69 protein-coding genes and 1 pseudogene (1 of these 70 only partly in view) are annotated in these 54321 nt (G+C 63.1%); 45 read left to right on the top strand and 25 right to left on the bottom strand.

The window, feature by feature from the left end; translation table 11 throughout:
• The 6 genes from AC5RWD_RS04910 to AC5RWD_RS04885 all read left to right on the top strand — a co-directional run.
• A protein-coding gene (locus tag AC5RWD_RS04910) for a DNA-directed RNA polymerase subunit beta' (protein WP_003803831.1) crosses the window boundary here: on the top strand, positions 1-11 show its 3' end. The gene continues 3889 nt to the left of window position 1, outside the view; 11 of the gene's 3900 nt are visible here — the last part of the coding sequence; the start codon falls outside the window, past its left edge; its stop codon occupies positions 9-11.
• A 387-nt stretch (positions 12-398) separates the two neighbouring features.
• The gene (gene rpsL, locus AC5RWD_RS04905) at positions 399-773 is read left to right on the top strand and encodes a 30S ribosomal protein S12 (RefSeq protein ID WP_003803830.1); all 375 of its coding nucleotides are present in this window, start codon (positions 399-401) and stop codon (positions 771-773) included.
• A 1-nt stretch (position 774) separates the two neighbouring features.
• A complete protein-coding gene (gene rpsG / locus AC5RWD_RS04900) occupies positions 775-1245 on the top strand; it encodes a 30S ribosomal protein S7 (protein WP_003803829.1) in 471 nt (156 codons plus the stop codon).
• Positions 1246-1314: 69 nt separating this feature from the next.
• Positions 1315-3429, top strand: coding sequence for an elongation factor G (gene fusA, locus AC5RWD_RS04895; RefSeq protein ID WP_494018942.1), 2115 nt, complete (start codon positions 1315-1317; stop codon positions 3427-3429).
• 253 nt (positions 3430-3682) lie between these two features.
• Positions 3683-4873 (top strand): elongation factor Tu, encoded by a 1191-nt coding sequence (gene tuf / locus AC5RWD_RS04890; RefSeq protein WP_003803827.1) that lies wholly within the window; start codon positions 3683-3685, stop codon positions 4871-4873.
• A gap of 161 nt (positions 4874-5034) precedes the next feature.
• Complete coding sequence (locus AC5RWD_RS04885) at positions 5035-5160, top strand: hypothetical protein (protein ID WP_494018941.1); 126 nt, start codon at positions 5035-5037, stop codon at positions 5158-5160.
• Between the two features lie 44 nt (positions 5161-5204).
• Here the strand turns inward: AC5RWD_RS04885 and AC5RWD_RS04880 are convergent, their stop codons facing one another.
• A complete protein-coding gene (locus tag AC5RWD_RS04880) occupies positions 5205-6665 on the bottom strand; it encodes a GH1 family beta-glucosidase (protein ID WP_494018940.1) in 1461 nt (486 codons plus the stop codon).
• A 408-nt stretch (positions 6666-7073) separates the two neighbouring features.
• Here AC5RWD_RS04880 and rpsJ point away from each other — a divergent pair, with 408 nt between their 5' ends.
• The 33 genes from rpsJ (at position 7074) to AC5RWD_RS04715 (ending at position 27136) form a co-directional block, all read left to right on the top strand.
• Positions 7074-7382: a 30S ribosomal protein S10 gene (rpsJ, locus tag AC5RWD_RS04875; protein ID WP_003803825.1), complete on the top strand. Its 309-nt coding sequence runs from the start codon at positions 7074-7076 to the stop codon at positions 7380-7382.
• Between the two features lie 17 nt (positions 7383-7399).
• A complete protein-coding gene (gene rplC / locus AC5RWD_RS04870; RefSeq protein ID WP_003803812.1) occupies positions 7400-8050 on the top strand; it encodes a 50S ribosomal protein L3 in 651 nt (216 codons plus the stop codon).
• Positions 8051-8054: 4 nt separating this feature from the next.
• Positions 8055-8675 carry a 50S ribosomal protein L4 gene (gene rplD, locus AC5RWD_RS04865; RefSeq protein ID WP_494018939.1) on the top strand — a complete coding sequence of 207 codons (621 nt, stop codon included), beginning with the start codon at positions 8055-8057 and terminating at the stop codon, positions 8673-8675.
• Positions 8672-8977 (top strand): 50S ribosomal protein L23, encoded by a 306-nt coding sequence (rplW, locus tag AC5RWD_RS04860; protein WP_011692807.1) that lies wholly within the window; start codon positions 8672-8674, stop codon positions 8975-8977. The genes rplD and rplW overlap by 4 nt, the downstream gene beginning before the upstream one ends.
• Positions 8978-9006: 29 nt before the next feature.
• Complete coding sequence (gene rplB / locus AC5RWD_RS04855; protein ID WP_003803804.1) at positions 9007-9846, top strand: 50S ribosomal protein L2; 840 nt, start codon at positions 9007-9009, stop codon at positions 9844-9846.
• A gap of 12 nt (positions 9847-9858) precedes the next feature.
• Positions 9859-10140, top strand: coding sequence for a 30S ribosomal protein S19 (gene rpsS / locus AC5RWD_RS04850; RefSeq protein WP_003803803.1), 282 nt, complete (start codon positions 9859-9861; stop codon positions 10138-10140).
• A 38-nt stretch (positions 10141-10178) separates the two neighbouring features.
• Positions 10179-10544, top strand: coding sequence for a 50S ribosomal protein L22 (gene rplV / locus AC5RWD_RS04845; RefSeq protein WP_003803798.1), 366 nt, complete (start codon positions 10179-10181; stop codon positions 10542-10544).
• A complete protein-coding gene (gene rpsC, locus AC5RWD_RS04840) occupies positions 10545-11381 on the top strand; it encodes a 30S ribosomal protein S3 (protein WP_003803796.1) in 837 nt (278 codons plus the stop codon).
• Entirely contained in the window at positions 11382-11798 is a 417-nt protein-coding gene (rplP, locus tag AC5RWD_RS04835) for a 50S ribosomal protein L16 (RefSeq protein WP_003803795.1), read from the top strand.
• A gap of 2 nt (positions 11799-11800) precedes the next feature.
• Entirely contained in the window at positions 11801-12130 is a 330-nt protein-coding gene (gene rpmC / locus AC5RWD_RS04830) for a 50S ribosomal protein L29 (RefSeq protein ID WP_003803792.1), read from the top strand.
• Positions 12127-12432 (top strand): 30S ribosomal protein S17, encoded by a 306-nt coding sequence (rpsQ, locus tag AC5RWD_RS04825; RefSeq protein ID WP_076801234.1) that lies wholly within the window; start codon positions 12127-12129, stop codon positions 12430-12432. Before rpmC ends, rpsQ begins: the two co-directional genes overlap by 4 nt.
• A 442-nt stretch (positions 12433-12874) precedes the next feature.
• Positions 12875-13243, top strand: coding sequence for a 50S ribosomal protein L14 (gene rplN, locus AC5RWD_RS04820; protein WP_003803789.1), 369 nt, complete (start codon positions 12875-12877; stop codon positions 13241-13243).
• Between the two features lie 3 nt (positions 13244-13246).
• Positions 13247-13606, top strand: a complete 360-nt coding sequence (rplX, locus tag AC5RWD_RS04815; protein ID WP_003803770.1) for a 50S ribosomal protein L24 — start codon at positions 13247-13249, stop codon at positions 13604-13606.
• A complete protein-coding gene (gene rplE, locus AC5RWD_RS04810) occupies positions 13606-14187 on the top strand; it encodes a 50S ribosomal protein L5 (protein WP_003803769.1) in 582 nt (193 codons plus the stop codon). Before rplX ends, rplE begins: the two co-directional genes overlap by 1 nt.
• Before the next feature lie 79 nt (positions 14188-14266).
• Positions 14267-14665, top strand: coding sequence for a 30S ribosomal protein S8 (gene rpsH, locus AC5RWD_RS04805; protein ID WP_018769139.1), 399 nt, complete (start codon positions 14267-14269; stop codon positions 14663-14665).
• An 18-nt stretch (positions 14666-14683) separates the two neighbouring features.
• Entirely contained in the window at positions 14684-15220 is a 537-nt protein-coding gene (gene rplF, locus AC5RWD_RS04800) for a 50S ribosomal protein L6 (RefSeq protein ID WP_440166287.1), read from the top strand.
• Between the two features lie 2 nt (positions 15221-15222).
• Complete coding sequence (gene rplR, locus AC5RWD_RS04795; protein WP_003803763.1) at positions 15223-15606, top strand: 50S ribosomal protein L18; 384 nt, start codon at positions 15223-15225, stop codon at positions 15604-15606.
• Positions 15603-16319 (top strand): 30S ribosomal protein S5, encoded by a 717-nt coding sequence (gene rpsE / locus AC5RWD_RS04790; protein ID WP_306924872.1) that lies wholly within the window; start codon positions 15603-15605, stop codon positions 16317-16319. The genes rplR and rpsE overlap by 4 nt, the downstream gene beginning before the upstream one ends.
• Positions 16320-16322: 3 nt before the next feature.
• Positions 16323-16529, top strand: a complete 207-nt coding sequence (rpmD, locus tag AC5RWD_RS04785; protein WP_003803757.1) for a 50S ribosomal protein L30 — start codon at positions 16323-16325, stop codon at positions 16527-16529.
• Positions 16529-17014: a 50S ribosomal protein L15 gene (rplO, locus tag AC5RWD_RS04780; protein ID WP_307104313.1), complete on the top strand. Its 486-nt coding sequence runs from the start codon at positions 16529-16531 to the stop codon at positions 17012-17014. Before rpmD ends, rplO begins: the two co-directional genes overlap by 1 nt.
• 197 nt (positions 17015-17211) lie before the next feature.
• Positions 17212-18522: a preprotein translocase subunit SecY gene (gene secY / locus AC5RWD_RS04775; RefSeq protein WP_494018938.1), complete on the top strand. Its 1311-nt coding sequence runs from the start codon at positions 17212-17214 to the stop codon at positions 18520-18522.
• Between the two features lie 5 nt (positions 18523-18527).
• Entirely contained in the window at positions 18528-19097 is a 570-nt protein-coding gene (locus tag AC5RWD_RS04770) for an adenylate kinase (RefSeq protein WP_494019067.1), read from the top strand.
• 123 nt (positions 19098-19220) lie between these two features.
• Positions 19221-20048: a type I methionyl aminopeptidase gene (gene map, locus AC5RWD_RS04765; protein ID WP_494018937.1), complete on the top strand. Its 828-nt coding sequence runs from the start codon at positions 19221-19223 to the stop codon at positions 20046-20048.
• Between the two features lie 127 nt (positions 20049-20175).
• Positions 20176-21180, top strand: a complete 1005-nt coding sequence (locus AC5RWD_RS04760; RefSeq protein WP_494018936.1) for a P1 family peptidase — start codon at positions 20176-20178, stop codon at positions 21178-21180.
• Positions 21181-21349: 169 nt separating this feature from the next.
• On the top strand, positions 21350-21571 hold the full coding sequence (gene infA / locus AC5RWD_RS04755; protein ID WP_011775571.1) for a translation initiation factor IF-1: 222 nt from the start codon (positions 21350-21352) through the stop codon (positions 21569-21571).
• 70 nt (positions 21572-21641) lie between these two features.
• Positions 21642-21755 carry a 50S ribosomal protein L36 gene (gene rpmJ, locus AC5RWD_RS04750; protein WP_009358722.1) on the top strand — a complete coding sequence of 38 codons (114 nt, stop codon included), beginning with the start codon at positions 21642-21644 and terminating at the stop codon, positions 21753-21755.
• A 172-nt stretch (positions 21756-21927) separates the two neighbouring features.
• Positions 21928-22302, top strand: coding sequence for a 30S ribosomal protein S13 (rpsM, locus tag AC5RWD_RS04745; RefSeq protein ID WP_003803743.1), 375 nt, complete (start codon positions 21928-21930; stop codon positions 22300-22302).
• A gap of 71 nt (positions 22303-22373) precedes the next feature.
• Positions 22374-22775, top strand: coding sequence for a 30S ribosomal protein S11 (rpsK, locus tag AC5RWD_RS04740; RefSeq protein ID WP_102973678.1), 402 nt, complete (start codon positions 22374-22376; stop codon positions 22773-22775).
• Between the two features lie 131 nt (positions 22776-22906).
• Positions 22907-23917 (top strand): DNA-directed RNA polymerase subunit alpha, encoded by a 1011-nt coding sequence (locus AC5RWD_RS04735; protein ID WP_003803733.1) that lies wholly within the window; start codon positions 22907-22909, stop codon positions 23915-23917.
• Positions 23918-23995: 78 nt separating this feature from the next.
• Positions 23996-24595 (top strand): 50S ribosomal protein L17, encoded by a 600-nt coding sequence (rplQ, locus tag AC5RWD_RS04730; protein WP_494018935.1) that lies wholly within the window; start codon positions 23996-23998, stop codon positions 24593-24595.
• Between the two features lie 31 nt (positions 24596-24626).
• Entirely contained in the window at positions 24627-25517 is an 891-nt protein-coding gene (gene truA, locus AC5RWD_RS04725) for a tRNA pseudouridine(38-40) synthase TruA (protein WP_494018934.1), read from the top strand.
• Positions 25518-25634: 117 nt separating this feature from the next.
• Complete coding sequence (locus AC5RWD_RS04720) at positions 25635-26555, top strand: response regulator transcription factor (RefSeq protein ID WP_494018933.1); 921 nt, start codon at positions 25635-25637, stop codon at positions 26553-26555.
• A gap of 95 nt (positions 26556-26650) precedes the next feature.
• Positions 26651-27136 carry a sensor histidine kinase gene (locus AC5RWD_RS04715; protein ID WP_494018932.1) on the top strand — a complete coding sequence of 162 codons (486 nt, stop codon included), beginning with the start codon at positions 26651-26653 and terminating at the stop codon, positions 27134-27136.
• A gap of 89 nt (positions 27137-27225) precedes the next feature.
• Here the strand turns inward: AC5RWD_RS04715 and AC5RWD_RS04710 are convergent, their stop codons facing one another.
• The 3 genes from AC5RWD_RS04710 to AC5RWD_RS04700 form a co-directional block, all read right to left on the bottom strand.
• Positions 27226-28929: an HNH endonuclease signature motif containing protein gene (locus AC5RWD_RS04710; RefSeq protein ID WP_494018931.1), complete on the bottom strand. Its 1704-nt coding sequence runs from the start codon at positions 28927-28929 to the stop codon at positions 27226-27228.
• A gap of 125 nt (positions 28930-29054) precedes the next feature.
• The gene (locus tag AC5RWD_RS04705; protein WP_494018930.1) at positions 29055-30614 is read right to left on the bottom strand and encodes a sensor histidine kinase; all 1560 of its coding nucleotides are present in this window, start codon (positions 30612-30614) and stop codon (positions 29055-29057) included.
• A gap of 308 nt (positions 30615-30922) precedes the next feature.
• Positions 30923-31069 carry a hypothetical protein gene (locus AC5RWD_RS04700; protein ID WP_494019071.1) on the bottom strand — a complete coding sequence of 49 codons (147 nt, stop codon included), beginning with the start codon at positions 31067-31069 and terminating at the stop codon, positions 30923-30925.
• On the opposite strand from AC5RWD_RS04700, the gene AC5RWD_RS04695 reads away from it, so the two are divergent.
• Complete coding sequence (locus AC5RWD_RS04695; RefSeq protein WP_494019066.1) at positions 31001-31753, top strand: response regulator transcription factor; 753 nt, start codon at positions 31001-31003, stop codon at positions 31751-31753. The genes AC5RWD_RS04700 and AC5RWD_RS04695 overlap by 69 nt on opposite strands.
• A gap of 51 nt (positions 31754-31804) precedes the next feature.
• On the opposite strand, the gene AC5RWD_RS04690 is transcribed toward AC5RWD_RS04695, so the two are convergent.
• The 18 genes from AC5RWD_RS04690 to AC5RWD_RS04605 all read right to left on the bottom strand — a co-directional run bounded on the left by AC5RWD_RS04690 (position 31805) and on the right by AC5RWD_RS04605 (position 47791).
• Positions 31805-32266 (bottom strand): Hpt domain-containing protein, encoded by a 462-nt coding sequence (locus AC5RWD_RS04690; RefSeq protein WP_494018929.1) that lies wholly within the window; start codon positions 32264-32266, stop codon positions 31805-31807.
• Positions 32267-32372: 106 nt separating this feature from the next.
• Positions 32373-33257, bottom strand: a complete 885-nt coding sequence (locus tag AC5RWD_RS04685; protein ID WP_494018928.1) for a type II secretion system F family protein — start codon at positions 33255-33257, stop codon at positions 32373-32375.
• Positions 33258-33264: 7 nt separating this feature from the next.
• Positions 33265-34197, bottom strand: a complete 933-nt coding sequence (locus tag AC5RWD_RS04680) for a type II secretion system F family protein (protein ID WP_494018927.1) — start codon at positions 34195-34197, stop codon at positions 33265-33267.
• Between the two features lie 3 nt (positions 34198-34200).
• Complete coding sequence (locus AC5RWD_RS04675; RefSeq protein ID WP_494018926.1) at positions 34201-35664, bottom strand: TadA family conjugal transfer-associated ATPase; 1464 nt, start codon at positions 35662-35664, stop codon at positions 34201-34203.
• Between the two features lie 318 nt (positions 35665-35982).
• Positions 35983-37176, bottom strand: a complete 1194-nt coding sequence (locus AC5RWD_RS04670) for a CpaE/TadZ family protein (protein WP_494018925.1) — start codon at positions 37174-37176, stop codon at positions 35983-35985.
• The gene (gene cpaB / locus AC5RWD_RS04665; protein WP_494018924.1) at positions 37173-37949 is read right to left on the bottom strand and encodes a Flp pilus assembly protein CpaB; all 777 of its coding nucleotides are present in this window, start codon (positions 37947-37949) and stop codon (positions 37173-37175) included. Before cpaB (AC5RWD_RS04665) ends, AC5RWD_RS04670 begins: the two co-directional genes overlap by 4 nt.
• A 50-nt stretch (positions 37950-37999) precedes the next feature.
• Positions 38000-39025 carry a pilus assembly protein TadG-related protein gene (locus AC5RWD_RS04660; protein ID WP_494018923.1) on the bottom strand — a complete coding sequence of 342 codons (1026 nt, stop codon included), beginning with the start codon at positions 39023-39025 and terminating at the stop codon, positions 38000-38002.
• Complete coding sequence (locus AC5RWD_RS04655; RefSeq protein ID WP_494018922.1) at positions 39013-39417, bottom strand: TadE/TadG family type IV pilus assembly protein; 405 nt, start codon at positions 39415-39417, stop codon at positions 39013-39015. Before AC5RWD_RS04655 ends, AC5RWD_RS04660 begins: the two co-directional genes overlap by 13 nt.
• 85 nt (positions 39418-39502) lie before the next feature.
• Entirely contained in the window at positions 39503-39715 is a 213-nt protein-coding gene (locus tag AC5RWD_RS04650; protein WP_494018921.1) for a Flp family type IVb pilin, read from the bottom strand.
• Between the two features lie 306 nt (positions 39716-40021).
• Positions 40022-40900 carry a type II secretion system F family protein gene (locus AC5RWD_RS04645; RefSeq protein ID WP_494018920.1) on the bottom strand — a complete coding sequence of 293 codons (879 nt, stop codon included), beginning with the start codon at positions 40898-40900 and terminating at the stop codon, positions 40022-40024.
• A gap of 16 nt (positions 40901-40916) precedes the next feature.
• Positions 40917-41867 carry a type II secretion system F family protein gene (locus AC5RWD_RS04640; RefSeq protein WP_494018919.1) on the bottom strand — a complete coding sequence of 317 codons (951 nt, stop codon included), beginning with the start codon at positions 41865-41867 and terminating at the stop codon, positions 40917-40919.
• A complete protein-coding gene (locus AC5RWD_RS04635; RefSeq protein WP_494018918.1) occupies positions 41864-43354 on the bottom strand; it encodes a TadA family conjugal transfer-associated ATPase in 1491 nt (496 codons plus the stop codon). Before AC5RWD_RS04635 ends, AC5RWD_RS04640 begins: the two co-directional genes overlap by 4 nt.
• Entirely contained in the window at positions 43351-44556 is a 1206-nt protein-coding gene (locus tag AC5RWD_RS04630; protein WP_494018917.1) for a CpaE/TadZ family protein, read from the bottom strand. The genes AC5RWD_RS04635 and AC5RWD_RS04630 overlap by 4 nt, the downstream gene beginning before the upstream one ends.
• Positions 44553-45281: a Flp pilus assembly protein CpaB gene (cpaB, locus tag AC5RWD_RS04625; protein WP_494018916.1), complete on the bottom strand. Its 729-nt coding sequence runs from the start codon at positions 45279-45281 to the stop codon at positions 44553-44555. Before cpaB (AC5RWD_RS04625) ends, AC5RWD_RS04630 begins: the two co-directional genes overlap by 4 nt.
• A gap of 59 nt (positions 45282-45340) precedes the next feature.
• Positions 45341-46357, bottom strand: a complete 1017-nt coding sequence (locus tag AC5RWD_RS04620; RefSeq protein ID WP_494018915.1) for a TadE/TadG family type IV pilus assembly protein — start codon at positions 46355-46357, stop codon at positions 45341-45343.
• The gene (locus tag AC5RWD_RS04615) at positions 46345-46749 is read right to left on the bottom strand and encodes a TadE/TadG family type IV pilus assembly protein (RefSeq protein ID WP_494018914.1); all 405 of its coding nucleotides are present in this window, start codon (positions 46747-46749) and stop codon (positions 46345-46347) included. The genes AC5RWD_RS04620 and AC5RWD_RS04615 overlap by 13 nt, the downstream gene beginning before the upstream one ends.
• A 92-nt stretch (positions 46750-46841) precedes the next feature.
• Complete coding sequence (locus tag AC5RWD_RS04610) at positions 46842-47048, bottom strand: Flp family type IVb pilin (RefSeq protein WP_494018913.1); 207 nt, start codon at positions 47046-47048, stop codon at positions 46842-46844.
• Positions 47049-47329: 281 nt separating this feature from the next.
• The gene (locus AC5RWD_RS04605; protein ID WP_494018912.1) at positions 47330-47791 is read right to left on the bottom strand and encodes a prepilin peptidase; all 462 of its coding nucleotides are present in this window, start codon (positions 47789-47791) and stop codon (positions 47330-47332) included.
• A gap of 508 nt (positions 47792-48299) precedes the next feature.
• On the opposite strand from AC5RWD_RS04605, the gene rplM reads away from it, so the two are divergent.
• The 3 genes from rplM to glmM all read left to right on the top strand — a co-directional run bounded on the left by rplM (position 48300) and on the right by glmM (position 50931).
• Positions 48300-48743, top strand: a complete 444-nt coding sequence (gene rplM / locus AC5RWD_RS04600; RefSeq protein ID WP_306924832.1) for a 50S ribosomal protein L13 — start codon at positions 48300-48302, stop codon at positions 48741-48743.
• 36 nt (positions 48744-48779) lie between these two features.
• Positions 48780-49286 carry a 30S ribosomal protein S9 gene (gene rpsI / locus AC5RWD_RS04595; RefSeq protein WP_306924830.1) on the top strand — a complete coding sequence of 169 codons (507 nt, stop codon included), beginning with the start codon at positions 48780-48782 and terminating at the stop codon, positions 49284-49286.
• 283 nt (positions 49287-49569) lie between these two features.
• The gene (gene glmM, locus AC5RWD_RS04590) at positions 49570-50931 is read left to right on the top strand and encodes a phosphoglucosamine mutase (protein WP_494018911.1); all 1362 of its coding nucleotides are present in this window, start codon (positions 49570-49572) and stop codon (positions 50929-50931) included.
• A 96-nt stretch (positions 50932-51027) separates the two neighbouring features.
• Here glmM and mscL read toward each other — a convergent pair whose 3' ends face one another.
• The 3 genes from mscL to coaA form a co-directional block, all read right to left on the bottom strand.
• Positions 51028-51429 carry a large conductance mechanosensitive channel protein MscL gene (gene mscL / locus AC5RWD_RS04585; protein ID WP_494018910.1) on the bottom strand — a complete coding sequence of 134 codons (402 nt, stop codon included), beginning with the start codon at positions 51427-51429 and terminating at the stop codon, positions 51028-51030.
• Between the two features lie 66 nt (positions 51430-51495).
• On the bottom strand, positions 51496-52494 hold the full coding sequence (locus tag AC5RWD_RS04580; RefSeq protein WP_494018909.1) for a M15 family metallopeptidase: 999 nt from the start codon (positions 52492-52494) through the stop codon (positions 51496-51498).
• Between the two features lie 5 nt (positions 52495-52499).
• On the bottom strand, positions 52500-53465 hold the full coding sequence (coaA, locus tag AC5RWD_RS04575) for a type I pantothenate kinase (protein ID WP_494018908.1): 966 nt from the start codon (positions 53463-53465) through the stop codon (positions 52500-52502).
• Between the two features lie 146 nt (positions 53466-53611).
• On the opposite strand from coaA, the gene AC5RWD_RS04570 reads away from it, so the two are divergent.
• Together AC5RWD_RS04570 and AC5RWD_RS04565 are read left to right on the top strand one after the other, a co-directional pair.
• A complete protein-coding gene (locus tag AC5RWD_RS04570; RefSeq protein ID WP_494018907.1) occupies positions 53612-54037 on the top strand; it encodes a hypothetical protein in 426 nt (141 codons plus the stop codon).
• A 79-nt stretch (positions 54038-54116) separates the two neighbouring features.
• A pseudogene (locus tag AC5RWD_RS04565) lies at positions 54117-54321 on the top strand (glutamine--fructose-6-phosphate transaminase (isomerizing)); the annotation flags it as partial.

Here is a 54321-nt window from a genome sequence, read left to right as displayed (position 1 = left end):
ACTTCCGGTAACGGGCACGTCAACGCTTCGATCAAAGGATGGTCCCTCACCGCAAGGTGGGGGACCATCCCCTTTAAGCCGCCGATTAAGGCTTGGCGGCCGTCCATGTTAGACTGGATACCAATTGTTATTGTGGCAGTGGATGAGTGCGCCGGCTGAGCTGAAAGGCTAAGCCAGAGCGACGTTTCCGGTTTGCAGGGTTCTTGTGCAACGTATGCCACATTTTCGCATGCCTAGGGACAGTTGCGGCCGCGAGCTGCAGTGGTCTCCGTATGCGAATCCGACATCAAGGCTTCGCCTCAGCTGCTCTGGAGACTTCTTCAAAGCTCGGGCGGCGAGGCAAAGAAACAGGAGAGCGGCTGTCAGAGGCCGCTCCGGATAAAACGGAGAACACGAAAGTGCCTACGATTAACCAGCTGGTCCGCAAGGGCCGCACGCCGAAGGTCTCAAAGACCAAGGCTCCCGCGCTTAAGGGCAGCCCGATGCGCCGCGGTGTCTGCACCCGCGTCTACACCACCACCCCGAAGAAGCCGAACTCGGCTCTGCGTAAGGTTGCACGTGTGCGCCTCAACGGTGGCATTGAAGTTACCGCCTACATCCCCGGTGTTGGCCACAACCTCCAGGAGCACTCCATTGTGCTCGTCCGTGGTGGTCGTGTGAAGGACCTCCCCGGCGTCCGCTACAAGATCGTCCGCGGTGCCCTCGATACCCAGGGTGTCAAGAACCGTAAGCAGGCACGCAGCCGCTACGGCGCAAAGATGGAGAAGAAGTAATATGCCTCGCAAGGGTCCGGCCCCGAAGCGGCCGCTCGTATCAGATCCCGTCTACGGCTCCCCGCTGGTCACCCAGCTGATCAACAAGGTGCTGGTTGACGGCAAGAAGTCCACCGCAGAGCGCATCGTTTACGGTGCCCTCGAAGGTGCACGCGCGAAGTCCGGCGGCGACCCCGTTGCTGCCCTCAAGAAGGCCATGGACAACGTCAAGCCTTCCCTCGAGGTCCGCTCCCGCCGTGTCGGTGGCGCCACCTACCAGGTTCCGGTTGAGGTCAAGCCGGGCCGCTCCACCGCCCTCGCCCTGCGTTGGCTGGTTGGCTACTCCAAGGCCCGCCGCGAAAAGACGATGACCGAGCGTCTCCAGAACGAAATCCTGGATGCCTCGAACGGTCTCGGTGCCGCTGTGAAGCGTCGCGAAGACACCCACAAGATGGCCGAGTCCAACAAGGCCTTCGCCCACTACCGCTGGTAAAACTTCCCGTACGCCGCCGGCTCAGACGAGCCGGCGGCGAACGCGTAGTCCATCCGAAAGGGAGACACCGTGGCACAGGACGTGCTTACAGACCTTAGTAAGGTCCGCAACATCGGCATCATGGCCCACATCGATGCCGGCAAGACCACCACCACCGAGCGCATTCTGTTCTACACAGGTGTGAACCACAAGATTGGCGAAACGCACGACGGCGCTTCGACCACTGACTGGATGGAACAGGAAAAGGAACGCGGCATCACCATCACGTCTGCCGCCGTGACCTGCTTCTGGGAAAACAACCAGATCAACATCATTGACACCCCGGGCCACGTGGACTTCACGGTTGAGGTTGAGCGCTCCCTGCGCGTCCTCGACGGTGCAGTTGCCGTCTTCGATGGCAAGGAAGGCGTTGAGCCGCAGTCCGAAACCGTTTGGCGCCAGGCTGACAAGTACAACGTTCCGCGTATCTGCTTCGTCAACAAGATGGACAAGCTGGGTGCTGACTTCTACTTCACCGTAGACACCATCATCAGCCGCCTCGGCGCCAAGCCGCTGGTCATGCAGCTGCCCATCGGTGCCGAGAACGACTTCATCGGCGTCGTGGACCTGCTCTACATGCGCGCACTGGTGTGGCCCGGCGATGCCAAGGGTGACGTCACCATGGGCGCCAAGTACGAAATCCGCGAGATCCCGGAAGACCTCAAGGCCAAGGCCGAGGAATACCGTTCAACCCTCGTGGAGACCGTTGCAGAGGCCTCCGAAGAACTCATGGAGAAGTACCTCGAAGGTGAAGAACTCACCATCGACGAACTCAAGGCCGGCATCCGCAAGATGACGATCAACTCCGAGCTCTACCCGGTGTTCTGTGGTTCCGCGTTCAAGAACCGTGGCGTTCAGCCGATGCTCGATGCAGTCGTCGACTACCTGCCAAACCCGCTCGACGTCCCGCCGATGATCGGTCACGATCCCCGCGACGAAGAGAAGGAACTGACCCGCAAGCCGTCCGCCGAAGAGCCGTTCTCGGCCCTCGCGTTCAAGATTGCTGCGCACCCGTTCTTCGGCCAGCTCACCTTCATCCGCGTGTATTCCGGTCACGTGGAAGCAGGCGCCCAGGTGGTCAACTCCACCAAGGGCAAGAAGGAGCGCATCGGCAAGCTGTTCCAGATGCACGCCAACAAGGAAATGCCCGTTGAGGGCGCTACCGCCGGCCACATCTACGCAGCGATCGGTCTGAAGGACACCACCACGGGCGACACCCTGTGCGACTCCGCCAACCAGATCGTTCTCGAGTCCATGAGCTTCCCGGAGCCCGTGATCTCGGTTGCCATCGAGCCGAACACCAAGGGTGACCAGGAGAAGCTCTCCACGGCTATCCAGAAGCTCTCCGCTGAGGACCCGACCTTCCAGGTCTCCCTCAACGAAGACACCGGCCAGACCATCATCGCCGGCATGGGCGAGCTCCACCTGGACATCCTGGTGGACCGCATGCGCCGCGAATTCAAGGTCGAGGCAAACGTTGGCAAGCCGCAGGTTGCTTACCGCGAAACCATCAAGCGTGCTGTAGAGCGTCACGACTACACGCACAAGAAGCAGACCGGTGGTTCGGGCCAGTTCGCAAAGATCCAGATCGCGATCGAGCCGCTGGACACTGCGGAAGGCGAGCTGTACGAGTTCGAGAACAAGGTCACCGGTGGCCGCGTTCCGCGCGAGTACATCCCGTCGGTCGACGCCGGTATCCAGGACGCACTGAATGACGGTGTCCTGGCCGGTTACCCGGTTGTTGGCATCAAGGCAACGCTGGTTGACGGCGCCTACCACGATGTTGACTCCTCGGAAATGGCGTTCAAGATCGCCGGCCGTATGGCTTTCAAGGAAGCTGCACGCAAGGCGAACCCTGTTCTGCTCGAACCGCTGATGGATGTTGAGGTCCGCACCCCTGAGGAATACATGGGTGAAGTTATCGGTGACCTCAACTCCCGCCGTGGCCAGATGCAGTCCATGGAGGATGCCCAGGGCGTCAAGGTTGTCCGCGCACACGTACCGCTGTCCGGCATGTTCGGCTACATCGGTGACCTGCGTTCGAAGACCCAGGGCCGCGCTGTGTACTCCATGACGTTCAACAGCTACGCCGAGGTCCCGAAGGCAGTTGCCGACGAGATCATCCAGAAGTCCCGCGGCGAATAGTCCCCAGGACTGTCCACGCGACAAGCTGAAAAACCGGGTGCGTTTCCCCTGCGGAACACACCTAGTGCGGATGGCCGGGACTCTGGTTCCGGCCCGGTTCCGGCCATCAGCACGAACAGGCTCTAGGCACTAGTATTAGTTCCTGAATCTGCAATTTCATCAATCCAAAGCCCCCAAGTAGACTTACTGGAGTTTCTGCCGCGATAAGCGCGGTCGAAGGTAAGCCATTTGAAAAACGTTCTAGGAGGAACCTGTGGCAAAGGCAAAGTTCGAGCGGACTAAGCCGCACGTTAACATCGGTACCATTGGTCACGTTGACCACGGTAAGACGACGTTGACGGCCGCCATTTCCAAGGTGCTGTACGACAAGTACCCGACTCTCAACGAGAAGCGTGACTTCGCGTCGATCGACTCTGCTCCGGAAGAGCGTCAGCGCGGCATTACCATCAACATCTCCCACGTTGAGTACCAGACCGAGAAGCGCCACTACGCACACGTAGACGCCCCGGGTCACGCTGACTACATCAAGAACATGATCACCGGTGCTGCTCAGATGGACGGCGCAATCCTCGTGGTTGCCGCTACTGACGGCCCGATGGCTCAGACCCGCGAGCACGTTCTGCTCGCCCGCCAGGTTGGTGTTCCCTACCTGCTGGTCGCGCTGAACAAGGCAGACATGGTTGACGACGAGGAACTCCTCGACCTCGTTGAAATGGAAGTTCGTGAGCTCCTGAGCTCGCAGGGCTTCGATGGCGACGAAGCACCGGTTGTCCGCGTTTCCGGCCTGAAGGCCCTGGAAGGCGACCCGGAGTGGGTCAAGTCCGTTGAGGACCTGATGGCTGCTGTCGACGAGTCCGTTCCGGACCCCGTACGTGACCGCGACAAGCCGTTCCTGATGCCGATCGAAGACGTCTTCACGATCACCGGTCGTGGCACGGTTGTGACGGGTCGCGCCGAGCGCGGTACCCTCGCCATCAACTCCGAGGTCGAGATCGTCGGTATCCGCCCGGTCCAGAAGACCACCGTTACCGGTATCGAGATGTTCCACAAGCAGCTCGACGAAGCATGGGCCGGCGAGAACTGTGGCCTCCTGCTCCGCGGTCTGAAGCGCGACGACGTCGAGCGTGGCCAGGTTGTCGTCAAGCCGGGTTCCATCACCCCGCACACCGACTTCGAGGCTAACGTCTACATCCTCTCCAAGGACGAAGGCGGACGTCACAACCCGTTCTACTCGAACTACCGCCCGCAGTTCTACTTCCGTACCACGGACGTAACCGGCGTTATCACCCTGCCGGAAGGCACGGAAATGGTTATGCCTGGCGACAACACTGAGATGACCGTTGCGCTCATCCAGCCGATCGCTATGGAAGAGGGCCTCGGCTTCGCTATCCGCGAAGGCGGCCGCACCGTTGGTTCGGGACGTGTCACCAAGATCATCAAGTAACTCTTGCTGATCGCGGGCCGGTTACCGGCCTGATCTTCGAAAACAGCCCCGCTGCTTCTGGCAGCGGGGCTGTTTTTGTACCAGCAGTTCCTGCCGGTGGACGCGCCCTGCCCTGATATGGTTGGTGCTCGCGACAGACTCGCGCAAAAGAGAGGAACATCATGGGTTGGCTAATTTTCCTGCTGGTGGTTGCCGCCGTGGTGGTGGGCGTGGTTTGGGCGAAGAAGCACTTCCGCCACGAGATTGAACGGGCCAAGCGGATCAGCCGGGCGAACAAGAACCAGTAGCTCGGGGTCTCCCAATTGGGGCCGGCTCACGCACCGGTCTGCCCTCAGGCCGTCCGCGCCCGTGCCCGGCTGAGTGCCTGCAGCCAGTAGAAGGATTTCTTGGGCGTCCGTTTCAGGGTGTCAAAGTCCACGTGCACCAGGCCGAAGCGCTGTGAATACCCGGCGGCCCATTCAAAGTTGTCCATGAACGTCCAGACGAAGTAGCCGAGCAGCTGCACGTCGTGCGCGATGCCGCCGGGCGCAGTGGCATTCATCGCCTGGTCGAGGTGGTGTGCCAGGTAGTCGATCCGCCCCGAGTCCGCGATGGGGCCGGTGACATGCTCGGGCTCCGGAAAGCTTGCGCCGCTCTCGGTGATGTAAACCGGCGGCAAGGCCGGCCCGTACCTGTCCTTGAGCTCCCGCAGCAGGATGCCCAGATGCTCCGGTGCCACCGGCCAGCCGAATCCGGTGGTGCCGTATTCGGGGAAGGCCGCCAGATGGAACGGCACCCGCGCCATGGCCTGCGCATTGCCTGCCGGGGTGTCCGTGGGTCCCTGCCCGGCGGCGACACGGACGGGGTAGTAATAGTTCACCCCGTAGAAGTCGATCGGCTGGCTGATCAGGCGGAGGTCGTCGTCGGACGTCCGGGACAAAAACCTGAACCAGGGGCGGGCGGCAAGCGGTGGGGCGGGGTAGCGCCCCAGGAGGATGGGATCGGCGTACACGCGGTTGAGGACTAGGTCGAAGACCTTGGCCAGCAGCCTGTCCGCCCGCCGCCCGGTGGCAGGGCGTACTGGGGAGTGCAGGTTGGTGACGCCGACGGTCCCGGCAACGCCCGCGGCGCGCAGGGCCTGGACCGCAAGCCCGTGGCCGAGCAGCTGGTGGTGGACCGAGGGCAGCGCCTTGAACAGCAGGTCGCGGCCGGGGGCATGGACGCCGAGCGCGTAGCCATTCAGCGTGACGGATACCGGCTCGTTGAGCGTGACCCACTGCGCTACCCGGTCACCAAGCCTCTTGCCGGCGGCCGCCGCGTACTCGGCGAAGCGTTCGGCCGTGGCGCGGGTCATCCACCCGCCTTCGCGCTCCAGGGGGAGGGGAGTGTCCCAGTGGTAGAGCGTGGCCATGGGGGCGATGCCGGCCGCCAGCAGCAGGTCCACCAGCCGGTCGTAGAAGTCCAGGCCCCGCTGGTTGGCGGCGCCGCGGCCCTCCGGGTGGATCCTGGGCCATGAGATTGAGAAGCGGTAGGAGTCGATGCCGAGTTCACGCATGAGGGCTACGTCCTCGGGCACGCGGTTATAGTGGTCACAGGCCACTTCCGGCGAATGCCCGTTGAGGATGTTGCCCGGTGTGGCCGCAAAGGCGTCCCAGCCCGAGGGCCCGCGGCCGTCCGCGGCAAGGGCGCCTTCGATCTGGAAGGCGGCGGCAGCGACGCCCAGGGTGAAATCCGGGCGCAAGCGTCCGGCGAGGTTCTGCACTGAATCTGCGCCGAGCGCGCCTTTGCCGGCGTCGGCGTCCTGCACGGCCATTTACCCATCATCCAACCGATGATTGCCGGCGGCAATGACCGGTTCGGCCGGGCGGGCCGGCAGGAACGGTGGCCGGCGGGGGCCCGATTCGCATCCTGCGATAAATTCCGGCATACTAGGTGAGTTGTTCAAGCGCTTCTTCGCGTCCCGATCCGGATAATGCCGGGTGTCAGGGTCCAGGCTGAAGCCCAAACATAACCCAACCCCCCAAGGAAATGCGGGCTCGTGTGTTTTGCATAGCGCGACACGCCCGACCGCGGGGGTCGGTTACGCCGGCAGGTTGAGGAACCCGGATTCATCCGGATTCAGCTTGTGCGGCGGGTGGTAGTTACGACTTCAAATGCTTCGGCAGCCACATGCAACACGCAAGTAAACAGAGCAGCACTTACTGAAAGAGAGTCAGGCGACATGGCGGGACAAAAAATCCGCATCCGGCTGAAGTCATACGACCACGAGGTCATTGACGTTTCAGCACGGAAGATCGTTGAGACGGTCACGCGCGCAGGCGCAACGGTAGTCGGCCCCGTGCCGCTGCCCACGGAGAAGAACGTGTACTGCGTTATCCGCTCTCCGCACAAGTACAAGGACAGCCGCGAGCACTTTGAAATGCGCACGCACAAGCGTCTGATCGACATCATCGACCCCACGCCCAAGGCTGTTGACTCGCTCATGCGTCTCGACCTGCCGGCCGACGTGAACATCGAAATCAAGCTGTAGGGAGGTGCTGAGAGACTATGACCGCAACCCGTAACGTAAAGGGCCTGCTGGGCACGAAGCTCGGCATGACCCAGGTCTGGGACGAGAACAACAAGCTCATCCCCGTCACTGTTGTCCAGGCTGACTCGAACGTCATCACCCAGCTGCGTAACGCAGAGACTGATGGCTACGTCGCCGTTCAGATCGGCTACGGCCAGATCGATCCCCGCAAGGTCACCAAGCCGCTGGCTGGTCACTTTGAAAAGGCAGGCGTCACGCCTCGCCGCCACGTCGTAGAACTGCGCACCGCAGATGCTGACTCTTACGAGCTGGGCCAGGAGCTTTCTGTTGAGCTCTTCGAAGCCGGCCAGAAGATCGACGTCGTTGGCACCACCAAGGGTAAGGGCTTCGCCGGTGTTATGAAGCGTCACGGCTTCCACGGCGTTGGAGCTTCCCACGGTGCCCACAAGAACCACCGTAAGCCCGGTTCTATCGGTGGTGCATCCACCCCGAGCCGCGTCTTCAAGGGCATGAAAATGGCCGGCCGCATGGGCGCCGTTCGTCACACCACGCTGAACCTCACGGTCCACGCGGTTGACGTCGAGAAGTCGCTGCTCCTGATCAAGGGCGCCGTTCCCGGTGCCCGCGGCCAGGTCGTACTCGTACGCACCGCCGTGAAGGGAGCCTAGTTCAATGGCTAACACTGTCAAGGTTGACCTGCCTGCAGAGATCTTCGACGTTCAGACCAACGTGCCGCTGCTGCACCAGGTCGTCGTTGCGCAGCTCGCTGCTGCTCGCCAGGGTACCCACAAGACCAAGACCCGCGCCGAAGTTTCCGGTGCAGGCCGCAAGCCGTTCAAGCAGAAGGGCACCGGCCGCGCCCGTCAGGGTTCGATCCGTGCTCCGCACATGACCGGCGGTGGCATCGTCCACGGGCCCACCCCGCGTGACTACAGCCAGCGGACCCCGAAGAAGATGATTGCTGCTGCACTGCGCGGCGCTCTCTCTGACCGCGCCCGCAACGGCCGCGTCCACGTCGTCTCTGAACTGGTTGCCGGCGACAAGCCGTCCTCCAAGGCAGCACTGGCAGCCCTGCGCGAAGTCTCCGAGCGCAAGAACCTGCTGGTCGTCATCGAGCGCGCGAACGACGTTGCTGCACTGTCCGTGCGCAACCTTCCCGAAGTTCACGTCCTGTACGTGGACCAGCTGAACACCTACGACGTCCTCGTTTCCGACGACGTAGTCTTCACCAAGGCTGCCTACGAAGCATTTGTTGCTGACAAGGCTGCAAAGAACGAGGAGGATGCCAAGTGAGCGCAGCCACCATCAAAGACCCGCGCGACGTCGTGCTTGCACCCGTCGTCTCGGAAAAGAGCTACGGCCTGATCGACGAGGGCAAGTACACCTTCCTGGTGGACCCCCGCTCGAACAAGACCGAGATCAAGCTGGCCGTGGAGAAGATTTTCTCCGTCAAGGTCGAATCGATCAACACCATCAACCGTGCCGGTAAGCGCAAGCGCACCAAATTCGGATGGGGCACCCGCAAGAACACCAAGCGTGCCATTGTGACCCTCAAAGAAGGCACTATCGACATCTTCGGCGGTCCGCTCGCGTAGCGGAGACCACTTTAACGAGGAAATAAATTATGGGAATCCGTAAATACAAGCCGACTACGCCGGGCCGTCGCGGCTCGAGCGTAGCTGACTTCACCGAAATCACGCGGTCGACGCCGGAAAAGTCGTTGGTACGTCCGCTGCCCAAAAAGGGCGGCCGCAACAACACCGGTAAGATCACCACCCGTCACAAGGGTGGTGGACACAAGCGCCAGTACCGTCTGATCGACTTCCGTCGCCACGACAAGGACGGCGTCAACGCCCGCGTTGCCGAAATCGAGTACGATCCGAACCGCACGGCTCGCATCGCCCTCCTGCACTACGTTGATGGCACCAAGCGTTACATCATCGCCCCGAACAAGCTCTCGCAGGGCGACTTCGTGGAGGCCGGCGCCAACGCTGACATCAAGCCTGGCAACAACCTTCCCCTGCGCAACATCCCCGTGGGTACCGTTATCCACGCGGTGGAGCTGCGCCCGGGCGGCGGTGCCAAGATGGCCCGTTCCGCCGGTGCTTCTGTTCAGCTCGTCGCCAAGGAAGGCCGTTTCGCCCAGCTGCGTCTGCCCTCCGGCGAAATCCGCAACGTTGACGTGCGCTGCCGCGCCACGATCGGCGAGGTCGGCAACGCCGAGCAGTCGAACATCAACTGGGGCAAGGCTGGCCGTATGCGGTGGAAGGGCGTTCGCCCGACCGTCCGTGGTGTCGCCATGAACCCGGTTGACCACCCGCACGGTGGTGGTGAAGGTAAGACCTCCGGTGGCCGTCACCCGGTCAACCCGAACGGTAAGCCTGAAGGCCGCACCCGCCGCCCCAACAAAGAGAGCGACAAGCTTATTGTTCGTCGCCGTCGTACTGGCAAGAACAAGCGATAGGAGCCTGGACACATGCCACGCAGCCTGAAAAAAGGTCCTTTCGTTGACCAGCACCTCTTTGTGAAGGTCGCAAGGGAAAACGAAAAGGGCACCAAGAACGTCATCAAGACCTGGTCCCGCCGCTCGATGATCATCCCCGACATGCTCGGGCACACGATCGCCGTGCACGACGGACGCAAGCACATCCCGGTGTTTGTCACCGAGTCGATGGTCGGGCACAAGCTCGGCGAATTCGCTCCCACGCGGACATTCCGCGGCCATGTCAAGGACGACCGTAAGGGCAAGCGCCGCTAGGCGCCTGCACTTACGTCAAAGACGAGAGAAGGAAAGCAATGGAAGCCAAGGCAATTGCGCGCCACATCCGCGTAACGCCTATGAAGGCCCGGCGCGTCGTCAACCTTGTTCGTGGAAAGCAAGCGAACGAGGCTCTGGCAATTCTGAAGTTTGCCCCCCAGGCAGCTTCGGAGCCGGTATTCAAGGTAGTTCAGTCGGCAATCTCCAACGCCCGGGTCCTCGCGGACCGCGACGGTGTTGCGTTCGACGAAGGTGACCTCATCATCAGCGAAGCGTTTGTTGATGAAGGCCCGACCATGAAGCGGTTCCAGCCGCGTGCTCAGGGTCGTGCATTTCAGATCAAGAAGCGCACCAGCCACATCACCGTGGTAGTCGCTACCCCGGAGAAAGAGGAGGCTCGCTAAGTGGGACAGAAAGTAAACCCGCACGGGTTCCGACTCGGCATCACCACCGATCACGTATCGCACTGGTTCGCTGACAGCACCAAGTCCGGCCAGCGGTACAAGGACTTCGTTCGCGAAGACATCCGTATCCGCCAGCTCATGTCCACGGGCATGGAGCGCGCCGGCATCGCCAAGGTCGAGATCGAGCGCACCCGTGACCGTGTCCGCGTGGACATCCACACGGCACGTCCGGGCATCGTCATCGGCCGCCGCGGCGCCGAGGCAGACCGCATCCGTGGCGAGCTCGAAAAGCTCACCGGCAAGCAGGTCCAGCTGAACATCCTCGAGGTCAAGAACCCCGAGATGGAAGCCCAGCTTGTTGCCCAGGGTGTTGCAGAGCAGCTGACTTCCCGCGTGGCTTTCCGCCGTGCGATGAAGAAGGCCATGCAGTCCGCACAGCGTGCCGGTGCCAAGGGTATCCGTATCGCTTGCTCGGGCCGTCTGGGTGGCGCAGAAATGTCCCGCTCGGAGTTCTACCGCGAAGGCCGTGTGCCCCTGCACACCCTCCGCGCGAACATCGACTACGGCTTCTACGAAGCCAAGACCACCTTCGGCCGCATCGGCGTGAAGGTCTGGATCTACAAGGGTGACGTCACCTCCAAGGAACTGGCTCAGCAGGCAGCTGCTGCTCCGTCCCGTGGCCGCTCCGGCGACCGTCCGGGCCGCCCGGGTGGCGCTGACCGTGGTGACCGCCGCCGTCGTAACGACCGTCCGGCAGCCGACGCAGCACCTGCTGCTGCAGCTCCGGCAGCCGAGGCAGCAGCACCGGCACAGGCAGCAGAAGGAGGACAGGCTTAAATGCTTATCCCACGTCGAGTCAAGCACCGTAAGCAGCACCACCCGGGTCGTTCCGGCGCTGCCACGGGCGGTACCAAGGTCTCCTTCGGTGAGTACGGCATCCAGGCCCTGAGCCCGGCATACGTCACGAACCGTCAGATCGAATCTGCCCGTATCGCGATGACCCGCCACATCAAGCGTGGCGGTAAGGTCTGGATCAACATCTACCCGGACCGTCCGCTGACCAAGAAGCCTGCCGAAACCCGCATGGGTTCCGGTAAGGGTTCGCCGGAGTGGTGGGTCGCCAACGTCAAGCCGGGTCGGGTTCTCTTCGAACTCTCCGGTGTCAATGAAGAGGTAGCTCGCGAGGCCCTGCGCCTGGCAATCCACAAGCTGCCGTTGAAGGCACGCATTGTGCGTCGCGAAGGTGGTGAGTAGAAATGGCAGTAGGGTCGAAGGATCTCGCACCCGCACAGCTGGACGGTTTCGACAACGAGCGTCTCGTTGAGGAGCTCCGCAAGTCCAAGGAAGAGCTGTTCAACCTGCGTTTCCAGTCCGCCACCGGACAGCTGGAGAACCACGGTCGTCTGCGCGCGGTAAAGAAGGACATCGCACGCATCTACACCGTTCTCCGTGAGCGCGAGCTGGGCATTCGTGCCGAGGTTGCCGCACCGGTTGTGGAAGCCAAGGAAGAAAAGAAGTCCAAGAAGTCTGCAGCTAAGAAGGCTGAAAAGCCGGCCGAGGCTGAGACCGAGGAGGACGCCAAGTGAGTGAAAAGGACGAGAACGTGACGGAAACTGCTACGGCAGCTACGGCTGAGCAGCGCGGTTACCGTAAGACGCGTCGCGGCTACGTGGTCTCTGACAAGATGGACAAGACCATCGTTGTTCAGGTTGAAGACCGCGTGAAGCACGCCCTGTACGGCAAGGTCATCCGCCGCACCTCCAAGGTCAAGGCCCACGACGAGCAGAACACTGCCGGCATCGGCGACCTGGTTGTCATCGCCGAGACCCGCCCGCTGTCCGCCACCAAGAACTGGCGGCTCGTGGAGATCCTCGAGAAGGCTAAGTAACACCTGCGGCATCGCCTTTGGCGGCTGTACGGGAAACCCCCGTTCCCTTTGGGAGCGGGGGTTTCCGCGTTAAGCGGGCACCGTCCGACGGCGTCGGCCGGGTACGTGTGGGAAGCGTCCGACGGCGGCTGGCCGGGCGTGCGGGGGAGTGGATCGGCCCCTGCCGGTTGTGATATGGGGGATGCCGGGCAACTGTGCTAGGATATTGAGTTTGTATGGCGCCTGTTGTGCGCCGACAGCAAACCTCGTAAACAATCGTGCCACGGCATAGTGCCCCCCTGCGCCTCCAAGGACTGGGAGGCAACTGTTTGTGGCACGGGCGTTTAGGCCTGGTCTGGCAAAATCCAGTCAGGTCAAGAGACACCCCGATCAACCGTTCCGCAAGGCTCATTCCGTAGGAAGATTTTCGGTCTGAGAACCGGCGCGACGCAAGGAGTAAATAGTGATTCAGCAGGAGTCGCGACTCAAGGTCGCCGACAACACGGGTGCTAAGGAAATCCTTACCATTCGCGTTCTCGGTGGATCTGGCCGTCGCTACGCAGGCATTGGCGACGTCATCGTCGCAACCGTCAAGGATGCAATTCCGGGCGGAAACGTAAAGAAGGGCGACGTCGTCAAGGCTGTCATCGTCCGTACCAAGAAGGAACGCCGCCGTGCGGATGGTTCCTACATCAAGTTTGACGAGAACGCAGCCGTCATCCTGAAGAACGACGGTGACCCCCGCGGTACCCGTATCTTCGGACCGGTTGGTCGTGAGCTCCGTGACAAGAAGTTCATGAAGATCGTTTCTCTGGCTCCGGAGGTGCTCTAGTCCATGGCTAAGATCAAAAAGGGTGACCTGGTTCAGGTCATCACTGGCGCCAAGGCTGAGCGCGGCGGCGACCGTGGCAAGCAGGGCAAGGTCCTGCGCGTGTTCCCGGACACCAACCGCGTGCTGGTTGAGGGTATCAACCGCGTAACCAAGCACACCAAGGTCGGCCAGTCGCAGCGCGGCACCAAGACCGGCGGCATCGAGGTTGTCGAGGCTCCGATCCACGTTTCCAACGTGGCTCTCGTTGACCCGTCCACCAAGAAGCCGACCCGCGTTGGTTTCCGCCTCGACACCGTAGAGAAGGACGGCGTCAAGAAGACCGTCCGCATCCGCGTGGCCAAGAGCTCCGGGAAGGACATCTAATGACTGAGACTCTCGAGACTCCGGCAACGAAGATCGTTCCTCGTCTGAAGACCAAGTACGCCGATTCCATCAAGAGCGCGCTTCTTGAGGAATTCAAGTACGAGAACGTGAACCAGGTTCCCCGTCTGGTCAAGGTTGTAGTGAACATGGGTGTTGGAGATGCCGCCAAGGACTCCAAGCTGATCGACGGCGCTGTCCGCGACCTCACCCTGATCACCGGCCAGAAGCCGCAGGTCACCAAGGCCCGCAAGTCGATCGCCCAGTTCAAGCTGCGCGAAGGCATGCCCATTGGTGCACACGCAACCCTGCGTGGCGACCGCATGTGGGAATTCGTGGACCGTCTGGTCACGCTGGCTCTGCCCCGTATCCGCGACTTCCGCGGCCTCAGCGGCAAGCAGTTTGATGGCAACGGCAACTACACCTTCGGTCTGACCGAGCAGGTTATGTTCCACGAGATCGACCAGGACTCCATCGACCGCACCCGCGGTATGGACATCACGGTTGTGACCACCGCCAAGACCGACGACGAAGGCCGCGCGCTGCTCAAGGCGCTTGGTTTCCCGTTCAAAACCGAAGCTTAATTAACTACGTAAAAGGTCCGGCCGCCGGGGTGTTGAACCACGACGGCGGAAACCGTTACGAGGAAGGGCAAGTGCCCAAATGACAATGACAGATCCTGTCGCAGATATGCTTACGCGCCTGCGTAACGCAAACTCGGCATACCACGATTCCGTGTCTATGCCTTACAGCAAGCTCAAGGCTCGCGTTGCTGACATCCTCAAGGCCGAAGGCTTCATCGCCGGCTGGAAGGAAGAGGACGCTGAAGTCGGCAAGAAGCTGACCCTCGAGCTCAAGTTCGGTCCGAACCGCGAGCGTTCAATCGCGGGTGTCCGTCGTATTTCCAAGCCGGGTCTCCGCGTTTACGCGAAGTCCACCAACCTGCCGCACGTGCTGGGTGGCCTGGGTATCGCAATCCTGTCCACCTCTTCCGGCCTCCTGACTGACAAGCAGGCCGGCAAGAAGGGCGTGGGCGGCGAAGTCCTCGCTTACGTCTGGTAACGGGAAAGGAAGAGAATAATGTCACGTATTGGACGTCTCCCCATCACCGTTCCTGCCGGCGTTGAGGTCAAGGTTGACGGCTCTGTCGTCAGCGTCAAGGGTTCCAAGGGCGAGCTGACCCACACTGTGGCCAGCCCGATCGAGGTAGCGCTGGAAGACAGCACCCTGACCGTCACCCGCCCGAACGACGAGCGCGCCTCGCGCTCGCTCCACGGCCTGACCCGCACCCTGATCGCCAACATGATCCAGGGCGTCACCGCAGGTTACGAGAAGAAGCTCGAAATCGTCGGTACCGGTTACCGTGTTCAGGCCAAGGGTTCTGACCTTGAGTTCGCTCTCGGCTACAGCCACCCGGTCAACGTTTCGGCTCCGGCCGGCATCACCTTTGCAGTAGAGGGGCCGACCAAGCTCTCTGTCTCAGGCATCAACAAGCAGCAGGTCGGCGAGGTTGCTGCCAACATTCGCAAGCTGCGCAAGCCTGACCCGTACAAGGGCAAGGGCATTCGCTACGCGGGCGAAGTCATCCGCCGCAAGGTCGGAAAGGCTGGTAAGTAACCATGGCCATCGCCATTAACAAGAAGCGTACGAACAAGAGCAAGTCTGCTTCGCGCAGCCGCCGCCAGCTTCGTATCCGCAAGCGCATCTCCGGAACGGCTGTACGTCCTCGCCTGGTCGTCAACCGCTCCGCACGCCACGTATTTGTCCAGGTTGTCGATGACACCATTGGCCAGACCGTAGCGAGCGCGTCCACTCTGGAAGCTGACCTTCGTGCATTCGACGGTGACAAGACCGCCAAGGCCAAGCGCGTTGGCGAGCTCGTAGCCGAGCGTGCCAAGGCTGCCGGTGTCGAAGCTGTTGTCTTCGACCGTGGTGGTAACAAGTACCACGGCCGGATCGCCGCCGTCGCTGACGGTGCACGCGAAGGTGGGCTGTCACTGTGACCGAAGCAAACAAGGAAAAGGACACTGTGTCTGCAGAAGAGAAGGCGACCGAAGCCGCAGCTGCTGAGACCACTGCCCCCGCCACCGAGGACCGCCGTGGTGGCGCCCGTCGCGGCGAGCGTGGCGACCGTGGCCAGGGCCGCGGCGACCGCGGTGGCCGTGGTGGCCGCGATGGCGGACGCGAAGCCGAGAAGAACCAGTTCATCGAGCGCGTAGTTACCATCAACCGCGTTTCCAAGGTCGTCAAGGGTGGTCGTCGCTTCAGCTTCACCGCACTCGTCGTCGTTGGTGACGGTAACGGTCTGGTCGGCGTCGGTTACGGCAAGGCCAAGGAAGTTCCCGCTGCTATCGCCAAGGGTGTTGAAGAAGCCAAGAAGTCCTTCTTCCGCGTCCCCCGCGTTGGCAACTCCATCCCTCACCGCGTTCAGGGTGAAGCGGCCGCTGGTGTCGTAATGCTGCGTCCGGCTTCCGCCGGTACCGGTGTTATCGCCGGTGGTCCGGTCCGTGCAGTACTGGAGTGCGTGGGTATCCACGACATCCTCTCCAAGTCGCTCGGTTCCTCCAACGCCATCAACATCGTTCACGCGACCGTTGATGCCCTGAAGCGCCTCGAAGAGCCGGCAGCCGTGGCAGCACGCCGTGGCCTGCCGCTGGACGAGATCGCCCCGCCGGCACTGGTGAAGGCTCTGATGAACCAGAAGGCAGGTGTCTAAGTCATGGCCAAGAACCTGACTCCCTCCGACGCCAAGTTGGAAATCACCCAGATTAAGGGCGTCATTGGCGCCAAGCAGAACCAGCGCGACACCCTGCGGTCCCTCGGCCTGAAGCGGATCGGACACACCGTTGTCCGCACCGCCGATGCCGTGACCGTCGGAATGCTCAACACGGTTCCGCACCTCGTGAATGTTGAGGAGGCGAAGTAATGGCAGAGAAGAACACGGCCGAGACCGCAGCTGCTGAGAAGCAGAGCGCTCTGAAGGTTCACCACCTGCGTCCCGCCCCTGGTGCCAAGACCGCCAAGACCCGTGTTGGTCGTGGTGAAGGCTCCAAGGGTAAGACCGCCGGTCGCGGTACCAAGGGTACGAAGGCCCGCTACCAGGTGAAGGCTGGCTTTGCCGGCGGCCAGCTGCCGCTGCACATGCGCCTGCCGAAGCTGCGCGGCTTCAAGAACCCGTTCCGGGTTGAGTTCCAGGTTGTAAACCTGGAGAAGCTCAACGAGCTGTTCCCGGAAGGTGGCACTGTCACCGTGGAGGACCTGGTTGCAAAGGGTGCCGTTCGCAAGAACCAGCCCGTGAAGGTGCTTGGCACCGGCGACATCACCGTCAAGGTTGACGTCACCGCCCACGCATTCTCGGCCAGCGCCACTGAAAAGATCGCTGCAGCCGGCGGCAGCACCACCGCGCTCTAAGGGATTCCGTCCCGGAGCCGGTGGGCGCTAGCCCGCTGCGCAAACTCCCGGCACGGGGGCCGAGGCCCCTGTGCCGGGAGTTTTTTCATACCCATTTGGGTCTTCCGGATTGTTCGCATGCCGCAAACACCGGTTAGACTCGGTTGTTGGGTTTATCGACCTGCATCACCAGACTTATTAACAACTGAGGAGGACGCTTGCTAAGCGCATTCGGCCGGGCGTTTCGAACGCCTGATCTGCGACGCAAGTTGTTGTTCACGCTGGGAATCATCACAATCTTCCGCTTGGGAGCTTTTATCCCCTCGCCCGGTGTGAGCTACCAGAATGTCCAGCAATGCTTGTCGAACGGGCAGACCCAGGGCGGGATCTACCAGCTCGTCAATCTTTTCAGCGGCGGTGCATTGCTGCAGGTCTCCATCTTTGCCCTGGGCATCATGCCGTACATCACGGCGAGCATCATTGTGCAGCTGCTGCGGGTGGTCATCCCCCGTTTCCAGCAGCTGTACGAAGAGGGTGCCTCCGGGCAGTCCAAGCTGACGCAGTACACGCGGTACCTGACGATCGCCCTTGGCCTGCTGAACGCCACGACGCTGGTGTCGCTGGCGCGGTCAGGCCAGTTGCTGCCCGGCTGCAACCTGCCCATCATCCCGGACCAGAGCGTTATCACCACCATCCTCATCATCATCACGCTGACGGCCGGCACCGGCCTCATCATGTGGATGGGTGAGCTCGTGACCGAGAAGGGCGTCGGCAACGGCATGTCGCTGCTGATCTTCACGGCCATCGCTGCCGGCTTCCCCACCTCGCTGGGCGCCATCTGGTCCGCGCAGGGTCCGGGCACGTTCTTCATTGTGCTGGCCATCGGCCTGCTGACCGTTGCCCTGGTGGTCTTCGTGGAGCAGTCCCAGCGCCGGATCCCGGTGCAGTATGCCAAGCGCATGATCGGGCGCCGCACAGTGGGCGGCACCAGCACCTACATTCCCATCAAGGTGAACATGGCCGGCGTCATTCCCGTCATCTTCGCTTCCTCGATGCTCTACCTGCCGGCGTTGATCTCGCAGTTCAACCAGCCGAAGGCCGGGGAGCCGATCCAGCCGTGGGTTGAGTGGATCAACAACAACCTCACCCGCGGTGACCACCCCATCTACATGGCGCTGTACTTCGCCATGATCGTTTTCTTTACCTACTTCTATGTCGCGATCACCTTCAACCCTGAAGAGGTCAGCGACAACATGAAGAAATACGGCGGCTTCATTCCGGGTATCCGTGCCGGCAAGCCGACCGCGGATTACCTGCAGTACGTCCTGTCGCGCATCACGCTGCCCGGAGCCATCTACCTTGGCTTCGTGGCACTGATACCGCTGGTGGCGCTCGTGCTGATCAACGCAAACCAGAACTTCCCGTTCGGTGGCACCTCGATCCTGATCATGGTGGGCGTTGGCCTGGAAACCGTCAAGCAAATTGACGCGCAGCTACAGCAGCGTCACTACGAAGGGCTATTGCGATGACCAGAATGTTGATTATCGGACCACCCGGTTCGGGCAAGGGCACGCAGGCGGAACGCATCTCGGAGCGCCTCGGCGTCGTTGCGATCTCCACCGGCGACATCTTCCGCGCCAACGTCAAGGGCGAGACGCCGCTCGGCGTCGAGGCCAAGAAGTATATGGACAACGGGGATTTCGTCCCGGACAGCGTGACCAACAAGATGGTGCGCGACCGCCTCAGCGAAGGCGACGTCGAGGACGGCTTCCTGCTGGACGGCTACCCCCGCACCACCGCCCAGGTTGACTACCTGGACCAGATCCTGGCCGACGGCGACGAGAAGCTGGACGTCGTCCTGCAGCTCACCGCCGATGACGAGGAACTCGTGACCCGCCTGCTGGGCCGCGCGAAGGAAACCGGACGCAGTGACGACAACGAGGCCGTCATCCGCCACCGCCTGGACCTCTACCACGAGCAGACCGAAGCTGTTGTGGCCAAGTATGCCGAACGCGGCATCCTGACCCAGGTGGACGGCATTGGCCAGATCGACGCGGTCACCGACCGCGTCATGCAGGCCATCAAAGAGGCGCAGGCCGCCTGATACCAGTTCCAACGCTGTGAGGCTCCTCCCCGGATAATGGGGAGGGGCCTCCGGCTTTTAGCCGCTCTTGGTCCCACCTCGGGCAACCGGGACGGCTAGGCACATTGAGAGGAAACACCGCTGATGGCATTCGGCCAGCCACGGATTGAATACAAGACCAACGCCCAGATGCGCACGATGCACGAGGCCGGGCTCGTCCTGAGCCGCGCCCTCGACGCCGCCGTAGCCGCTGCAGTCCCGGGCGTCACCACCCGTCAGCTGGACGAGGTCTTCGCCGCGGTGCTGCTTGAGGCGGGCGCCAAGTCCAACTTCCTGGGCTACCACGGGTTCCCCGCCACCATCTGCACTTCGGTCAACGAGGAAGTGGTCCATGGCATCCCGGGCGACAGGGTCCTGCAGGATGGTGACATCATCTCGATTGACGGCGGCGCCATCGTCAACGGCTGGCACTCCGACTCGGCCCGGACGGTCATCGTGGGAACACCGGACCCGGAGGACCAGCGACTCTCCGACGTCACCGAGACGGCACTGTGGCACGGCATCGCCGCCCTGGCCAAGGGCAAGTTTGTAGGTGACATCGGTGCAGCGGTGGACGACTATGTCTCCTCGGTGCCGGGCAAGCCCCTGGGCATCCTCGAGGATTATGTGGGCCACGGCATCGGCTCCGAGATGCACATGGCCCCCGACGTGCTGAACTACCGCACCAGCCACCGCGGCCCCAAGATCCGTCCGGGTCTGTGCCTGGCCATCGAGCCGATGCTAGTCCGCGGCGGCATCGAGACGGCAGTGCTGGAGGACGACTGGACCGTGGTCACCACGGACGGCAAGCGCTCGTGCCAGTGGGAGCACTCCGTGGCGGTCCACGAGAAGGGCATATGGGTACTCTCGGCGCCCGACGGCGGCGCGGCCCGGCTCGCACCCCTCGGCGTGGTGCCGGTCCCGATTCCCTGAGGACACGCATTTCCCTGGCGACACCGAGAATCCCCTGGGACACCCGAATAGGGCTGTCCTGGGGGATTTTCCGCTTCCTCAGGGGATTTCCGTGTCCCCAGGAAGCGAGTGGACCACAATGGGAGCCATGGGAGCGAGCGATGGAACCGGAGCGCAGGCAACCGGAGCGCAGGGAAAGATCACCGATGTGCCGGGCATGCGCGTCGGTCACCAGCAGAAGTCCGACGGCGGGTGGTTGAGCGGGGTGACGGTGGTCCTACCCCCTGCCGGGACAGTCGGTTCGGTGGACGTCCGCGGGGGAGGACCCGGAACCCATGAGACTGATGCGCTCGACCCCACCACCCTCGTGGGTACCGTGGACGCCGTGGTGCTCACCGGCGGCAGTGCCTACGGGCTGGTTGCTGCCCACGGCGCACAGAGCTGGTGCGAGGAGCAGGGCCGCGGCTTCGCCGTGACGGGAGGCGTGGTGCCCATCGTTCCGGCGGCAGCAATCTTCGACCTCGGCCGCGGTGGCGACTTCAGCGCCCGCCCGGACGAGGCCATGGGCTACGCCGCAGCCGCGGTGGCGGCGGCGCAGACGGAAGGGCACGACGTCGAACGCGGCAACGTGGGGGCCGGCACCGGAGCAGTCGTCGGACGCGGCAAATACAAAGGGGGAGTGGGCACAGCGTCGGCCACCCTGGAGAACGGCGTGGTGGTCGGTGCCCTGGCAGTGGTGAATGCCCTGGGCCTGCCCGTCAGTCCGCTGGTTGAGCCGGTCGAAACCGAGGGCACTGATTTCGAAAGGCTCAACCAGCGGGGTCCCCTTAACACCACGCTCGTGGTCGTCGCCACGAATGGGACGCTGGACGCGGCCGAGTGCAAGCGGACCGCATCTGCTGCCCATGCGGGGTTGGCGCGGGCGCTGAATCCGAGCCATACGCTGGCCGACGGGGACACCGTGTTCTGTCTCGCCACCGGGGGCCAGGAGCTCGACAGGAGTACGGAAGCTGCCCGACAAATAAGCCTGATTACGCTGCAGAGTGCGGCAGCCGACGTCGTACGTTTGGCCATCCTGGACGGGGTCAGCAGCGCCCGGGCGGTGACAACTCCCGCGGGCGAATTTGGTGCATACCCGGGCAATCTGCGCTAACATAGCTGGATTTAACTTTCCGGCCCTGATGCCGTAGAGTTGCATGTTGGTTGTCTGCCCTGCCACGCCCATTTGCGGCCGGAGGGCGACGATCAATCAAATCAAAAACGTCCGCAGTCATGCCCGGCGCCAGCCGGAGGTCTGTGGCAAACAACAGTTAGCGGAGGATATGGCCAAGAAGGACGGGGTCATTGAGATCGAGGGCGTAGTGACTGAGGCGCTGCCCAACGCGATGTTTCGTGTTGAGCTCACCAATAAGCACGTCGTCCTGGCACACATCTCTGGAAAGATGCGCCAGCACTACATCAGGATTCTTCCTGAGGACCGCGTAGTGGTGGAGCTGAGCCCTTACGACCTGACACGTGGTCGTATCGTCTACCGCTACAAGTAAACGTTGGGCGGTCAAGGCAATTGCCTAAGGCCGCTCCATCGGCCCAACTGCTATCACGCAAAGGAACGCCATGAAGGTCAAGCCGAGCGTCAAGCAGATCTGCGAAAAGTGCAAAGTGATCCGCCGTAACGGCCGGGTCATGGTGATCTGCGAGAACCCGCGCCACAAGCAGCGCCAGGGCTAATTCCCGTCAGGGAATCCCTGGGTTGCTAACCCACGCAAGTAAATAAAGGCAGCACAAGCTGAACTGGGACGTATGGGCCCGGACAGCTAACCCCCGGTCGGAGGCTGGGGCCGCACTGAAAGTGCGGGTGTACTGCCTACGACCTCCGGTTTATTCAAGGAGTACTGCCACTATGGCTCGTCTCGCTGGCGTAGACATTCCCCGCGAAAAGCGGCTGGAAATTGCGCTTACTTACATCTACGGCGTGGGCAAGACCCGTGCACACGAAACCCTGGCTGCTACCGGCATCAGCGCTGACGTTCGGGTCAAGGACCTGACCGACGCACAGCTGGTTGAGCTGCGTGACTACATTGAAGGCAACTACAAGGTTGAGGGTGACCTTCGCCGCGAAGTGGCAGCAGATATCCGCCGCAAGGTTGAAATCGGCAGCTACGAAGGCCTGCGTCACCGCAAGGGCCTGCCCGTACGCGGTCAGCGTACGAAGACCAACGCTCGTACCCGCAAGGGCCCGAAGCGTACCGTCGCCGGCAAGAAGAAGGCCCGCTAAACCGCATTTGCCTGACGGCAAATGTGGGATCAGCTAGGCCTTCCCCCAAATAACTTTCTGTAGGAGAAGAAATGCCCCCGAAGACTCGTGGCGCGGTTCGCAAGCCGCGTAAGAAGGACAAGAAGAATATCGCGCTTGGCCAGGCGCACATCAAGAGCACGTTCAACAACACCATCGTGTCCATCACGGACCCGTCCGGTGCTGTGATTTCCTGGGCTTCCGCCGGTGAAGTTGGATTCAAGGGCTCGCGTAAGTCCACCCCGTTCGCTGCGCAGATGGCTGCCGAAGCCGCCGCCAAGCGTGCACAGGAGCACGGCCTGAAGAAGGTTGACGTGTTCGTCAAGGGACCGGGTTCCGGACGCGAAACCGCCATCCGTTCGCTGCAGGCTGCCGGCCTCGAGGTTGGCTCCATCCAGGACGTCACCCCCGCCGCGCACAACGGCTGCCGTCCGCCGAAGCGCCGCCGCGTCTAAGGACTGTCCGCAGCCGGAGCTTGCCCGGACCCGTTTCGGGTCCGGGCAAGCCCGCCGCGTTAAGTCCTCAGACCGATTTTCCACCACCTGTGTTGCGTCATATAGCGGATGCTCGCCGAAAGGAAACCTAAGTGCTCATTGCACAGCGCCCCACCCTCTCCGAAGAGGTCGTCTCCGAAAACCGCTCCCGTTTCATCATTGAACCGCTGGAGCCGGGCTTCGGTTACACCCTCGGAAACTCCCTCCGCCGTACCCTGCTCTCCTCCATTCCCGGTGCCGCTGTAACCAGCATCCGGATCGATGGCGTGCTGCACGAGTTCACCACGGTTCCGGGTGTCAAGGAAGATGTCACCGAGATCATCCTGAACATCAAGAACCTCTCCGTGTCCTCCGAGCACGACGAGCCGGTTGTTGCTTACCTGCGCAAGCAGGGACCCGGAGTCGTCACCGCCGCGGACATCGCTCCGCCGGCCGGCGTCGAATTCCACAACCCGGATCTGCACATTGCCACGCTGAACTCGAAGGGCAAGTTCGAACTCGAACTGACCATCGAGCGCGGCCGCGGCTACGTTTCGGCAGCTCAGAACAAGTCCGGCGACGCAGAGATCGGCCGCATTCCGGTTGACTCCATCTACTCGCCGGTGCTGAAGGTTACTTTCCGCGTGGAAGCTACCCGTGTTGAGCAGCGCACCGACTTCGACAAGCTCATTGTCGACGTCGAGACCAAGCAGGCCATCGCCCCGCGCGATGCCGTTGCTTCCGCTGGCACAACCCTGGTGGAACTGTTCGGTCTGGCCCGCGAGCTGAACACCGCAGCTGAGGGTATCGAGATTGGCCCGTCGCCGACGGATGCTGCCCTGGCAGCAGACATGGCTCTGCCGATCGAGGATCTGGACCTCACCGTCCGTTCCTACAACTGCCTCAAGCGTGAGGGCATCCACACCGTGGGTGAACTCGTTGCCCGCTCCGAGGCTGACCTGATGGACATCCGTAACTTCGGTGCGAAGTCCATCGACGAGGTCAAGGCAAAGCTGGTTGAACTGGGCCTGTCCCTGAAGGACTCGCCTCCCGGTTTCGACCTGGCAGCCCGCGCCGCAGCCATCGAAGAGGACGACGCCGCGTTCAGCGACGACGAGCTCTAACAAGCAGATCTTGGCCGAGGGGCTGGTCCGCACCGTGTTGTGCACAGCCTCCCGGCTTCCATATGAGGAGAAATAACTATGCCTACCCCCACTAAGGGTCCGCGCCTCGGAGGCGGCCCGGCTCACGAGCGTCTGATGCTCGCGAACCTGGCTTCCGCACTGTTCGAGCACAAGCGGATCACCACCACGGTCACCAAGGCCAAGCGCCTGAAGCCGTACGCAGAGCGCCTGGTCACCTTCGCCAAGCGTGGCGACCTCGCTTCCCGCCGCCGCGTTCTCGGCCTGATCAGCAACAAGGGCGTCGTCCACGAGCTGTTCACCGACATCGCCCAGGCTGTGGAGAACCGCAACGGCGGCTACACCCGCATCACTAAGATCGGCAACCGTAAGGGCGACAACGCTCCCATGGCTGTCATCGAGCTGGTTCTCGACCCGGTTTCCGCCAAGCAGGCTGTTGTAGCCGAGGCCAACCAGGCCGCTGCCGCTGCTGCTCCGGCCGCCGAGGAAGCTCCCGAGGCAGAGGTCGTTGAGACCGAAGCTGCAACCGAAGAGGCTCCCGCCGCTGAGGAAGCTGCTGCTGAGGAAGCTCCGGCTGAAGAAGCTGCTGCTGAAGAGGCTCCGGCCGAGGAAGCTGCTGCCGACGAGGCTGCTGCCGACGAGGCCAAGGACGCGAAGTAATTCGCTAAATCCTTCGCATAGACTTAAGTCTATGAACCACCAAAAACCCGCTGCCCCCGTTTTGGGGGGCGGCGGGTTTTTGCGTATCCGGCTGGATTTGGCGTACGACGGCGGCCCGTTCAGCGGGTGGGCAGTGCAGCCGGGACTGCGGACCGTTCAGGGCGTTTTGGAAGGCGCGCTGGAGCTGCTGATCCGCCGGCCGGTGCGCGTCACCGTCGCCGGGCGCACCGATGCCGGCGTGCACGCCCGCGGCCAGGTGGTCCACCTCGACCTGACGGAAGCCGAGTGGCTGGGACTGAGCCGTGGTGCGCCCGTCGATCCCGCCGTCGCACTTTTACGCCGCCTGAGGGGAGCACTCAGCCGCGGTCTGGGGGACCAGACCGGAGCCATTGTCGTCCACCACGCTGCGGTTGCCCCTGAAGGATTCGACGCCCGGTTCTCCGCGCTCTGGCGCCGCTACAGCTACCGGATCGGGGACGGCCCGGACAAATGGGATCCGCTCGGCCGCTACGACACCCTCTGGCACAAGGCGCCCCTGGACGTGGACCTGCTCAACGAAGGCGCTGCGAACCTGCTGGGCCTCCATAACTTCCTGTCCTTCTGCAAGCCACGCGAAGGTTCCACCACCGTCCGCGAGCTGCAACGGTTCGAGTTTTCCCGCGGGCCGGACGGTGTCATTGTTGCAACCGTCCAGGCCGATGCCTTCTGCCACAACATGGTGCGGGCCCTGGTGGGTTCGGCGCTGTACGTGGGGGAGGGGCAGGAGCGTCCGGAGTGGCTGCACGAGCGTCTGCTCGCACGGAAGCGCGACGCGCGTTCCGTCCTCGCCGCGCCGCACCCCTTGGTGTTCGAAGAAGTGGCCTACCCCTCCGATGACGAACTGCTCGCCCGGGCAGAGCTCACGCGGGCGCTTCGGGAGTAGAGCCCTGTACCGCGACCTTGTGTTTCAGGGTGTGAGGGTCGTGCCTCGTTTCCGGTCACCCGGCTAGTAGGCTGAGACGCAGTCTTTAAGTCATGCGGTCCTTACAGGGGGTAAGGGATGAATGATCGTCGTGTCGTTGTGGTCATCGACAGCGATGAGGAAGTCCGGTCCCAGTTGCGGACCACGCTCGGGGAAGCCGGATTCGAGGTGCACTGCGCTGCCACCGGCGAATCCGGCGTGGCGCTGGTCCGGGTCAAGCAGCCGGACACCGTCACGCTGGACCTGGTGCTTCCAGACACCGACGGTTACGACGTGCTGCGGCGCATCCGCGAATTCAGCCACACGTACATCCTGATCATCACCTCACGGGGCGACCTCCGGGCCACCCTGAAGGGGTTCGACGCCGGGGCTGACGACTACATGGTCAAGCCCATCAGGCCACGAGAGCTGCGTGCCCGCGTTGACGGGATGCTGCGCCGTCCCCGGCAGCTGACGGTCCCGCCGATCGTAACGCCCCGGGAGGCGCCACTGGTTTCGCCTCGGCTGTGGTCCTCACAGCCGGCGGCCGTGCAGGCGGTGCCGTTGCAGCCCGTGCCCCTGCCGCCGGTTGCCGTGCCGCCCGAGCCGCAGGTTCCGCTGGCCATGGCTTCGCTGCCGGCATCTGCCGTGCAGGGCCTTGCATTAGGCAACGGCCGTGAGGCGGCCAGCGGCTACGAGCACAAGGGCCTGGCAATTGACTGCGCAACCCGGGCGGCCAGCCTCGGCGGGCGTGCCCTGCAGCTGACCCGCACGGAGTTCGACCTCCTGCACATCCTGCTGCAGCGCGGGAGCACCGTGGTCACCAAGGCGGAACTTGTCGGACTTCTGGGCCTCGTGAAGGGGGAGTCAGGTAAGGCGGAAGCTGGCGGACGCGGTCTGCGGGACCCCGGCCGGATCATCGAGACACATATCGGGAACCTGCGCCGCAAGCTGGGTGACGACGCGAGGAAACCACGCTGGCTCAAGACCGTTCGCGGGTCCGGCTACACGCTGGCTTAGCCGCCGTCAGGCCCACCGTTGATGCGCCCCTTCAAACGGGGGACACGCCGGAAAGTTACAAGAAAATAACAAGGAGTCAGGCGCACAGTTGGAACATGAAATCACCAACGAGCGACGACGTCGTCGCAGTCCGTGGCGTTCTTACCGATACACATCCGGTTGATTTCTATGCGCTAGGCGTCGCGGGGGCGATTGACCGTTTGGCCATCCCGCTGCGCGAACGCGGGGTCACCGTGCACCTCGAGGCACCTCATCATGGAATGGAAGTGGACAGGAAGTCTGCCACGCTGCTTTACCGGGCGGCGCAGGAGCTCCTGAGCAACATCCATAAATACGCCGAAGCGTCCTCCGTGACCGTCAGGCTGAGCTGTGTCTGCCGCTCGGGGGACAACCACGCTGTCCAGCTCCGCGTGACTGACGACGGCGGCGGCTTTGATGTTGAAGCTGCCACGCACGGCAGGCACTCCGGCATGGGCCTGCGGCTCATGCATCTGGCCGTGACGTCCGCGGGCGGGCAGTTGGCGGTGGAATCCTCTCCCGTCGCCGGAACGTCTGTCACAGTGACCCTGCCGCTGGACTAAAGGCGAGGCTTATTCTGGGCACGCCTTCCTACGCTGGTGGGGCTGCAGGGCACGCCTTCCTGCGCTGTGGGGCTGTAGGGCATGCCTTCCTAGGCGGCAGTGAAAGATTCCCAGCCGGGCCAGGGAGCCACCGGCAGTTGTGGTCCGAGGCCGTCGAGCGCTCCTGGGTTCTCGACATCGTCAATGTCGCCGAACGCATCGATGTCATTGGGCTCGTCTGGCCCATCGGGTGGCGCGGGCCACTGGGGCGGTTCCAATGGCATGGGCGGATCCTGCCAGTCTTCACTAGGCAGCCGTTCGGGCCCGCGGTGCGGCTCTAGTGGGGTGGGCGGATCCTGCCATTCTTGCCCAGACAGCGCCTCGGGCCAGGTTGGTGGTTCCCAGTCCTGTTGTTCGCTGGGGTAGGAGCGGCCTGACGGTGAGATCCAGCCCGGTGGGCTCTGCCGGGTCGCACCGACCGTTTTCCAAGTTGTTTGGTGTTTCAGCCGGTGGTGCTTCGGGCAGGGTTGGCCGAGGTTGGTGATGCCGGTGGTCCCGCCGTTGGCCCAGGCGAGGATGTGGTCGGCGTCGTTGTCCAGGGAGTGGTTGTTGCAGGCCGGGAAGGTGCACCGCGCGTCCCGGAGCCGGAGCCATTGGCGCATGGGCTTGGTGAGCCGGTAGCTGGTGCGTCCGATCTCCAGCGGTGCCCCGTCCCGCGGATCGGTCAGGACCCGAAAAAATGACGTCCCGCCGTGGGCGACGAGCCGGCGGGCCATCGACGGCGGGATCGGCCCGTACCCGTCGAGTGTGGCTGGTTCCCCGGTCAGGCCGAGCAGCGAAAACACCGGAACCGTGACCAGCACCTGCGCCGCAGGAGACGGCACCTCACCGGCCTGCAGAGGGCTCGCTGGCACGTCACCGCGCGGGAAGGAACCCGCCGGCACGGAACCTGCGTGCGCGCCGTCCACCCGCTGGCCTGGGCCCAGCAGCCACGCGGCGGCCACGTCGACCCGCAGCTGGGTCAGGGTCCGGGACTCGGTCGGGCCCTGCAGGGCACGGGCGGCGGTGGTGGCGCGGTCCCAGATCCCGGCAGCCTGGTCCGCGGGCAGATATGCGGACAGCCAGGCCATGCCGTCCCGGTCCGGCGCGTACTCCAGCCGGCGGTCCTTCGCACTGTTGCGGTGGCGGGTTTCGATGCCGACGGGATGGTGCCGCTCCCGCCAGTACCGCGCCTTGGCCCGGAACCTGGACGCTGTCAGTTCCCCGGCCGGGCAACCCCGCGCCGCGTTGGGCGCGTCAGGGTCCAGGAAATGCGCCTCAAACGCGGCCGCAGCGGCCCGGTCCAGCCCGTCTGTTTCATCGCACATCACCCGGGCGTGCTGCCAGGACAGGGTCCCCGCCCTGAGCACGGCCAGCGTCAAGGGCAGGTCCCTGCTTAGCGTGGCGGATTCAGCCAGGAACCGTGCAGCCGACCCTTCGCTCACGGTCAGCGCACAGGCCACCTGCGCAGTCACGGATATCTGCGTGGCGGCCTGTTCCTGTGCGGACGCGTCCGGCGGCGCCGTGGCCTCGACAGTATGGGTGAACCCGGCCGCGACGTGCACCTTCACGGCCGCAATCCGGGCTTCCAACCTGGACAATTCAGCCAGACCGTCCAAGAACACATCCGCACGGTCCCGCAGTGGGTCCGCGCAATCCGGAAGCGGATCCGCGTCTGCCAAGCCCGGATCAGCCGCCTCGCGGAGTTCGGCAGCCAGCGCTGCGGCAGAGACACTGATAGCCTCCATCGTCTCCACAGCAGCCTTGCTATCCATACCCACAGCTTGCCACCGGCCTATGACAATAACGACGCTGCACCGAGCCTAGGTGGAAAAGGGGGCCCATGTGGAAAACCGGGCCGTTGTGGAAACCGAGCGGTTCTGGAAAACCGAAGCCCGCCTCAGGACTCCAGGGCACCCTCGGCCGGGAGCGTGAGCGTGAAGGTGGTGCCTGCGCCGGGCTTGCTGTCACAGGAGATCGCACCGCCGTGCCGCTCCACGATGGTCTTAGTGATGGACAGCCCCAGCCCCACTCCCGGAATCGCAGCCTGCCGTGCGGCCTGGCTGCGAAAGAACCGGGTGAAGACGCGCGATGTTTCTTCCTCGCTGATGCCCATCCCTGTGTCATGGACCTTCAGCTGAACCCAGGAGTCACTGCGCCGAGCACTCACGGTGACTTTCCCGCCGTCGGGAGAGTATTTGATGGCATTGGACACCAAGTTGTCGAGCGCTTGGCCGATGCGGAGCGGGTCGGCGTGCGCCCACAGGGGCGCCGGGACGTCGGTGGCGAGGGAGACGTTGCTGGCGTCGGCCTGGGCCTGCACCGAACCGATGCTGTTCTCGATCAGGCCTGCCAGGTCCGTCCGGCGCGGATGCACGGCCAGCACGGCCGAGGCCGACACCAGCAGCTCGGAAACGAGGGAGAGCAGCCGCTCGGCATTGCGCTGCACCACTTCGAGCCGGTGCACAGAGTCGGGGGACAGGCCGTCCGCTTCGTCCAGCACCAGGTCCACATTGCCCACGACAGACATCAGCGGGCTGCGGAATTCGTGGGAGACGTTGGAGATCAGTTCCTCCTTGGCGGAGAGCGCCTCAACCAGGCCAGTGACGTCACTGTAGACGATGACCGCCCCGCTGAACCCGCCGTCGTCGTTCTTGATGATCCGCGCAGCGGTGGAGACGGCCCGTTGCGCGGACCCCTCGCCCAGCCACACGAGGTAGTCGGCGAAAGTTTCGCCGGCAACAGCACGGCGGATGGGGCGCTTGTCCAGCGGAAGCGGGGTCACCCGGTCCTGGCCGAACATGAGCTGCTGGGCTTCCAGCGGCTGCTCCACGCCGGCGGGGGCTGCCGCCTGTCTGAAGGTTTTCTGCTGGTCATTAACCAGCACCTTCTGGCCGCCGGCGTCCACGGCCACTATGCCCACATCGGTGGTGTCCAGAATGGTCTTGAGCAGCCGTTCGCGATTCTTGCTTTCCGCGAGCAGTTCACGGAGCTCGGCATCCTTCTTCTCCAGCCGCTGGCGCTGTAACCGCACATTGGCGCTGGCGAACCTGATTGCCACGGAGACGGCCAGCATCATAAGCGGAAGCAGAATTGCCGTGGCAATGTCTGAAGGTGAAATGTTGGGAAACTTTTGCACCAGCGACGGAAAGGTGATGAGGAGTGTACCGAAAAAGCTCAGGAATACCGTGGTGCGCGGGAAGGTTTCCGAGCTCGAAAGCCAGATCACGGGAAATATCGCCAGAACACCGAGCCCGGCCACGGCTGGAACGGCACCGTTGCGGGCGAGCCCGATGACCACCATGTCAACTATCGGAATTACCAGGTAGGCGTTGGGCGCCAGCCGTTCCCAGGGAACCAGAAAGCACGCGATAAACGTGGCCACCATCATGACGATGGCGGCGATGAATACGCCGTTCTCGATCAAGGTGGGCCACACCGCCGGGGCGGCGACTGCCAAGGCCGCAAGAATTAGGGTTACCGGCAGTTGGCACAGGGCCACCTGGACGCGGGGCTGCAGCCGGCGGAAAAAACGGTCCGTGTCGTGGACCAGCACCTGCTCACCCAATGCTGCTGCGCCCGGTGCTCGCCTGCTCTGCCGAATTCCGGGGACACTCGTCGTTAATCCAAGACATGAAGCCCATTATGCACAGCTATTCTTCGGTAATTGGAGGGGAAGACGCTACCGTCCGGGGTGCGTCTAAAAGATATCGGCCATTTTGGGTCTTTCGGCCTCTCTACGTTGTAGCGTAGGTAATCTGGTAACGCTTACCGCATTGCGCTGGGCTGTGCGGTGGTTTTACCTGGATAGAGGTAGTGGTGGGCGATCTTGGTGTTGCCGTGGTTATCGAGGATGACGTAGACGTTCGGAATCTTCTCGACGCGGTTTTGCAGCAGGCTGGTTTCGAGGTGCACTCAGCGGGGACCGGCCGTGACGGGGTTGATGTGGCGAGGCAGCGTCAGGCAAACGTCATAACTCTCGACGTCGGTCTTCCGGACATTGACGGCTTCGAGGTCCTTCGCCGCATCCGGCAGTTCAGTGACGCCTATGTCGTGATGCTCACCGGCCGCGGTGACGAACTGGACACCATCACCGCGCTGCAGGGCGGCGCCGACGACTACATCGTTAAGCCCTTCCGTCCCCGCGAGCTGCGGGCCCGCATCTCAGCAATGATGCGCCGGCCAAGGGTTGCGTCCGAGGGTGAGGCCGCCGGGCCAGCTTTAGCGGAGTCCGGCTCCGCCGGTTCCTCCGCTTCACGCCGGGGCAGCGTACTGCTTCACAACGGGCTGGCTCTCGATACCGAAACCCGGACAGTGGCACTGCGCGGCACGCCCCTCGGGCTGACCCGGAGCGAATTCGACCTGCTGCACGAGCTGCTGAAGGGAACGGGTGCGGTACGCACCCGGGCTGATCTGGTGCGCGTGGTCCGGGGCGAGTACTACCGCGACGACACCTACATCAGCGAAGCCGACGAGCGGGCAGTTGAAGTTCACATCGGCAACCTGCGCCGCAAGCTGCGCGAGGATCCGCAGGATCCCCGATGGCTTGTCACGGTGCGCGGCGTGGGCTACCGGCTGGCGCCGAAGCGCGCGGAGTAGGACTTAGGCCTCCGGCGGCGTACGCCTCCGGTTCCTTAGGCCTCGGGTGCCTCAGGCCTCCGGCGGGAGGTAGCCCTGCTTCAGGCCGCAGACGGTTTGCTCGCCGGTGAGCGCCACGAATGGCAGCAGCCGGCGGACGGCGTGCAGGTCTCCGCTCTTTACGAGCCGTTCGAGGTTTACCGCCAGCTGGGCCAGCCGTGCGGCGCCCACCATCAGTGCGGAGTTCTTCAGGCTGAGGACGGCGTCCATGGCTGCGTCTGCGTCGTTGTCTTCGACGGACGCCTCCAGATAGCTGCGGCGCTTGTCCCAGATCCTGATGTAGTCCTTGGCGAAGTTGTGCGCCACGCCAGTACTGCCCATGTCTTCTTCAAGTTCGTGAAGTACACCGAGGTCGAGGACGGGCAAGGTGGCACTCTCCGATTCGTTCTGGGCCATGCCATCGGGGCCGCCGGAAACCGGGAAGCAGACGCCATTGGCGCTGCTGTCGGCTGCTCCGGAACCTGAAATGGACATGACTTAAGGCTACTTTCTGAGGTTGGGAAAACCCTGATTGAGCTTGGATCCTGTGGAAACCCTGCGGGTACCTTGTGGTGGGGAGAATCCTGCGGAACTCTCCACATTACTGGTTGGCGAAAGTCTCGATGGTGTTGATGACGGCGGGGCCCAGGATGGCAATGAAGAGGACCGGGAAGATGAAGAACAGCAGCGGGAACAGGATCATCACGGGCAGTTTCATCGCCTTCTCCTCGGCACGCTGGCGGCGCTTGACGCGCATCACCTTTGCCTGAACCCGAAGGACCCGGCTGATGGCAATCCCGTAAGTGTCCGCCTGCACCACGGCCTGGACGAAGCTGCGCAGTTCTGGGATGTTTGTGCGTTCGGCAAGGGCGAGATACGACTCGCGCCGGCTCCGGCCCACCTGCATGTCCTGCAGGGTGCGGACCAGTTCCTCTGCGAGCGGCCCCTTGCCGTTCTCGCCGGCGCGGGCCATAGCGCCCTCGAAGCCGAGACCCGCCTCGACGGAGATCAGCATCTGATCCAAGGTGTTAGCGAGCTCCAGCTGCATGGCCTTCTGCCGCTCCTGACCCTTGCTGTAGAGCATCAGATCCGGGATGAAGTAGCCCAGGAACAGGACGAAGATGCCCACGAGCTTCATGATCGGCGTCGTCCCGATGGAGCTGATGTACAGCCCAAGTAGGCCGCCTAGCAGACCCAGCGCCGGTTTCGCCGCCAGTAGCCGCCCCAGCGGCATGGAAGCCGGGCGACCAGCCAGGGCAAGCAGCCCGTCGAGCTTGTGTACGTAACCAGCGGGCGTGAGACGGAAGCCGATCTTCTCTACGAGGCCGTTGTTGGGCTTCTTCTCTACCTCATCACGGTGGATTCCCCTGGACAGCAGGGCACGGGCGCTTGCCAGTCCTTTCCGGTCCACGGACAGCATGGTCCACGCCAGGTAAGCGAGTGGAAGGCAGATCAGAAGCAGCGCAAGGATGATGAGGGGATCCATGCCAGCCTCAGAACTTCAGGTTGATGATTTTGCGCATCCACAGACCGCCGACGGTCATGAGGATGATGGACGCAACGATCATGATCCAGCCCAGCGGGTTGGTGAACATCTTGTCCATGTACCCGGGGTTGACCAGCATTAGCATGACAACGATGCCGATGGGCAATGCCATGAGGATGTAGGCGGAGAACTTGCCTTCCGCCGCCAGTGACTTGATGTGCCCCTTGATTTCGCTGCGCTCGCGGATGGTCTCATTCACCTGGTCCAGAACTTCTGCCAGGTTTCCGCCCACCTCGCGGTTGATCTGGATGGCCTGGGAAATCCAGACGAAGTCTTCGTTTTTCATACGGTCTGCAGTGTCGTTGAGTGATACCAGCAGGTCGCGCCCCAGGCTGGTTTCGGAGACGATGCGGCGCATTTCTTCCGACGTTGGAGCCTGGGATTCGGTGGCGGCGGCATCAATAGCGCGCAGGATGCTGTGACCGGCGCGGAGGCTGCCGGACAGCAACTGGAGCGTGTCGCCCAGTTGCTCGTCGAACCTGGCCCGTCTCCTGCCCGCCAGGAAGCCGAGCACCAGGTGTCCGATGAACGGGGCTGCGATGACCAGCAGGATCGCCAGCAGCGGTCCGGCCACGACGAGCCCGATGAGGGCTCCGACGAAGGCGCCCACCAGGATCAGCAGGATGAATTCGGCTTGGCTCAGCCGGAGGCCGGCGTTCTCCAGGCTTTCACGGTTGAAGTAGCGGGCGTTCCTCTTGGCAAGTACGCGGTCAACAGACTGAACTGCATTACCGGCGAACCGCGTGAGCTGAGAGTCCGCTTCCGTACGGAAAGGACGACGGCGGTCAAGCGGCACCGTGGGCGTGCGCGGAATCAGCACCGCAACTCCGCCCAGCACCACCGAGGCAATCACGAGGACAACACCCAGTGTGACGATCATGAGTCAGTGCCTTCCTGAGGTCATTGCGGGCGCTCCGAAGACGCCGGCCGAGACATGGATACCCAGGTCCTCGAAGCGGTCGATGAACCGTGGACGGATGCCGGTGGGAACAGGCTTACCGAGGAACTTGCCGTGCTGGTCGACGCCAGCGGAGTAGTCAAAGACGAAGGCATCTTGCAGTGTGACGATGTCACCCTCCATGCCCTGCACCTCTGTCACGTGAGTGATGCGCCGGGAGCCGTCCCGGAGGCGCGAGATCTGGACAATGAGGTTTACCGCCGAGGCGATCTGCTCACGGATGGCGCGCAGCGGCAGGTCCATGCCCGCCATGAGGACCAGGGTCTCCAAGCGGGCAACGGCGTCACGGGGTGAGTTGGAGTGGACGGTCGAGAGCGAGCCGTCGTGGCCCGTGTTCATGGCCTGGAGCATGTCCAGGGATTCGCCGCCACGGACCTCACCCACCACAATCCGGTCCGGACGCATACGCAGGGAGTTGCGGAGCAGCTCGCGGATGGTCACTTCACCCTTGCCCTCCGTGTTTGGCGGACGGCTTTCCAGCCGGACCACGTGATCCTGCTGGATCTGAAGCTCCACGGCGTCCTCGATGGTCACGATGCGCTCATCGGACGGAAGGAAGGAGGACAGGACGTTCAACAGGGTGGTCTTTCCTGTACCCGTACCGCCCGAAACGATGATGTTGAGCTTGGCCTTGACGCAGGCGTTGAGCAGCTCAGCCATTTCCGGTGTGAGTGTCCCAAAGTCGATGAGGTTCTGCACCGTCAGCGGCACCTTGCTGAACTTACGGATGGTCAACGAGGAACCCCCGACGGCGAGGGGCGGGATGACCGCGTTCACACGCGAACCATCCTCCAAGCGCGCGTCGACCAGCGGCGACGACTCGTCGATGCGCCGGCCAACCTTGGACACGATGCGCTCAATGACCTTGCGGAGGTGTTCCTCGGAACTGAACCGCGACTCAGTCAGCGTCAACTGCCCTTTGCGTTCCACGTAGATCTGGTCCATCCGGTTCACCATGATTTCGGTGACTGCGGGATCGTCCAGGAGTCGCTGCAGCGGTCCGTAGCCGAGCACATCGTCCGCGACGTCCGCGACGAGGCGAGTCCGCTCGTCCGCCGTCAGAGGCACCTGCTCGGCATCGATGATGCGGATGAGCTCTTCGCGCGCGGTCCTGCGGAGTTCCTGCTCCGTTAGCGTCGAATCATTGAACCGTGCCCCCATGCGTTCAAACAGCGCCGTTGCGGCACGCTGTTTCAGGGCGGCAAAAACGTCCACCGGCTGCTGGGCCTTGGCCTTGAACGGCTCAGTCTGCGTTGTGCCGCCAGCTTGGACTGCCGCGGTTTGCGCGCCCAGTCGGCGGCCGGGTGTTGGCAAGCTGGGAGAACTGGCAACCGGCCTAGCGCGTTCCTCGACGGCACGCGGAGCGGCACCGGTCGCCAAAGCGGGCATTGTGTCAGCGGGCTGTGCACTTAGTTCCTGCGAGGCCGCCGCCTGGGCAGCGGCTTCAGCTGCACGCCGTGCCGCACGCGTCTGGTAGGTGGCTACGCCAGAGATCGGCCGTGGAGCCGGGCTCACGGATGACGCACCTGTAGTCTGGATAGGCATTGAGGCAGCCGTCGGAATCGGAGCAGGGTGTGAAGTGTCCTGTGCAGCCGACGAGTGCATCACCGCGGTTGGAGCATGTTTCGGCGCAGGCGGAACGTGCAAGGGGGCACCGGGAACCTCAGATCGTAGTTGCGCGGCCTGGATGCGCTCAGACAGCTTCATTTAGACCACCACTCGTCGGTGAGCGCTGCGCTGCTCTTTGGCACCAGCGGCCCGACTTAAACGGTCCACCAACTGGCTGAGGCTCTTGGCGGCGGGATCCTTCTTGGCATCCAGCAGAACGGGCATACCGCGATTGGTCGACAAAGCCACGGCGCGGGACCGGGGAACGCTTACGTCCACGGGAGCTCCAATGGTGGATTCGATGTCCTGTACCGTCAGGCCACACTTTGAATCGGCCATGTTCAGGACCACATGCCGGCCTTCCGGCAGAATCTCCAACTGACGCAGGATATCCATGCCTGACCGGAGGCCGCGGACGCTGGGGATATCCATCGCGCTGACCCAGACCACGTCGGTACAGGCTTCCATGGCGGCCAGTCCGATTTCGGGCAGGCCAGGCGCGGTATCCACGACGACGTACTGAAACTCTTCGGCCAGCTGTTCAAGCAGGCGCGTGATCTGGTCCGGTGTGATGTAGTCGGCCTCGACAGGGCTGAGTGGCGCACAGAGTGCGTAGATGCTGGCAGGGTGAACGGTGAGGAAGGCCTTGAGCACCAGGGTGTCCTGCGCCGCTGCCGGAGACACGGCGTCAGTGACGGTGTGTTCCGGATTCAGGTAGAGGCCTGAGGCGACGTCGCCGAATTGCAGGTCTAGGTCCACGAGCACGACGCTCATGGGTGCCAGCCTGCCGAGTCCGACGGCCAGATTAGTGGCGATAGTTGTCTTGCCTACGCCGCCCTTGGGAGAGAAGACGCCGATGACAGCGCCCTTGTGGGTTCCGGCCGGACCCTGCTGCTCAGCCCGGTGCCGGTTGGCAAAGGACTGGCAGGCGCGCTCCAGCAGCACGCGCAGCTGAGCGGGGTCGGCAGCGGGGCTGAGGACGTCGCGGACGCCGGCCCGCATGGCCTGAAGGATCAGCGTGGGGTCCGGTTCGCTGACCAGAAGAACCATCAGGTCCGGAACCTGCACGTCGAGCACCATGGCAAGGCGCAGTGCTTCATCAACCGGGAGGTCGGGGCCGAGGATAAGCACCTCGGGCTGCTCCTGGTTCAGTTGGGCGAACAGGTCATAGGGGCCGGCGGGCAGAACGTTGGTGAAGAAGGTCTGAACGCCGCCCTGGAGACCACCCGCCACGGCCTGCCGCAGACGCCCGTCGAAGTCCGCATTCGGGGTGATCAGGACGAAGCGGCTCACTTGTACACCTCACTCCGCTGGATGATTCGGGGACCGGTGTCCTTGGCATTGGTAGGCTCCTTGCTGAGCCACATCTTGGCGAACTCGGCCGCGAAGACGATCTTGGCCGCGTCACCGTCACTGACGGCGACGGTCAGCATAAGGTTGCCGGTTGGGAGAGTGGTGTCCTGTGAATCGGCGGCATTGGGATCCGCGCTCGCCGTGGGTGCAGGTTGTGCAGTGGCCGCGGGCTCTGGGGCGCGCTGGACGGCCGTGACCAGCGCCTTGCGGACAGTAAGCTTTGTTGTCTCGGCGTCGGGCTTGTCATCCTGTCCACCCTTATCGAGGTTGACGAAGACGCCCACGTGGTCTCCAGGAGCCAACCGTCCACCAACGACCCTCACGGGATCAAGCTGGAAGGAAACTTCCTGCAGACCGGCCGGAATAGTCACCGTTCCTCCAGCTTTGACGTTTTCGGGCGCTACGAGCCTCTCAGCAAGCAGCTGCTCGCCGGCAACGAGGTCCACCGCGGCAACCTTACCGGTGACCGAGTCCAACGACTCAAGCGAGGATCCAGTGACGGCAGAAGCAGGCACCCGCTCGGTGACGAGGGAAGCAGCCATGGACGCAACAGGGGTGCCGGCAGGAATTGCCGTCTTGACCACAAGGACGTCCACTGGCTCAAGTTTCATAACGGCGCGCTGGTCTGCCCCCTGTGCGTAGTTGATCACCAGCACGGCGCCTACTAGGGCGAGGACTACTGCTGCCACTCCTGCCAACAACCGAGATTTCACGACCTGCTCCTGACAGTGACTTGGGGGTAAATGTTATTGATGTAGGGAAACTAGCGGGTCAGTTCGACGATGGTTGCGCCGTAGGTGCTGACCGGCCCCAGAGTGTAGCCCTCAGAAAGTGAAACGTACTTAGTGAAGCTGCCTATTATGCCGCGGCAGTTTCCGGTGCAAGCCAGCCCCTTGTCGTTCTGAACGTTTCCAAAACTGAAAGGCAGCTTATTGACTCCACTGAAACTCCAACCCTGAACCTTAAACGCCGCAAATGCCGTGAGGTGGTATTTTGCGGAACTGCCAGTTCCAGAGGCGCTGTCGAACACCGGCAAAAGTACAACTACGTCCTGGCCGGCATTTATAGTGTCGGCCCAAGCCTTCAGCGTGCCCTCACAGTTCGCAGGCGCGTCATTCCCCGGATTGCTGTAACTCGTGCTGACGCTGAGGTTGATGCTGCTGCCGCATTGACCCGGGGCTTGAGCAGTCCAGTTGAAGCCACCTGGGACAGGCTTCCCGGCGTAAATGCAATCCGGGGTTCCCTTGTCGTTGTTGTCATTGGAATTATGGGCCTCTAATAGTTGGGGTCCTTTGTCCAGGGAGAACTGACAGACGGAGAAAGCCAAAGGAAAGGGTGTAGTGCCCTCCAGCGGGCTTCCCCAGCGGACGGAGGAAACTGCGTCAACTTCCGTGCTGTTGAAGCCAAGCGCCCGGGCAAAGAAGAGTGAAACTGTGTTGGGAGGACTTCCGTCTTCCTGCGCGCTGGCAGTGACGGTAGCACGCCGCTGGATAAGGTCTAATGCAATGGGCCGCACAATGCTATGTCCGTCTACCGCGTTGCCATCCGCGAGCATTTGGACGTCGTCAGATACTGTCGCGCAGGCTTCAGTCGACGAAACTGTCGCACATTTCCGAGCAACACCGAGCGCCACGGCATCGGCTCCGTTCTGCAGTTGTGCTCGTTCGGAATACAGCATGCCGACATCTACGGCCATTGCGGCGAATCCTAGTAGAACGACCATCAGCAGGGCAACGATGACGGCGATTCCTCCACGCTCGCCCTCGCTTTGGGGCGCTAGCCGCCACACTGCATTGTCCCTTTTCCAGTCATGGCAAACGGGCCGGCGATGCCGGTCACCGTAGTGAGCGAATAGGTGATCGTCAGGGTCACCTGGCGAGAGGCGGCACACGAAGTCGGAGCAGGCGTAGTTTGGGGAAGGCTTCGGAACGTAAATTGCAGGTCAGAGCTCTTCAACTGCGGGTTAATAGAGTCAGCAGCGTTCATACTGGCCGATACGGCATCGGCAGAACTATTGCTGATAGCCATGACTCGGGCGCCTTCCCGAGCGGCATTTGTCAGCGTAACTTGCGTGTTATACGCCCGTCCGAACTCCATGATGCCGAGTAGCAACATGATGAGGATAGGGGCCAGGAGGGCGAACTCAACCGCAGCGGCGCCGCGCTCTGAGCGGTCCCACATCGTGTCCTCTCAAACTTTCAATCGATTATCGGACTCGGTCATTCGGCGGCCGTGCGGTGGGTCTGCCCACCGCACGGCAGAAATGCTAACGCGTTGGAGTGGGGACGGCAGTCTTCGTCGGGTGGGCGATGTCTCCGGAGACTCCCGAGAACAAATCGCCAAGCTGCCCGCCAAGAGTGCTGACGGCAACGATGATCACGACGGCGATGAGGGCGACCATGATGCCGTATTCAACGGCGGTCGCGCCCTTTTCATCTCGGCGGAGGCGGGTGGAGATGTTTGTGTAGAAAGCAAGCATTTTTTACTCCTGAGCGAGTGTTGGAAAGCTGGTCCATCACCAGCTCTGTAAAAAAGCTAGCAACGGAATTCGCCCTAAAAGCCGGTCTTTGCAGACTCCTGAGCCAACCCTGACCGTCCTGCGCATTTCCTGCGCTTGCCCTGCGCAAACCTTGAACATTGAACCTTTCCGGCCGAAAGCCGACATGGAAGGACCCCTCGGGTAGGGGGGAGTCCGAGGGGTCCAGTCTAGGGGCGGCGTCGGCGCTTAGCCGGGTACCGCCGTCGTCCGTTCAGAGGACGAGTTCAACAAGAGTGGCTAGAAAACCTACCTGGTGAACAGCGAGATGATGCTCATCACCGTCGGCCCGAGGACCACGATGAACAGCGTGGGCAGAATGAAGAAGATCAGCGGAAAGAGCATCTTTACGGGCATCTTCATGGCGTGCTCCTCGGCGCGCTGCTTCCGTTTGACCCGCATGTCCCCGGCCTGGGTCTTGAGGACGCCGGCAATGGCCACGCCGTACGCGTCCGCCTGGACCACTGCCCGGATGAAGCTGCGGACGTCCGGCACATCCACCCGCTCTGCCATGGCGAGATAGGCCTCCTTCCGCGACCGGCCCACCTGGATGTCCTGAAGGGTGCGGATCAGTTCCTCCGCCATCGGACCATTGCCGTTGGTGCCGGCGCGCCCCATGGCTGCCTCGAACCCGAGACCGGCCTGGACCGAGATGAGCATGTGGTCCAGGGCGACTGGCAGCTCAAGCCGGATGGCTTTCCGACGCTTCTGTGCACGGTTGCGCACGAGCAGGTCCGGGGTGAAGTAGCAGAGAGCCGTAAGCCCCAGCAGAACGAGGAACCGCTGGGCGGACGGGCTGCCGGCGAAGAACAGGTACCCGGCCACGGCGCCCGCGAAGGCAAGCAGCGGCTTGACCATGATGAGCCGGGCCAGCGGCCAGTCCTTGGGCCGGCCGGCTCCGGCGAGCTGCCTGTCCAACCACGCGACGTAGCCCTTCGGCATGACGCGCTGGCTGATTAAAGTCAGCCTCTCATTGACACTAAGCGCCCGACCTTTGGCCTTGGAGACTCTGCCGAGGTTTGCCTGGATGTTGCGGAGCCCCGCACGGTCGCCCGTGAAGGCGAACCACGTCATGACAGTCACGGGTGCGACCACTGCCAGGATCGCCGCGTAAGCCACAGGCTGCATGGTGACCACCTTCTTTCTAGAACTTGGGTTTGACGATCCGGCTGAGCCAGAATCCGCCCGCCACGAGCAAGACGACGGCGGCTGCGATCATGATGTAGCCCGGGAGGGTGGCGGTGAAGACGCGGGAGTACAGGTCGTTGAACGTCGTGAGGCCAATGAACATCACGACGGGGAGAGCCATGAGCACGATCGCCGATATCCGGCCTTCCGCGCTCAGGGCCCGGATCTGCCCGCGCACCTGGTTCCGGTGTCGGACGGTGTCGCCCAGATGGTCCAGCACCTCGGCCAGGTCGCCACCCACTTCGCGGTGGATTTCGATGGCCTGCGAGATGGAGAAGAAATCCTCGCTCCCCGTGCGTCTAGCGACGTCGGCCAGGGACTCGCCGAGATCACGGCCGATCCGGGTTTCATTGACGATGCGGCTGAGTTCCTCGGACATCGGCGGCTGACTCTCCTGCGCTGCGGCGTCCACGGCACGGAGCAGACTGTGGCCGGCGCGAAGACCACCCGAGAACATCTGGAGCGCGTCCGGCACCTGCTGGTCAAACTGCCCACGACGGCGTCCGGCCAGCCCGTTCAACAACAGGTGCAGTCCGAGCGGCGAAAGAAGGGTCAGGAGAACAGCAAGGAAGAGACCCCCTAGGAAGAAGCCGACCACGGCGACCATCAGGGTGAAGACCCCCGCCATGATCAGGTAGTCGCCCGGCTCCTTCTTCAGCCCGCATTCATCCAGCCGGTCCTGGGTAAGCAGGCCCGTTCCGCGCTTCTTGAGTCCCTTGTTCAGCGCCCCCACGGCCTGGTCGGTCAGTCTGGTCAGCGGCGAGGTCTGGGTAGGAGCATCAGGCCTGCGGCGGGACATTGGAAGGCCCGAGTTCGGCCTGAGGGCCACGCCGAAGACCAAGAAGATGGCGAGGTAGAGCAGCACCAGCGCCAGCACGAAAACGCCGGAGTCGCCTGGCACAGTCACCGCCCCCTGGCCGGCGCAACGCCGATGAGGGATGCTCCGAAGACGGCGGGCGAGATCTCGATGCCGAGTTCGGCGAAACGCTCGGTGAAGCGTGGACGGACACCCGTCGGTACAGGCTTCCCGAGGAAGCGCCCGTTGGCGTCCATGCCGGCCGAGTAGTCGAACACGAAGGCGTCCTGGAGGGTGACGATGTCGCCCTCCATGCCCTGTACCTCGGTGATGTGGGTGACCCGGCGCGAGCCGTCGCGCATCCTGGTGATGTGCACCACGAGGTTTACGGCGGCGGCCAGCTGCTCGCGGACGGCCCGGAGCGGAATGTCCATCCCTGCCATCAGCACCAGCGTCTCGAGCCTGGCAATGGCGTCCCGCGGCGAGTTGGCGTGCACGGTGGAGATGGAACCGTCGTGACCCGTGTTCATGGCCTGCAGCATGTCCAGGCATTCGCCGCCGCGGACCTCACCCACCACAATCCTGTCCGGGCGCATACGGAGTGAGTTCCGGACCAGGTCCCGGATGGAAACCTCGCCTCTGCCCTCGATGTTCTGCGGGCGGCTTTCGAGCCGGATAACGTGCTCCTGCTGAAGCTGGAGTTCAACGGCGTCCTCGATGGTTACGATCCTGTCCTCGGCCGGGATGAATCCCGAGAGCACATTCAGGAGGGTGGTCTTGCCCGTGCCGGTACCGCCGGAAACGATGATGTTCATCCGTGCCACGACGCACGCGTGCAGTAACTCCGCCATCTCGGGGGAGAGGCTGCCGAGGGAAATCAGGTCGTGGACCGTCAGTGCGTCCCGGCCGAACTTCCGGATGGTCAGGGCAGGCCCATTGACAGCCAGCGGCGGAATGATCGCATTGACGCGGGAGCCGTCCGCGAGCCGCGCGTCCACCAAGGGGGAGGATTCGTCAATGCGACGGCCGACCTTGGACACGATGCGGTCGATGACCCGGCGCAGCGCATCATCCGAGCTGAACTTCGTGTCCGTCGGCAGGATGCGTCCCTGCCGTTCCACGTAGACCTGGTCGTAGCGGTTGACCATGACCTCCGTAATGGAGGGGTCGTCGAGGAACCTCTGAATGGGCCCGTGGCCAAGGACGTCGTCGATGATGTCGCGGATGAGCCGCTGGCGCTCGGGTCCCGACAGCGGGACCTGCTCCTCGTCCACAACAATCTTCAGTTCATCCCGGACAAACTGGTGGAGTTCCTCGTCTTCGAGAGTGGAATCGGTGAGCCGTGAACCCAGCCGTTCAAAGAGCGTCTGCGTAGCCCGCTCCTTAAGGGCGTTCAGGGCTTCGCTGGCAACAGAGGTGGCCGCTGGCATTTTCAGTGCTGCTGTGGCGCTCGCCGCTGATCCCGCCGCCTGCTCCTCATGCTTCTTGCCAAGCGTGGCGGCAGTTGGTTTCGGCTTAAAGACATCCACGGGCTGTGGCTTCTCGGGGTCAGGCTTGGGCTCGCCCCGGAGGTTCTGGAACCGGTCTGTGAGGTTCACTGGACTACCGCCCTTCTGTGCAGCTTCTTGTGAGGTCTCTCTTCCCAATCGGGCTTGAACCGCTCCACCAGTTGGCGGAGCCCCTTGCCGGCAGCATCCCTGCTGCCGTCCTGCAGGATGGGCACTCCCTTGTTGGTGGAATACGGCAACGTCTTGGAGCGCGGGAGTGCAACGTCCACGGGGGCGCCGATACTGGCCTCGATGTCCTGCAGTGTCAGGCCCGCTCTTCGGTCCGTCATGTTGAGCACTACATGGCGCTTTTCCGGAAGCAGGTTGAGCTCGGCCAGGATCTGGAACCCCGTCCTCAAGCCGCGGATACTGGGAATGTCCATCCCGCAGATCCAGACCGCATCCGTTGCCTGCTCAAGCGTCGCCAAAACATGCTCACCGAGACCCGGGGCGGTATCCACCACGATGTAGTGAAACTCCTCGCGAAGCTGATTGAGGAGCTGCGTGACCTGCGCCCCGGAGATCCTGTCCATCTCAATAGGGTTCTTTGGGGCGCAGAGGGCATAGATGCCGGCGGGGTGAACTGTGAGGTACGTCTTGAGCACCATGGAATCCTGGCTGGCCGCGCCCACAACGGAGTCCGTGATGGTGTGCTCTGGATCCAGCATCAGGCCGCTGGCAACGTCGCCGAACTGGAGGTCCAGATCTACTATCACGACGCTCATCGGGGCGGCCTTTCCCAGGCCGACAGCGATATTGGTGGCCACCGTAGTCTTGCCTACCCCGCCTTTGGGGGACATGACGGCGATGATGCGCCCGCCCGCGCCGTGGTCGGCGTGCTCGGAGGCACCCGGGGCTAAGCCACGGCGCCGGCCCGCGGCTGCCAGGCTCGCTCTTTCCAGCAGGACACGAATCGTGTCCGGATCGGCGGCGGGGTCGAGCAGGTCACGGACGCCGGACCGCATTGCCTGGAGGACTACTTCCTTGCTTTCAGGCACCACCAGGACAACGCTGATTTCGGGATACTGCAAATCCATGACCGAAGCCAGTTTCAGGGAGCCGTCAACGGGCAGCCCGGGTCCGAGGATAAGTACCTCCGGCGGCTCGCCAACCAGCTGCCTGAGGAAGTCCTGCGGACTCTCGGGCAGGTAGTCCGCCTGGAACACCCGCAGCGAGCCGTGCATGCCGGAGACGGCCAGTTGGATGCGGCGTTCGAAGTCGGCGTTAGGGGTGATGAGGACAAAGCGGCTCATCGGAACAGCCTTCCCGTGTTCACAACGCCTGAGGTAGCCTCCACCGCGTTGGCCGGCTCCTTGGAGAGGTAAACACTGCCAAATTCCGTGGCGAAGATGATCCGCTCAGCGTCGGCGGAGTTGCGGGCCAAAGTGATGAGGTAGGTGTCATCCGCGGAACTAGCCTTTTTCGAGTTGAGTGACCCCTTCGATGCCTCCTGTTCGGCGGCAGTCTCCTGGGACTTGGCCGTACTGCCATTGCTGAACTGGGCCGCCGTGACCATGACCTTGTGGAAGGTCAGCTGTGTTCCACCCGCCTTGGCAGCGGAGTCCTCCACGGAGAGGAAGACACCTACGGTGTCGCCCGCCGTAAGGGTGCCGCCCACCACTCGCTCGATGGGCAGTTTGAGGGTGATCTCCTGCATTCCGGTTGGCACCTGCACCCGGGAGGGGCCTAGGACGGAATTGGCGTCCACCATGCGCGTGGCTAGGAGCTGCTCACCGGGCATCAGGTCCACGGCGGCGACCTTCTCCCCGACCTGCTTCAGGTCGGTCACGGCTCCCGCAGCGACGGCCAGTTTTGGTACTTCTTTTCGGACGACGGCGCCGGCTACCTTGTCGATACCAGCACCGGCCGCGACGGTTTTCTCCACCACGTACACAGACTCGGTTTCCGTACTCGCCAGGGCGCGCTTATCTGCAGTCTGCACGTAGTTGACCAAGAGAACCGTTCCAATAATTGCCACCAATAATGAGGCAATACCTCCGATTAGGCGGGTTTTCATTTTATCCCCCTGCTAGGTGATTAGTTGGTGAGGCGAATGTAGACGGTGCCCAGATCATCTCCGGTGCCTGAACTTCCGGCAAATGCGTCTATTGATTCGAATTTCTTGAATTTACCGATAATGGCTCGGCAAGGATCAGTGCAGGCAGTAGCCGCAGTGGGCGAACTATTGTAAGTCTGTGGTGCGGTGGAACCGCCTCCAAACTTCCAGCCGACCATCTGGAACGTGGCGTAGCCCCTAATGTGGAACCAGCCGTCTCCTTTGACTTTGCCTTCGTTATCGAACACCGGAAATACCCCGAGAACCTCATCGCCAGCTTGGATAGTGTCGATCCAGCCTTGCAGCACCGAGTCGCAGTTTTCGCCCGGTTTGTTGGGGTAATCTGCACCAGGGTCGTAGGCGGCATTGTCTTCGGCGTCGGTGGTCGCCTGGCACTGGCCGTCGTTCTGGTCCAGCCAGCCAAATCCACCTGGGATGGCATGTCCGGACGTCGAGGTACAGCCGGCCATTCCGGGCTTGTATCGGATTTGTTGGAGAACGCCGGTTTCCACGGCGTCGCTGAGGTCGTACTGGCATTCAGACAGGGCTAGCGGGAAGCCCGCGCCCGAGCCTGGAACCTCAATGGAGGCCGTGGCATGCGCACCCACGCTCGCCGCGGGCGCATTTAAGAGGCTGGCGAAAAGCTTGGCCAGGACGCTGCTGCTTCCGTTTTGAGTCGTGGTCCGGACCGTAACCTGGTCTGCCACGGAGAGGTCTACTTCGGCGACGTTGGAATCGCCGTCGTTGGCATTGCCGTCAGCTAATTCCGCCGCAAAAGCCTCCGCCTCCGCCTGGGTGCAACCGGATTTGTGGCAGGCTTGTGCAACGCCCATGGCGCCGGCATCGGCTCCGTTTTGGAGTTGTGCCCGCTCGGCATAGATTTGGCCGACATCCACTGCAAGGGCGCCGGCGCCGATGATTACCAGCATCATGACGGCAACCAGCACGCCCGCCGCGCCACGTTCCTTGTCGGGTTGGTGTTGGTTCAGCCACCGCATCTCATGGCTCCTATCCCGGCAACTGTGACGTTGTTGCCGAAGATGCCCGTCAATGTCGGGGCGAGATATGTGATTGTCACGGTCATGTTCTCGCCGGCGGTGCAAGCTGCAGGGCTGAAGGAGTACTGAAAGTTGCCAGTGTTAAGCCCGGGCGCGCCAGCGGCGGCAGCCAAGGCTGCTGCGCCTTGGTCGTCCTCGATGGCCATCTCCCTGGCCGCTTCCCGGGCAGCTTGAGTGACTGAAATTTGCAGGTTGTAGGCGTGGGAGAACTCGACGATGCCAGCCACCAGTGCCAGAAGGACAGGCGCGACCAGGGCGAACTCGACGGCGACTGCACCGCGCTCTTTTCGGGCGCCCTCTTCCTTGGTGGAGCTTGAACTGTTGTGTTTCACCGGACCCTCCGCGACTAGGTACAGCTGAATTCGGGACGGTGCGCCGCGGGCGTTTGCATTCAGACGCCCGCGGCGCACCGTTTGGAGGGGTGTTAGTTAGACCATGCTCGAACGTTCGTACCGAGTTCGGTAAACCAGCCGCTGAGGCCGTTGCCGAATGCTGTGACGCCGGTGACGATGATGAACGCGATGAATGCCACGAGCAGTGAATACTCGGTTGCGGTGGCGCCTTTTTCTGATGCCAGCCGGTCCTTGATTCCGGAAACGAAGGCAAGAACCGAGACCATGAGAGTAGTCATTGTAATTTCCTTAAAGTCGGTGGAATAAATACATCGAATTCCAGCCTCCCCCATACCGCGAAAGGGCTGGTGCTTCGATAGCAAAAGAATCCACCCGGGTGCCCGCCGGCAACAATGCGTAGTTCTACTCGACTTTCCGCGGGCGCGCATAAGTATCGCTGGGAAGAAGTACGCAGATCAGAAAGATGCGGAGATTGGACTACTCGGATTCGCTCAAGAATGGCTCAAGAATGTGAGTGCGTGAATAGTCTAAATTTGACGCTTCACCAATAATCCGGTTTCTAGGATGCCAATAAAATGGTGCCCAGGGCGGCAGTAAGCATGGACGGGCCAAAAGCGACCTCGGAGCTCAGATTGGCGTGTTTCAGCCTAATCAAAACGACGGATAAAATCCCGCCCAGTACGAAGCCGAGTGCGCCCCCGTAGAACAGCTGGCTCCACCCCAAGTAACCCAGGTAAAGCCCCACCGGAGCGGCAAGCTTGACGTCCCCCATGCCTATGCCGTTTGGCGAAATCAGGGCCAAAATCAGGAAAACAACGAACAGGGCGGCGGCGCCCGCCGCCGCGCGAAGCAGTTCGCCCCACTCTGCCGCGGCGGAGCTGTCCAAAAAGAGCAGCGCCAGGCCGGCCACCAGCAGTGTGAGCACGAGGGGATTCGGCAGGAGATGGTGCGCCAGGTCAATGCGGGCCAGCTGCACGCCGAGGACGGCCAGCAGAAGAAAAGCCGGCAGCGACCATTCCATTCCCAGCCTCAGCGCAAGGGCCGCGCATAGCGCCCCGGTCAGTGCCGCCGTCGTAATTCTTGCCCGTCTCCCTGGCAATCCACCCAGGCGGGGGAGGGTGCGGGCAATGACAAGTTCAGCAAGCGGGCTCAGTAGAATGCCAAGGAGTCCAATGGCCACGGCAAAGAGCGGCCCGGCACTGGCGGCGATACCTGCTGAAGGCACATGGACTCCTGGGTGGAAGGGCCCGGCGTTGGCGCAGGACCCCAAGCCCCCGCCACCGGATACCCCATTTTGACCCGGGCCTCCGGTTCGCGCTATTCTTGGTAGTCGTTGTGCGTGTCCTTTCTCGATGATGCGTGCCCGGTTGGGGATCCAGTTGCAGGGTCGCTACCCAACGGGCATATTCGGGACTAGGGGATAACTGGTCCATAGAGCCCTCACCTCTGTTCCGGTCGCGCATAGATAGTAGGTGCACCCCGTGTGACGCCTAAAACAAGAACGCCAGAACAAGAACGAGGCAAACACCGTGCGTACGTACACCCCGAAGCCCGGCGATATCAACCGCCAGTGGCACGTCATTGACGCCACCGACGTTGTCCTGGGTCGTCTTGCCAGCCAGACCGCAACACTGCTGCGCGGAAAGCACAAGCCGACCTTTGCGTCCCACATGGACATGGGCGACTTCGTCATCATCATCAACGCTGAAAAGGTTGCCCTCACCGGCGCCAAGCTGGAGCAGAAGCGCGCATACCGCCACTCCGGTTTCCCCGGCGGCCTGACCTCCGTCAACTACGCGGAACTGCTTGAGTCCAACCCGGTCCGCGCCGTTGAGAAGGCCATCAAGGGCATGCTCCCCAAGAACTCCCTCGCTGCCCAGCAGCTGAGCAAGCTGAAGGTCTACCGTGGCGCAGAGCACCCCCACGCAGCCCAGCAGCCCAAGACTTTCGAAATCACCCAGGTCGCCCAGTAGTCCTGGCCACCAACACTTTTATCTACAAGGAGAACCGTGGCTCAGAACGATGAACTGACCACCGAAGCCGTTGAGGCTGAGGAAAACCTGACCAGCTACACCTCGGAAAGCAGCGCCGCAGAGGCTGCCCCGAAGAAGGAGCGCCCGGCACTGACCGTTGCCGGCGCAGCTGTTGGCCGCCGCAAGGAAGCCGTTGCACGCGTTCGCGTTGTGCCGGGCTCCGGCAAGTGGATCATCAACGGCCGCGAGCTGTCGAACTACTTCCCGAACAAGCTGCACCAGCAGGACGTCAACGAGCCCTTCAAGATCCTCGATCTCGAAGGCGCCTACGACGTTATCGCCCGCATCCACGGCGGTGGCCCTTCCGGCCAGGCCGGTGCACTGCGCCTCGGCATCGCCCGTTCGCTGAACGAGATCGACGTCGAGAACAACCGCGCCACCCTGAAGAAGGCCGGCTACCTCACCCGTGACGCCCGCGTCATCGAGCGTAAGAAGGCCGGTCTCAAGAAGGCACGCAAGGCTCAGCAGTACTCCAAGCGCTAAAAAGGCGCCTTCCCACGATGTGGCCGCTGGCGCGACCTCATCGTGGGGCCCTCGGCGCTTTTTAGCGCTCGGCTCCACAAGCGCTAAATCCGCTTGTCGAGGCGATTTCGCCTCGTATAGAAGCCCGTTCCGCCGATTGGCGGGGCGGGCTTCTGCCGTTAAGCCCGGTTACAGCAGGGGCAGTGCCGGTGAGCAGGGGAAACGTTCGCAACCCCCGTCACGGAGGCCGCTCCTGGCAGGTCCACGGCGGGGCCGGGCACCTGAATCGTCTAAACTTGACCCGATGTCTACATTATTTGGAACAGACGGTGTCCGGGGCCTGGCGAATGGCCTGCTGACTGCCGAGCTCGCATTGCAGCTGGCCCAGGCCGCCGCCGTCGTGCTTGGCCATGAACGCACCAGCGAAGGTGCGCGGCCGCGCGCCGTGGTGGCGAGGGATCCCCGCGCAAGCGGCGAGTTCATCGCGGCAGCCGTGGAGGCCGGGCTTTCCAGCTCCGGGATCGACGTCTACGACGCCGGCGTCCTGCCCACCCCCGCCGCCGCCTACCTCGTGGCAGACCTGAACGCTGACTTCGGCGTCATGATCTCCGCCTCGCACAACCCGGCTCCCGACAACGGGATCAAGTTCTTCGCCCGTGGCGGCCAGAAGCTCCCCGACGAGGTGGAGGACGCCATCGAGGCCCGGATGGGCCAGGAGCCCTTCCGCCCGGTGGGCGGCGAGGTGGGCCGCATCCAGCGCTTCTCCGACGCCGAGGACCGCTACATCGTCCACCTCCTGGGAACCCTCCCGCACAACCTCAACGGCCTCAAAGTGGTCCTCGACTGCGCGCACGGCGCCGCCAGCGGCTGTTCACCCCAGGTCTTCAAGGACGCCGGCGCTGACGTCGTCGTAATTGGCGCCGAACCGGACGGCCTGAACATCAACGAAGGCGTGGGCTCCACCCACCTCGGCCCGCTCAAGGCGGCCGTGGTGGAACACGGCGCCGACCTCGGCATTGCCCACGACGGCGACGCCGACCGCTGCCTGGCCGTGGACCACGAAGGCAACGAGGTTGACGGCGACCAGATCATGGCCATCCTCGCCGTGGCCCTCAAGAAGGCCGGCAAGCTCACGGACAACGTCCTCGTGGCCACCGTGATGAGCAATCTCGGCCTGAAGATCGCCCTCCGCGACGCAGGCATCGCCATCCGCGAGACGGGTGTGGGGGACCGGTATGTTCTGGAGCAAATGCGCGACGGCGGCTACAACCTTGGCGGCGAACAGTCCGGCCACGTGATCCTCGCCGATTACGCCACCACTGGTGACGGCGTGCTGACCGGCCTGCAGCTGGCAGCGCAGGTTGCACTGACGGGCCGCCCGCTCAAGGAACTTGCCACCATCATGACTAAGCTTCCCCAGGTTCTCATCAACGTGAAGGACGTGGACCGGAGCCGGGTTGGCGGGGACGGGACCCTGGCCGCAGCCGTGAAGGCAGCCGAAGCCGAGCTGGGCGACACCGGCCGCGTGCTCCTGCGCCCCTCCGGCACCGAGCCCGTTGTGCGCGTCATGGTTGAAGCCGCGGACCAGCAGACCGCCCAGGCCATCGCCGAACGCCTCGCCCAGGTTGTGAAGACCCAGCTGGCGTTGCAACTCGTCGGCGACTGAGTTTCGCACTGACTGCAAAGAGCAGCCCGCCTCCGTGACGGAGGCGGGCTGCCTTTTTCGCTGATACTTTGCGGCCCGGGTGGCTCCCGGCCCGCGCTACTTGGCGGCGTGGTTCTGGGTCTGCAGGGCGTCGCGGATTTCCTTGAGCAGGGCGATCTGCGGATCCTCGGCCGCTTCCTTCTTCGTGTCCTGCCCGATCCCCAGCTTCCGGGTTCGGTGCTCGATCAGCCGGTTCATCGGGGCGACGATGACGAAGTAGAGCGCGGAGGCAACCAGCAGGAAGTTGACCACCGCGGTGAGCAGCACGCCGAACCGCACGTCGCCGAAGGCCAGGAAATTGTCAAAGTTCGGCTCGCCCACCAGCACCGAGATCAGCGGCATCAGGACGCTCTTGACCAGCGCATCCACCACGGCGCTGAACGCCGATCCGATGACCACCGCCACAGCCAGGTCAATGACGTTTCCCTTGAGAATGAACTTCTTGAATCCACTAAGCATGCCAACCAAATTACCGCACCGCGTTTACGGGACGTGACCGGCCAAAGTCGTGCAACTAAGGGAGCGTCAGCGGTAGCCGGGAGCTGCCGGCAGGCCGAAATACTGCTCCAGCGTGGCGATGCCGCGCTTCCGCATGTCCGTGGCTCCCTCCACACCGATGTACCGCAGGTGCCAGGACTCGTAAAAGTATCCGGTGATGGTGTGCTGCATCCACGGATACCGGATCACGAAGCCGAAGCGGTGCGCGTTTGCCTTGGCCCACACGGCGGCCGGCTGCTCGGCGAAGCAGGGCTGGAAGCTGCAGGCTCCGCCGCCGTCGCCGATGTCGAACGACCAGCCTGTCTGGTGTTCGGAATAGCCCGGCCTGGCCGACGCCGTGTCCGCCGCGGCCCGCCCCTGCGATCTCACCCAGCCGTTGTACGTCACGGTCTGCGTCGCGTAGGAACGGTAGCCGCTCGCCAGCGTCATGTGAACCCCGTCCGCCGCTGCTGCGGCGAACATCCGTTCTGCGGCAGCCGCCGTCGTGCTGTTCAGCTGTGCCGCCTCGCCGGCGACGGCGAGGGCGACGCGCGGCTGGACCAGATCGGCCGGAACGTAGTTGGCCGGCTTGAGCGGGCGGTGCTTGTTGACGATTACCCAGGGGCTGGCGGGCGCGGTCAGCGAGTACTGCTTGGGCAGGCGTGAAGCGGCCGACGGCGGGGCTGCCGCCGCCGTCGTCGTCGCCGTCGCGGACGGCGCGGTAGCGGACCCGCTGGCTGACGATGCGGCGGAGGGCGTCGGGGACGACGGGACGGACGCCTTGGCAGAGCTGCCGGCGGACGCGGAGCCGGAGCCGGACGCCTGGCCGGTCGCGGCCGGCGAGGCTTTACCCGAAGCAGTTTGCGGCGCCGTTCCCGAAGCCGCCGAACCGGTTGCAGGGGAATCCGGCTGCGCAGGTCCGGGGGTGCAGGCGGCGAGGGCGGACATGCCGGCGCCGGTCATCAGCAGCCGTGCCACCGCGCGACGGGTGGGGCGTGGTCCGGGCTGGACATCTGCGGAAGGGGCTGGAGAGCAGTTGCAGCACATAGGTGCTAGACCTTCCTCAGCAGCATCCTGCGCACGGAATGGTCCGCTTCCTTGGTGAGCACAAGCTGCGCCCGTCCCCGGGTGGGCAGCACGTTCTCTTCCAAGTTTGGCTCATTGATCCGCTTCCAGATGTCACGGGCCGTCGCTTCGGCCTCGGCATCGGAAAGCGTGGCGTAGCGGTGGAAGTACGATTCCGGCTGGGCGAAGGCCGTGGAACGGAGCTTGCGGAACCGGTCCACGTACCATTCCTCGATATGTGACGTCTTGGCATCCACGTAAATGGAAAAGTCGAAGAAGTCGCTGAGCGCCAGGCCCTGGCGGCCATCGTGCCGCGGCCGTGCCGGAGCAAGCACGTTCAGGCCCTCGACAATGAGGACGTCCGGCCGCCGGACCACCACTTCCTTGCCGGGAACAATGTCATAGGTGACGTGCGAGTACCAGGGTGCCCGGACCTCCTCGGCGCCGCCTTTGATTTCACTGACGAACCGCAGCAGCGCGCGCCGGTCGTAGGACTCAGGGAATCCCTTGCGGTCCAGCAGCTGCCGGCGCTTGAGTTCCGCCAGGGGATACAGGAAACCGTCGGTAGTGATAAGTTCGACGTTCGGCGTGCCCGGCCAGCGCCGCAGCATCTCGCGGAGAACACGCGCGATGGTGGACTTGCCCACGGCCACAGAGCCGGCGACGCCGATCACGAACGGGGTGCGCTGAGTCTGCTCGCCAAGGAATGTTGTGGTGGCCGCATGCAGCTGGCCGGCGGCTTCGACGTACAGATGCAACAGCCGGGACAGGGGGAGGTAGACATCGCGGACCTCGCTGATGTCCAAGGGGTCACCAAGACCGCGAAGGCGCAGCACGTCCTCTTCATTAAGGGGCTGCTCCATCTGGGCCGAAAGCCGGGACCAGGTCTGCCGGTCCAGCTCCACGAACGGGGAGACGCCCTCTCCGTTCGCTTCGTTGCGTTGCAAAGTCACCCTAGAGATTCTGCCCCTCCCGGCGCCGAGAGCGAAATGCGGCCATTCTTGAGTGAATCTTGACCCTACGCGTTACCGATTCCTGAGCCGGCCGCGGGACTGTTCAGTGAAACGGGAGAGCCGATGCAAATTTGAAGGGTTTAAGCATGGGAAAGGCAGTCACGCCGCAGGTGCCGCAGCGGACGGGCCGCGACTTTGGCGGCAGGCGGGGCGGGGGAGCCGCCACCCGGATTCTCGAAATACGCCGCCGCAAGCGGTTCGCTGCGGCGGGGCGGCTGGCCAACTTTGCAGTTCTCTTTATCCTCCTGTTCGCAGCTTTGGTGCTCGTCGTCATTCCCCAGGCCACGGGGTCCCGGACCTATTCGGTGCTCACCCATTCCATGGCGCCGTCATATTCGGCCGGCACGTTCCTTGTTGTTAAGCCTGCGGCCATGAACCAGCTGGGCTATCTCACCGGCGCACTCGGGGGCGCGGACCGCGACCTCTGGACGCAGCTGGCCGTTGCCGGCCTCGTCGGCCAGTCCGTGCTGCTCATCGTCCTGGGCGTGCGCAGGCGGCGACGGGCCGGGTGAGGTAGGGGGGCCGGTAGCCGGCCCCCCCGAAGCCGTCATCCGACGTCGGTTCTCCGCAAAGCCGGTTAGGCTTATACCCATGTGTGGAATCGTGGGTTATGTTGGCCGTACGTCGGGTCGGGCTGATGCCGGGCACGGCGCGTTGGATGTTGTTCTTGAGGGGCTGCGGCGTCTGGAGTACCGGGGCTATGACTCGGCCGGTGTTGCGGTGGTGGCTGACGGGGAGATTTCCTCGCGGAAGAAGTCCGGGAAGCTGAGCAACCTGCTGGCCGAGCTGGAGGAGC

Source organism: Arthrobacter sp. CMU6 (assembly GCF_059090205.1).
The sequence above is the reverse complement of the archived record's forward strand: the minus strand, read 5'-3'. Positions and strand labels throughout refer to the sequence as shown.

What these genes read in the sequence shown, in the direction of transcription:
- rpsG (WP_003803829.1), top strand. Translation starts at nt 775, where the DNA reads ATGCCTCGCAAGGGTCCGGCCCCGAAGCGGCCGCTCGTATCAGATCCC.
- AC5RWD_RS04885 (WP_494018941.1), top strand. Translation starts at nt 5,035, where the DNA reads ATGGGTTGGCTAATTTTCCTGCTGGTGGTTGCCGCCGTGGTGGTGGGC.
- AC5RWD_RS04880 (WP_494018940.1), bottom strand. Translation starts at nt 6,665, where the DNA reads ATGGCCGTGCAGGACGCCGACGCCGGCAAAGGCGCGCTCGGCGCAGAT.
- rpsJ (WP_003803825.1), top strand. Translation starts at nt 7,074, where the DNA reads ATGGCGGGACAAAAAATCCGCATCCGGCTGAAGTCATACGACCACGAG.
- rplC (WP_003803812.1), top strand. Translation starts at nt 7,400, where the DNA reads ATGACCGCAACCCGTAACGTAAAGGGCCTGCTGGGCACGAAGCTCGGC.
- rplD (WP_494018939.1), top strand. Translation starts at nt 8,055, where the DNA reads ATGGCTAACACTGTCAAGGTTGACCTGCCTGCAGAGATCTTCGACGTT.
- rplB (WP_003803804.1), top strand. Translation starts at nt 9,007, where the DNA reads ATGGGAATCCGTAAATACAAGCCGACTACGCCGGGCCGTCGCGGCTCG.
- rpsS (WP_003803803.1), top strand. Translation starts at nt 9,859, where the DNA reads ATGCCACGCAGCCTGAAAAAAGGTCCTTTCGTTGACCAGCACCTCTTT.
- rplV (WP_003803798.1), top strand. Translation starts at nt 10,179, where the DNA reads ATGGAAGCCAAGGCAATTGCGCGCCACATCCGCGTAACGCCTATGAAG.
- rplP (WP_003803795.1), top strand. Translation starts at nt 11,382, where the DNA reads ATGCTTATCCCACGTCGAGTCAAGCACCGTAAGCAGCACCACCCGGGT.
- rpmC (WP_003803792.1), top strand. Translation starts at nt 11,801, where the DNA reads ATGGCAGTAGGGTCGAAGGATCTCGCACCCGCACAGCTGGACGGTTTC.
- rplX (WP_003803770.1), top strand. Translation starts at nt 13,247, where the DNA reads ATGGCTAAGATCAAAAAGGGTGACCTGGTTCAGGTCATCACTGGCGCC.
- rplE (WP_003803769.1), top strand. Translation starts at nt 13,606, where the DNA reads ATGACTGAGACTCTCGAGACTCCGGCAACGAAGATCGTTCCTCGTCTG.
- rpsH (WP_018769139.1), top strand. Translation starts at nt 14,267, where the DNA reads ATGACAATGACAGATCCTGTCGCAGATATGCTTACGCGCCTGCGTAAC.
- rplF (WP_440166287.1), top strand. Translation starts at nt 14,684, where the DNA reads ATGTCACGTATTGGACGTCTCCCCATCACCGTTCCTGCCGGCGTTGAG.
- rplR (WP_003803763.1), top strand. Translation starts at nt 15,223, where the DNA reads ATGGCCATCGCCATTAACAAGAAGCGTACGAACAAGAGCAAGTCTGCT.
- rpmD (WP_003803757.1), top strand. Translation starts at nt 16,323, where the DNA reads ATGGCCAAGAACCTGACTCCCTCCGACGCCAAGTTGGAAATCACCCAG.
- rplO (WP_307104313.1), top strand. Translation starts at nt 16,529, where the DNA reads ATGGCAGAGAAGAACACGGCCGAGACCGCAGCTGCTGAGAAGCAGAGC.
- AC5RWD_RS04770 (WP_494019067.1), top strand. Translation starts at nt 18,528, where the DNA reads ATGTTGATTATCGGACCACCCGGTTCGGGCAAGGGCACGCAGGCGGAA.
- map (WP_494018937.1), top strand. Translation starts at nt 19,221, where the DNA reads ATGGCATTCGGCCAGCCACGGATTGAATACAAGACCAACGCCCAGATG.
- AC5RWD_RS04760 (WP_494018936.1), top strand. Translation starts at nt 20,176, where the DNA reads ATGGGAGCGAGCGATGGAACCGGAGCGCAGGCAACCGGAGCGCAGGGA.
- infA (WP_011775571.1), top strand. Translation starts at nt 21,350, where the DNA reads ATGGCCAAGAAGGACGGGGTCATTGAGATCGAGGGCGTAGTGACTGAG.
- rpmJ (WP_009358722.1), top strand. Translation starts at nt 21,642, where the DNA reads ATGAAGGTCAAGCCGAGCGTCAAGCAGATCTGCGAAAAGTGCAAAGTG.
- rpsM (WP_003803743.1), top strand. Translation starts at nt 21,928, where the DNA reads ATGGCTCGTCTCGCTGGCGTAGACATTCCCCGCGAAAAGCGGCTGGAA.
- rpsK (WP_102973678.1), top strand. Translation starts at nt 22,374, where the DNA reads ATGCCCCCGAAGACTCGTGGCGCGGTTCGCAAGCCGCGTAAGAAGGAC.
- rplQ (WP_494018935.1), top strand. Translation starts at nt 23,996, where the DNA reads ATGCCTACCCCCACTAAGGGTCCGCGCCTCGGAGGCGGCCCGGCTCAC.
- truA (WP_494018934.1), top strand. Translation starts at nt 24,627, where the DNA reads ATGAACCACCAAAAACCCGCTGCCCCCGTTTTGGGGGGCGGCGGGTTT.
- AC5RWD_RS04720 (WP_494018933.1), top strand. Translation starts at nt 25,635, where the DNA reads ATGAATGATCGTCGTGTCGTTGTGGTCATCGACAGCGATGAGGAAGTC.
- AC5RWD_RS04715 (WP_494018932.1), top strand. Translation starts at nt 26,651, where the DNA reads ATGAAATCACCAACGAGCGACGACGTCGTCGCAGTCCGTGGCGTTCTT.
- AC5RWD_RS04710 (WP_494018931.1), bottom strand. Translation starts at nt 28,929, where the DNA reads ATGGATAGCAAGGCTGCTGTGGAGACGATGGAGGCTATCAGTGTCTCT.
- AC5RWD_RS04690 (WP_494018929.1), bottom strand. Translation starts at nt 32,266, where the DNA reads ATGTCCATTTCAGGTTCCGGAGCAGCCGACAGCAGCGCCAATGGCGTC.
- AC5RWD_RS04685 (WP_494018928.1), bottom strand. Translation starts at nt 33,257, where the DNA reads ATGGATCCCCTCATCATCCTTGCGCTGCTTCTGATCTGCCTTCCACTC.
- AC5RWD_RS04680 (WP_494018927.1), bottom strand. Translation starts at nt 34,197, where the DNA reads ATGATCGTCACACTGGGTGTTGTCCTCGTGATTGCCTCGGTGGTGCTG.
- AC5RWD_RS04675 (WP_494018926.1), bottom strand. Translation starts at nt 35,664, where the DNA reads ATGCCCGCTTTGGCGACCGGTGCCGCTCCGCGTGCCGTCGAGGAACGC.
- AC5RWD_RS04655 (WP_494018922.1), bottom strand. Translation starts at nt 39,417, where the DNA reads ATGTGGGACCGCTCAGAGCGCGGCGCCGCTGCGGTTGAGTTCGCCCTC.
- AC5RWD_RS04650 (WP_494018921.1), bottom strand. Translation starts at nt 39,715, where the DNA reads ATGCTTGCTTTCTACACAAACATCTCCACCCGCCTCCGCCGAGATGAA.
- AC5RWD_RS04645 (WP_494018920.1), bottom strand. Translation starts at nt 40,900, where the DNA reads ATGCAGCCTGTGGCTTACGCGGCGATCCTGGCAGTGGTCGCACCCGTG.
- AC5RWD_RS04630 (WP_494018917.1), bottom strand. Translation starts at nt 44,556, where the DNA reads ATGAGCCGCTTTGTCCTCATCACCCCTAACGCCGACTTCGAACGCCGC.
- AC5RWD_RS04620 (WP_494018915.1), bottom strand. Translation starts at nt 46,357, where the DNA reads ATGCGGTGGCTGAACCAACACCAACCCGACAAGGAACGTGGCGCGGCG.
- AC5RWD_RS04610 (WP_494018913.1), bottom strand. Translation starts at nt 47,048, where the DNA reads ATGACTACTCTCATGGTCTCGGTTCTTGCCTTCGTTTCCGGAATCAAG.
- AC5RWD_RS04605 (WP_494018912.1), bottom strand. Translation starts at nt 47,791, where the DNA reads ATGGAATGGTCGCTGCCGGCTTTTCTTCTGCTGGCCGTCCTCGGCGTG.
- glmM (WP_494018911.1), top strand. Translation starts at nt 49,570, where the DNA reads ATGTCTACATTATTTGGAACAGACGGTGTCCGGGGCCTGGCGAATGGC.
- mscL (WP_494018910.1), bottom strand. Translation starts at nt 51,429, where the DNA reads ATGCTTAGTGGATTCAAGAAGTTCATTCTCAAGGGAAACGTCATTGAC.
- AC5RWD_RS04580 (WP_494018909.1), bottom strand. Translation starts at nt 52,494, where the DNA reads ATGTGCTGCAACTGCTCTCCAGCCCCTTCCGCAGATGTCCAGCCCGGA.
- AC5RWD_RS04570 (WP_494018907.1), top strand. Translation starts at nt 53,612, where the DNA reads ATGGGAAAGGCAGTCACGCCGCAGGTGCCGCAGCGGACGGGCCGCGAC.